The sequence below is a fragment of the Amycolatopsis sp. NPDC101161 genome, from assembly GCF_044768185.1.
Lineage (GTDB): Bacteria > Actinomycetota > Actinomycetes > Mycobacteriales > Pseudonocardiaceae > Amycolatopsis.
Genome location: NZ_JBIWPI010000004.1, coordinates 199,975 through 255,613, shown reverse-complemented (window position 1 = coordinate 255,613; position 55,639 = coordinate 199,975). Strand labels below are relative to the sequence as shown.

The 55,639-nt window shown below is 71.9% G+C and carries 54 protein-coding genes (1 of these 54 cut by a window edge); 27 read left to right on the top strand and 27 right to left on the bottom strand.

The window, feature by feature from the left end; translation table 11 throughout:
* The 6 genes from ACIRSS_RS28655 to ACIRSS_RS28630 all read left to right on the top strand — a co-directional run.
* Positions 1–1,169, top strand: partial view of a glycosyltransferase 87 family protein gene (locus ACIRSS_RS28655; protein ID WP_400900224.1) — the 3' portion only. It extends 181 nt beyond the left edge of the window; 1,169 of the gene's 1,350 nt are visible here — the last part of the coding sequence; its start codon lies beyond the left edge, outside the window; it ends in the stop codon at positions 1,167–1,169.
* Positions 1,144–2,352: a glycosyltransferase 87 family protein gene (locus ACIRSS_RS28650; RefSeq protein ID WP_400900222.1), complete on the top strand. Its 1,209-nt coding sequence runs from the start codon at positions 1,144–1,146 to the stop codon at positions 2,350–2,352. The genes ACIRSS_RS28655 and ACIRSS_RS28650 overlap by 26 nt, the downstream gene beginning before the upstream one ends.
* A 13-nt stretch (positions 2,353–2,365) precedes the next feature.
* Positions 2,366–3,550 (top strand): 5-(carboxyamino)imidazole ribonucleotide synthase, encoded by a 1,185-nt coding sequence (locus tag ACIRSS_RS28645; protein WP_400900220.1) that lies wholly within the window; start codon positions 2,366–2,368, stop codon positions 3,548–3,550.
* 14 nt (positions 3,551–3,564) lie between these two features.
* Positions 3,565–4,062: a 5-(carboxyamino)imidazole ribonucleotide mutase gene (purE, locus tag ACIRSS_RS28640; RefSeq protein ID WP_400900218.1), complete on the top strand. Its 498-nt coding sequence runs from the start codon at positions 3,565–3,567 to the stop codon at positions 4,060–4,062.
* Between the two features lie 99 nt (positions 4,063–4,161).
* Positions 4,162–5,154: a hypothetical protein gene (locus tag ACIRSS_RS28635; protein ID WP_400900216.1), complete on the top strand. Its 993-nt coding sequence runs from the start codon at positions 4,162–4,164 to the stop codon at positions 5,152–5,154.
* Positions 5,151–6,014 carry a hypothetical protein gene (locus tag ACIRSS_RS28630; RefSeq protein ID WP_400900214.1) on the top strand — a complete coding sequence of 288 codons (864 nt, stop codon included), beginning with the start codon at positions 5,151–5,153 and terminating at the stop codon, positions 6,012–6,014. The genes ACIRSS_RS28635 and ACIRSS_RS28630 overlap by 4 nt, the downstream gene beginning before the upstream one ends.
* A gap of 1 nt (position 6,015) precedes the next feature.
* Here the strand turns inward: ACIRSS_RS28630 and ACIRSS_RS28625 are convergent, their stop codons facing one another.
* On the bottom strand, positions 6,016–7,692 hold the full coding sequence (locus tag ACIRSS_RS28625; protein ID WP_400900212.1) for a class I adenylate-forming enzyme family protein: 1,677 nt from the start codon (positions 7,690–7,692) through the stop codon (positions 6,016–6,018).
* A 110-nt stretch (positions 7,693–7,802) separates the two neighbouring features.
* Between ACIRSS_RS28625 and ACIRSS_RS28620 the strand changes: the two genes are divergently transcribed.
* The 4 genes from ACIRSS_RS28620 to ACIRSS_RS28605 all read left to right on the top strand — a co-directional run bounded on the left by ACIRSS_RS28620 (position 7,803) and on the right by ACIRSS_RS28605 (position 11,533).
* Complete coding sequence (locus tag ACIRSS_RS28620; RefSeq protein ID WP_086683039.1) at positions 7,803–8,960, top strand: acyl-CoA dehydrogenase family protein; 1,158 nt, start codon at positions 7,803–7,805, stop codon at positions 8,958–8,960.
* A gap of 240 nt (positions 8,961–9,200) precedes the next feature.
* Positions 9,201–9,590 (top strand): hypothetical protein, encoded by a 390-nt coding sequence (locus ACIRSS_RS28615; RefSeq protein WP_400900210.1) that lies wholly within the window; start codon positions 9,201–9,203, stop codon positions 9,588–9,590.
* Positions 9,591–10,109: 519 nt separating this feature from the next.
* Positions 10,110–11,039 (top strand): esterase/lipase family protein, encoded by a 930-nt coding sequence (locus ACIRSS_RS28610; protein WP_400900208.1) that lies wholly within the window; start codon positions 10,110–10,112, stop codon positions 11,037–11,039.
* Positions 11,040–11,107: 68 nt separating this feature from the next.
* A complete protein-coding gene (locus ACIRSS_RS28605; RefSeq protein ID WP_400900207.1) occupies positions 11,108–11,533 on the top strand; it encodes a hypothetical protein in 426 nt (141 codons plus the stop codon).
* Here ACIRSS_RS28605 and ACIRSS_RS28600 read toward each other — a convergent pair.
* Positions 11,530–11,925 carry a hypothetical protein gene (locus ACIRSS_RS28600; protein ID WP_400900205.1) on the bottom strand — a complete coding sequence of 132 codons (396 nt, stop codon included), beginning with the start codon at positions 11,923–11,925 and terminating at the stop codon, positions 11,530–11,532. The two genes, ACIRSS_RS28605 and ACIRSS_RS28600, sit on opposite strands and share 4 nt — an antisense overlap.
* Before the next feature lie 137 nt (positions 11,926–12,062).
* Here ACIRSS_RS28600 and ACIRSS_RS28595 point away from each other — a divergent pair, with 137 nt between their 5' ends.
* On the top strand, positions 12,063–12,878 hold the full coding sequence (locus ACIRSS_RS28595; RefSeq protein WP_400901891.1) for a DUF1206 domain-containing protein: 816 nt from the start codon (positions 12,063–12,065) through the stop codon (positions 12,876–12,878).
* Here ACIRSS_RS28595 and ACIRSS_RS28590 read toward each other — a convergent pair.
* On the bottom strand, positions 12,875–14,725 hold the full coding sequence (locus tag ACIRSS_RS28590) for a GTP-binding protein (RefSeq protein WP_400900203.1): 1,851 nt from the start codon (positions 14,723–14,725) through the stop codon (positions 12,875–12,877). The two genes, ACIRSS_RS28595 and ACIRSS_RS28590, sit on opposite strands and share 4 nt — an antisense overlap.
* A gap of 259 nt (positions 14,726–14,984) precedes the next feature.
* Here ACIRSS_RS28590 and ACIRSS_RS28585 point away from each other — a divergent pair, with 259 nt between their 5' ends.
* A complete protein-coding gene (locus ACIRSS_RS28585) occupies positions 14,985–15,425 on the top strand; it encodes a DoxX family protein (RefSeq protein WP_400900201.1) in 441 nt (146 codons plus the stop codon).
* Here the strand turns inward: ACIRSS_RS28585 and ACIRSS_RS28580 are convergent.
* The gene (locus tag ACIRSS_RS28580) at positions 15,422–16,132 is read right to left on the bottom strand and encodes a TIGR03089 family protein (RefSeq protein WP_400900200.1); all 711 of its coding nucleotides are present in this window, start codon (positions 16,130–16,132) and stop codon (positions 15,422–15,424) included. The genes ACIRSS_RS28585 and ACIRSS_RS28580 overlap by 4 nt on opposite strands.
* A 108-nt stretch (positions 16,133–16,240) precedes the next feature.
* Here ACIRSS_RS28580 and ACIRSS_RS28575 point away from each other — a divergent pair, with 108 nt between their 5' ends.
* Complete coding sequence (locus ACIRSS_RS28575; RefSeq protein ID WP_400900198.1) at positions 16,241–17,071, top strand: NAD(P)H-binding protein; 831 nt, start codon at positions 16,241–16,243, stop codon at positions 17,069–17,071.
* Here the strand turns inward: ACIRSS_RS28575 and ACIRSS_RS28570 are convergent.
* Together ACIRSS_RS28570 and ACIRSS_RS28565 are read right to left on the bottom strand one after the other, a co-directional pair.
* On the bottom strand, positions 17,064–18,359 hold the full coding sequence (locus tag ACIRSS_RS28570) for an LCP family protein (protein ID WP_400900196.1): 1,296 nt from the start codon (positions 18,357–18,359) through the stop codon (positions 17,064–17,066). The two genes, ACIRSS_RS28575 and ACIRSS_RS28570, sit on opposite strands and share 8 nt — an antisense overlap.
* Positions 18,360–18,397: 38 nt before the next feature.
* Positions 18,398–19,924 (bottom strand): LCP family protein, encoded by a 1,527-nt coding sequence (locus ACIRSS_RS28565; protein WP_400900194.1) that lies wholly within the window; start codon positions 19,922–19,924, stop codon positions 18,398–18,400.
* Positions 19,925–20,063: 139 nt separating this feature from the next.
* Here ACIRSS_RS28565 and rfbB point away from each other — a divergent pair, with 139 nt between their 5' ends.
* Positions 20,064–21,053: a dTDP-glucose 4,6-dehydratase gene (gene rfbB / locus ACIRSS_RS28560; RefSeq protein ID WP_400900192.1), complete on the top strand. Its 990-nt coding sequence runs from the start codon at positions 20,064–20,066 to the stop codon at positions 21,051–21,053.
* Between the two features lie 8 nt (positions 21,054–21,061).
* Positions 21,062–21,949, top strand: coding sequence for a dTDP-4-dehydrorhamnose reductase (gene rfbD / locus ACIRSS_RS28555; RefSeq protein WP_400900190.1), 888 nt, complete (start codon positions 21,062–21,064; stop codon positions 21,947–21,949).
* A gap of 334 nt (positions 21,950–22,283) precedes the next feature.
* Here the strand turns inward: rfbD and ACIRSS_RS28550 are convergent, their stop codons facing one another.
* The 3 genes from ACIRSS_RS28550 to ACIRSS_RS28540 are packed head-to-tail and all read right to left on the bottom strand — an operon-like array spanning position 22,284 to position 26,831.
* On the bottom strand, positions 22,284–23,369 hold the full coding sequence (locus ACIRSS_RS28550) for a glycosyltransferase family 4 protein (RefSeq protein WP_400900188.1): 1,086 nt from the start codon (positions 23,367–23,369) through the stop codon (positions 22,284–22,286).
* A complete protein-coding gene (locus ACIRSS_RS28545) occupies positions 23,362–25,863 on the bottom strand; it encodes a glycosyltransferase (RefSeq protein WP_400900186.1) in 2,502 nt (833 codons plus the stop codon). Before ACIRSS_RS28545 ends, ACIRSS_RS28550 begins: the two co-directional genes overlap by 8 nt.
* A 32-nt stretch (positions 25,864–25,895) precedes the next feature.
* A complete protein-coding gene (locus ACIRSS_RS28540) occupies positions 25,896–26,831 on the bottom strand; it encodes a glycosyltransferase family 2 protein (protein WP_400900184.1) in 936 nt (311 codons plus the stop codon).
* Between the two features lie 9 nt (positions 26,832–26,840).
* Between ACIRSS_RS28540 and ACIRSS_RS28535 the strand changes: the two genes are divergently transcribed.
* The 3 genes from ACIRSS_RS28535 (at position 26,841) to ACIRSS_RS28525 (ending at position 30,034) form a co-directional block, all read left to right on the top strand.
* Positions 26,841–27,917 carry a glycosyltransferase family 4 protein gene (locus ACIRSS_RS28535; protein ID WP_400900182.1) on the top strand — a complete coding sequence of 359 codons (1,077 nt, stop codon included), beginning with the start codon at positions 26,841–26,843 and terminating at the stop codon, positions 27,915–27,917.
* A 71-nt stretch (positions 27,918–27,988) separates the two neighbouring features.
* Entirely contained in the window at positions 27,989–29,119 is a 1,131-nt protein-coding gene (locus ACIRSS_RS28530; protein WP_400901889.1) for a glycosyltransferase family 4 protein, read from the top strand.
* Positions 29,120–29,173: 54 nt separating this feature from the next.
* On the top strand, positions 29,174–30,034 hold the full coding sequence (locus tag ACIRSS_RS28525) for a glycosyltransferase family 2 protein (RefSeq protein ID WP_400900180.1): 861 nt from the start codon (positions 29,174–29,176) through the stop codon (positions 30,032–30,034).
* On the opposite strand, the gene ACIRSS_RS28520 is transcribed toward ACIRSS_RS28525, so the two are convergent.
* Positions 30,031–30,498: a hypothetical protein gene (locus ACIRSS_RS28520; protein WP_400900178.1), complete on the bottom strand. Its 468-nt coding sequence runs from the start codon at positions 30,496–30,498 to the stop codon at positions 30,031–30,033. The two genes, ACIRSS_RS28525 and ACIRSS_RS28520, sit on opposite strands and share 4 nt — an antisense overlap.
* Positions 30,499–30,639: 141 nt before the next feature.
* On the opposite strand from ACIRSS_RS28520, the gene ACIRSS_RS28515 reads away from it, so the two are divergent.
* Together ACIRSS_RS28515 and ACIRSS_RS28510 are read left to right on the top strand one after the other, a co-directional pair.
* Entirely contained in the window at positions 30,640–31,719 is a 1,080-nt protein-coding gene (locus ACIRSS_RS28515) for a sugar phosphate nucleotidyltransferase (RefSeq protein WP_400900176.1), read from the top strand.
* A 2-nt stretch (positions 31,720–31,721) separates the two neighbouring features.
* Entirely contained in the window at positions 31,722–32,618 is an 897-nt protein-coding gene (locus ACIRSS_RS28510) for a DNA-3-methyladenine glycosylase family protein (protein WP_400900174.1), read from the top strand.
* Positions 32,619–32,799: 181 nt separating this feature from the next.
* Here the strand turns inward: ACIRSS_RS28510 and ACIRSS_RS28505 are convergent, their stop codons facing one another.
* Genes ACIRSS_RS28505 through ACIRSS_RS28475 form a run of 7 tightly spaced genes read right to left on the bottom strand, consistent with a single transcriptional unit; the run spans position 32,800 to position 37,533 of the window.
* The gene (locus ACIRSS_RS28505; RefSeq protein WP_400900172.1) at positions 32,800–33,108 is read right to left on the bottom strand and encodes a hypothetical protein; all 309 of its coding nucleotides are present in this window, start codon (positions 33,106–33,108) and stop codon (positions 32,800–32,802) included.
* A 2-nt stretch (positions 33,109–33,110) separates the two neighbouring features.
* Positions 33,111–33,476 (bottom strand): GntR family transcriptional regulator, encoded by a 366-nt coding sequence (locus ACIRSS_RS28500; protein WP_400900170.1) that lies wholly within the window; start codon positions 33,474–33,476, stop codon positions 33,111–33,113.
* Complete coding sequence (locus ACIRSS_RS28495; protein WP_400900168.1) at positions 33,473–33,889, bottom strand: hypothetical protein; 417 nt, start codon at positions 33,887–33,889, stop codon at positions 33,473–33,475. Before ACIRSS_RS28495 ends, ACIRSS_RS28500 begins: the two co-directional genes overlap by 4 nt.
* Before the next feature lie 27 nt (positions 33,890–33,916).
* Complete coding sequence (locus ACIRSS_RS28490; protein ID WP_400900166.1) at positions 33,917–34,468, bottom strand: NUDIX hydrolase; 552 nt, start codon at positions 34,466–34,468, stop codon at positions 33,917–33,919.
* Positions 34,465–35,859 carry a coenzyme F420-0:L-glutamate ligase gene (locus ACIRSS_RS28485; RefSeq protein WP_400900164.1) on the bottom strand — a complete coding sequence of 465 codons (1,395 nt, stop codon included), beginning with the start codon at positions 35,857–35,859 and terminating at the stop codon, positions 34,465–34,467. Before ACIRSS_RS28485 ends, ACIRSS_RS28490 begins: the two co-directional genes overlap by 4 nt.
* A complete protein-coding gene (cofD, locus tag ACIRSS_RS28480; protein WP_400900162.1) occupies positions 35,795–36,784 on the bottom strand; it encodes a 2-phospho-L-lactate transferase in 990 nt (329 codons plus the stop codon). Before cofD ends, ACIRSS_RS28485 begins: the two co-directional genes overlap by 65 nt.
* Positions 36,781–37,533, bottom strand: coding sequence for a GNAT family N-acetyltransferase (locus ACIRSS_RS28475; protein WP_400900160.1), 753 nt, complete (start codon positions 37,531–37,533; stop codon positions 36,781–36,783). The genes cofD and ACIRSS_RS28475 overlap by 4 nt, the downstream gene beginning before the upstream one ends.
* A 61-nt stretch (positions 37,534–37,594) precedes the next feature.
* On the opposite strand from ACIRSS_RS28475, the gene ACIRSS_RS28470 reads away from it, so the two are divergent.
* The 3 genes from ACIRSS_RS28470 (at position 37,595) to dapC (ending at position 39,286) form a co-directional block, all read left to right on the top strand.
* Positions 37,595–37,768 (top strand): hypothetical protein, encoded by a 174-nt coding sequence (locus tag ACIRSS_RS28470; protein ID WP_400900158.1) that lies wholly within the window; start codon positions 37,595–37,597, stop codon positions 37,766–37,768.
* A 109-nt stretch (positions 37,769–37,877) separates the two neighbouring features.
* Positions 37,878–38,198 carry a ferredoxin gene (fdxA, locus tag ACIRSS_RS28465; protein ID WP_003083029.1) on the top strand — a complete coding sequence of 107 codons (321 nt, stop codon included), beginning with the start codon at positions 37,878–37,880 and terminating at the stop codon, positions 38,196–38,198.
* Positions 38,195–39,286 carry a succinyldiaminopimelate transaminase gene (gene dapC / locus ACIRSS_RS28460; protein ID WP_400900157.1) on the top strand — a complete coding sequence of 364 codons (1,092 nt, stop codon included), beginning with the start codon at positions 38,195–38,197 and terminating at the stop codon, positions 39,284–39,286. The genes fdxA and dapC overlap by 4 nt, the downstream gene beginning before the upstream one ends.
* Positions 39,287–39,290: 4 nt before the next feature.
* Here the strand turns inward: dapC and ACIRSS_RS28455 are convergent, their stop codons facing one another.
* Both ACIRSS_RS28455 and ACIRSS_RS28450 read right to left on the bottom strand, forming a co-directional pair.
* Positions 39,291–40,457 (bottom strand): LLM class flavin-dependent oxidoreductase, encoded by a 1,167-nt coding sequence (locus tag ACIRSS_RS28455; protein ID WP_400900156.1) that lies wholly within the window; start codon positions 40,455–40,457, stop codon positions 39,291–39,293.
* A 92-nt stretch (positions 40,458–40,549) separates the two neighbouring features.
* Positions 40,550–41,197 (bottom strand): TetR/AcrR family transcriptional regulator, encoded by a 648-nt coding sequence (locus tag ACIRSS_RS28450; RefSeq protein ID WP_400900155.1) that lies wholly within the window; start codon positions 41,195–41,197, stop codon positions 40,550–40,552.
* A gap of 44 nt (positions 41,198–41,241) precedes the next feature.
* Between ACIRSS_RS28450 and ACIRSS_RS28445 the strand changes: the two genes are divergently transcribed.
* Entirely contained in the window at positions 41,242–42,651 is a 1,410-nt protein-coding gene (locus ACIRSS_RS28445; RefSeq protein WP_400900153.1) for an FAD-dependent monooxygenase, read from the top strand.
* Positions 42,652–42,861: 210 nt separating this feature from the next.
* Here ACIRSS_RS28445 and ACIRSS_RS28440 read toward each other — a convergent pair whose 3' ends face one another.
* The 3 genes from ACIRSS_RS28440 to ACIRSS_RS28430 are packed head-to-tail and all read right to left on the bottom strand — an operon-like array spanning position 42,862 to position 45,239.
* On the bottom strand, positions 42,862–43,791 hold the full coding sequence (locus tag ACIRSS_RS28440) for a CHAD domain-containing protein (RefSeq protein WP_400900151.1): 930 nt from the start codon (positions 43,789–43,791) through the stop codon (positions 42,862–42,864).
* Between the two features lie 28 nt (positions 43,792–43,819).
* On the bottom strand, positions 43,820–44,803 hold the full coding sequence (gene dapD, locus ACIRSS_RS28435) for a 2,3,4,5-tetrahydropyridine-2,6-dicarboxylate N-succinyltransferase (RefSeq protein ID WP_400900149.1): 984 nt from the start codon (positions 44,801–44,803) through the stop codon (positions 43,820–43,822).
* 28 nt (positions 44,804–44,831) lie between these two features.
* Positions 44,832–45,239: a hypothetical protein gene (locus ACIRSS_RS28430; RefSeq protein WP_400901887.1), complete on the bottom strand. Its 408-nt coding sequence runs from the start codon at positions 45,237–45,239 to the stop codon at positions 44,832–44,834.
* Between the two features lie 44 nt (positions 45,240–45,283).
* Between ACIRSS_RS28430 and dapE the strand changes: the two genes are divergently transcribed.
* Complete coding sequence (dapE, locus tag ACIRSS_RS28425; protein WP_400900147.1) at positions 45,284–46,354, top strand: succinyl-diaminopimelate desuccinylase; 1,071 nt, start codon at positions 45,284–45,286, stop codon at positions 46,352–46,354.
* Between the two features lie 93 nt (positions 46,355–46,447).
* Here the strand turns inward: dapE and ACIRSS_RS28420 are convergent, their stop codons facing one another.
* Positions 46,448–46,636 (bottom strand): hypothetical protein, encoded by a 189-nt coding sequence (locus tag ACIRSS_RS28420; RefSeq protein WP_400900145.1) that lies wholly within the window; start codon positions 46,634–46,636, stop codon positions 46,448–46,450.
* A gap of 178 nt (positions 46,637–46,814) precedes the next feature.
* On the opposite strand from ACIRSS_RS28420, the gene ACIRSS_RS28415 reads away from it, so the two are divergent.
* Positions 46,815–47,612: a DUF3152 domain-containing protein gene (locus tag ACIRSS_RS28415; RefSeq protein WP_400900143.1), complete on the top strand. Its 798-nt coding sequence runs from the start codon at positions 46,815–46,817 to the stop codon at positions 47,610–47,612.
* Between the two features lie 9 nt (positions 47,613–47,621).
* On the top strand, positions 47,622–48,725 hold the full coding sequence (locus tag ACIRSS_RS28410; RefSeq protein WP_400900141.1) for an NADAR family protein: 1,104 nt from the start codon (positions 47,622–47,624) through the stop codon (positions 48,723–48,725).
* Positions 48,726–48,776: 51 nt separating this feature from the next.
* Here the strand turns inward: ACIRSS_RS28410 and ACIRSS_RS28405 are convergent, their stop codons facing one another.
* The 4 genes from ACIRSS_RS28405 to ACIRSS_RS28390 form a co-directional block, all read right to left on the bottom strand.
* Positions 48,777–49,829, bottom strand: a complete 1,053-nt coding sequence (locus tag ACIRSS_RS28405) for a chitinase (RefSeq protein WP_400900139.1) — start codon at positions 49,827–49,829, stop codon at positions 48,777–48,779.
* Positions 49,830–49,963: 134 nt separating this feature from the next.
* Positions 49,964–51,568, bottom strand: a complete 1,605-nt coding sequence (locus ACIRSS_RS28400; RefSeq protein ID WP_400900137.1) for a M28 family peptidase — start codon at positions 51,566–51,568, stop codon at positions 49,964–49,966.
* Positions 51,569–51,653: 85 nt separating this feature from the next.
* Positions 51,654–53,918 (bottom strand): M4 family metallopeptidase, encoded by a 2,265-nt coding sequence (locus ACIRSS_RS28395; protein WP_400900135.1) that lies wholly within the window; start codon positions 53,916–53,918, stop codon positions 51,654–51,656.
* A 304-nt stretch (positions 53,919–54,222) separates the two neighbouring features.
* Positions 54,223–55,488 carry a helix-turn-helix domain-containing protein gene (locus ACIRSS_RS28390; RefSeq protein WP_400900133.1) on the bottom strand — a complete coding sequence of 422 codons (1,266 nt, stop codon included), beginning with the start codon at positions 55,486–55,488 and terminating at the stop codon, positions 54,223–54,225.
* Positions 55,489–55,639 lie beyond the last annotated feature (151 nt).

Genomic DNA, 55,639 nt, shown 5'->3' with positions numbered 1-55,639 from the left:
TCGGCGTCGACAGCGCGGTCTACCGGGCGGGCGCGCTGACGCTGCTGCACGGCGACTCGCTCTACGACGCCAACACGCTGGCCCCCGAGCCGTGGTGGGCCCTGCTGCCGTTCACGTACCCGCCGACGGCCGCGCTGATCTTCGTGCCGCTCGCCGCGTTCCCGACCCAGATCTCCTGGGGCCTGATCACCGCCGTCTCGCTGGCCGCGATGGCGCTGTCGATCCGGATCGCGATCGGCGCGCTGCCCCGCCCGGCCGCGGACGGGCCGCGCTGGTGGGCCTCGCCCGCCCGCTCGACCATCGTGTTCTTCCTGGTCTTCCTCGGCCTCGAGCCGGTGTGGCGGACGATCTTCCTCGGCCAGATCAACCTGATCCTGATGGCCATGATCCTGCTGGACATGCTGGTCATCGGCGCCCGCGGCAGCCGCTGGGGCGGCGTGCTGGTCGGCGTCGCGGCGGCGATCAAGCTCACGCCGCTGGTGTTCCTCGGGCACCTGTTCGTCACCGGCCGCCGGATGGACGCGATCCGCGGCTTCGCGACGTTCCTCGTGCTGCAGGGCCTGATGTTCCTGATCAACGCCCACGACGCCGCGAAGTACTGGACCGTGACGCTGCCGGACACCGGCCGGATCGGGCCGGTGCACTGGGCGGGCAACCAGTCGCTGAACGCGCTGATGAACCGGGCCACCGACCTCGCGCCGTGGGCGTCGAAGGCGGCCATGGGCATCGGCTTCCTGCTCGCGATCCCGGCGCTGTGGCTGCTGATCCGCTTCCACCGCAAGGGCCAGGCGCTGGCGGCGCTGCTCGTCACCGCGTTCTGGACGCTGCTGATCTCGCCGATCTCGTGGACGCACCACTGGGTGTGGGTGATCCCGCTGATCGTGCTGCTGGTCTCGCGGCTGCCGAAGACCACGCCGAAGACGGCGTGGAAGCGCTGGGTCGGGACCGGCCTGGTGGCGTTCGTGTTCGTCAGCTGCGTGCTGCTGATCCTGCCGAACGGCCGCAACGTCGAACTGCACTGGAAGGTGTGGCAGAACGTACTGGGGGACGCCTACATCCTGATGCCGGTCGTGCTTGCGGCGGCGCTGATCCTGCGCTGGGGCCTGCAGCGGCGCGCGCGGGAGAAGGCGGCTTCGGACGAGCATGTCGACGTCACGACCGGCGTCTGAGGCGCGCGCCGGTCGCTTCGTCGCCGGCGGTATCGCGCTGCTGGTGCTGGCGTTCGGGGTCGTCGTCTGGCTGGCCGGGTGGCACTTGGGCGCGGACAGCGCCGTCTACCGCGCCGGAGCGTTGACGCTGGTGCACGGCGATCCGCTGTACACGCGGGACGTGCTGACCGCGCTGCCGGACTGGGTGCGGCTGCCCTTCACCTACACGCCGGCCGCCGCGCCGCTGTTCCTGCCGCTCGCGCTGGTGCCGTCCGGCCTGGTGTGGGGCGTGATCGCGTTTTTGTCGGTGGTCGCCCTTATCGTCGTCATCACGGTGGTTTCGTCGTCGCCGGGGCGCGCATCCCTGCTGGGAAGCAGGTGGTGGGCGCTGCCGGCGGGAACGGCCGCCGCTCTGGTCCTGGAACCGGTGTGGAAGACGCTGTTCCTGGGCCAGATCAACTTGATACTGATGGCGTTCGTGGTGCTGGACGTCCTCGTGCTCTCCCTGCGCGGGTCGCGGTGGGCGGGCGTGCTGATCGGCGTGGCGGCGGCGATCAAGCTGACCCCGCTGATCTTCGTGCCGCACCTGTTCTTCACCGGCCGGTGGAAGGACGGGCTGCGGGCCCTGGGCACGTTCGTGGCGCTCGAAGCGGTGATGTTCGCGGTCATCCCGGTCGACGCGGCGCGGTTCTGGCGGGATTCGGCGACCGACCCGAGCCGGGTCGGGTCGGTGCACTGGATCTTCAACCAGTCGCTCAACGGGCTGGTCAACCGCGCTTCGGAGCTGGCCCCCTGGTCGCTGGCGGCGGCGGTCGGGGTGGCGGCGGTGCTGGCCGGCCCCGCGGTGTGGCTGGTCGTGCGGCTGCACCGGCGGGGCGAGGACGCGGCCGCGCTGCTGGTGACGGCGTTCTACGGGCTGCTGCTGTCGCCCGTGTCGTGGTCGCACCACTGGGTCTGGTGCGTGCCGTTGCTCACGCTGCTGGTGGTGAAGGCGCGGTGGTGGGCCGCGGCGGCGGTCGCGCTGCTGTTCGCCTCGCAGATCGTGATGCTGGTGCCCAACGGCGGCGATCGCGAGTTCGGCTGGGGCCTGGGCTGGTCGGTCCTCGGCAACGTCTACGTGCTCGCGGCGGCGGCCGGGATCCTCGGGCTGGCGGCGCGTGAGCTTCGCCTGGTCCGGCGGTCACCCCAGGTCGTGACCGTTTAGGCTGACTGGCGCTATGGACAAACACACCGGTCTGCCCGTCGTGGGCATGGTGGGCGGCGGCCAGCTGGCCCGGATGACCCACCAGGCGGCGATCTCCCTCGGCCAGTCCCTGCGCGTGCTCGCCGCGAGCGAGAACGAAGCGGCGGGGCTCGTCGCGGGCGACGTCACCCTGGGGCACCACACCGACCTCGACGCGCTGCGGAAGTTCGCGGCCTCGGTCGACGTGCTCACGTTCGACCACGAGCACGTGCCGGGCGAGCACCTGCTGACGCTGGCGATGGAGGGCTACGCGATCCGTCCGGCGCCGAGCGCGCTGGGCTTCGCGCAGAACAAGCTGGTGATGCGCGAGATGATGGCCGGGCTCGGCGTGCCGGGTCCCGCCTTCGCCGAGGTGTCCACTGTGGACGACGTGGTGCGGTTCGGCGGCGAGCACGGCTGGCCGGTGGTGCTCAAGGCGTCGACCGGCGGCTACGACGGCCGCGGCGTCTGGATGCTGGACACCGCGCAGCACGCCCGCGAGACCGTGCCGGAACTGCTCGAAGCGGGCACGGCGCTGCTGGTCGAGGAGAAGGTGGCGATGCGGCGGGAGCTGGCCGCGCTCGTCGCCCGCTCGCCCTTCGGCCAGGGCGCGGCGTACCCGGTGGTCGAGACGGTGCAGGAGGGCGGCATCAACACCGTGGTCCTCGCCCCGGCGCCGGGCCTCGCGCCCGAGCGCGTCCACGAGGCGCAGGACCTCGCGCTGCGGGTGGCGTCGACGCTGGACGTCACCGGGCTGCTCGCGGTCGAGCTGTTCGAGACCGACACCGGGCTGCTGGTGAACGAGCTGGCGATGCGCCCGCACAACTCCGGGCACTGGACGATGGACGGCTCGCGCACGTCCCAGTTCGAGCAGCACCTGCGCGCGGTGCTCGACTACCCGCTGGGCCGGACGGACCTGATCGCGCCGGCGTGCGTGATGGCGAACGTCCTGGGCGCGCCGGAGCTGCCGAAGATGGGCCCGGACGAGCGGCTGCACCACCTGTTCGCGCGGTACCCGGAAGTCCGGGTGCACCTGTACGGCAAGCAGGAGCGGCCGGGGCGCAAGCTCGGGCACGTCAACTTCACCGGCGAGCGCATGGAGGACCTGCGCAACCGCGCGCTGCTGTCGGCGCACTGGCTGTCCCACGCCGTCTGGCTCGACGGCTACGAGATCCACTGACGGGAGTATCGGGTATGGCGCCGCAGGTGGGCGTGATCATGGGCAGCGACTCGGACTGGCCGGTGCTGGAGGCGGCCGGCGCGGCGCTGGACGAGTTCGGCGTCGAGTACGAAGTCGGCGTGTATTCGGCGCACCGCACCCCGCAGCGCATGCTGGACTACGCGACGTCGGCGGTGGCCCGCGGCATCCGCGTGATCATCGCGGGCGCGGGCGGCGCGGCCCACCTCCCGGGCATGGTCGCCTCGGCGACGGTCCTCCCGGTGATCGGCGTCCCGGTCCCGCTGAAGTACCTGGACGGAATGGACTCGCTGCTGTCGATCGTCCAGATGCCGGCGGGCATCCCGGTGGCCACGGTCTCAGTAGGCGGCGCGCGCAACGCGGGCCTGCTGGCGGTCCGCATCTTGGCAGCATCCGACGAGGGCCTGCGCTCGAAGATGGCGAAGTTCCAGCAGGACCTGGAGAAGCTGGTCCTGGACAAGGACGCGGCGCTACGCGCCAAGGCCGGCCGCTGATCGCTCCGTTCGGCTGAGACTCTCCGAAACCGCCACGCCCGTCCCGGCGAACCCGTTAAGGTCCGGGCTCCGGTTGGCGGCGTCTTCGAAGGGCTAGTGATGGCGGATTCCCGGTCGGACGACGGCGTTTCGGTGCCCTGGCTCGCCGGGCTCGTCCTGGCGGGCATCGGGGTCGGACTGGCCGTCGTCGCGTTGACGTTCCCCTGGGTCACGGTCCGGACCGATCCGCAGAGCGCGTCGTTCGACCTCACGGTGACGAGCATCGAGCGGCAAGGCCCGACGTTCGCCGTGCTGCTCGTGGTCGCCGCAGTGGGCGCGGTCGTGGCGTTCGCGGCCGGGCGCCGCGGGGTCGGGGCGCGGTGGCTGGTGGTCGCCGTGTGCGCGCCGTTGCCCGCGCTGGCCGCCCTGTTCGTCGGGCTGCGCGCCAACGCGGCCGACATCCGCGCCGGTGTGCAGTCGGCCGGTCTGAACTCGGAGCGGGCGGCCGCGGACTTCCTGGTGACGCCGGCCCAGGGCCTGGTGTTCTACACGACCGGGCTGCTGCTGCTCGGACTCGGCGTCGCCATCGCGGGCATCCCGGCCGGCACGCGTCTCTCGATCGCGTCGACGACGGACGCGGAGCCGCGGCGGCGGACGCCGGTCGTGCGGGTGACGGCGCTGGTGCTCGCCGTCCCGCTCGTCGTGCTGTCCCAGTCGCTGGCCTGGTTCGAGGTCGACAACTCCGACGGCGAGCTGCCGGCCGTAGTCACCGGCTGGCCGGGGATCTACCGCGCCGGCTTGGTCGCGGTCCTCGTGCTGCTCGTGGGTATCGCGCTGACGACGGGCTGGCGGCGCAACGCCTTGCGCCTGGCCGCCCTGTACGTGTGCGGGGGCCTCTACGGCGTGCTGCTGATCAACGCGTGGCTGCTGTGGGACCCCACCGGGGTCGCGGACCGGATCAGCACCCATCGCGATGAGCTCGAGCTGGGCCTCGGCTACTTCGCGTCGCTCGCCGCGGTGCCGTTGCTGGCCGTGGTGGCCGGTCCGCGGCCGGCTCCCGAGCCGGAGTCCGAGCCGGAGTCCGAACCGGCGCAGGAAGGTGTGGAGGCGTGAACCGCAGGCGGAAACCGGTCGTCGCGGGCCGGACGACGACCCTGCGTCCCGCGGAGCGGCCGAAGCGAGGGCCCGGGTGGTGGCACCGGCTCGGCAAGGTGCCGAAGGCGCTGGTCGCCACCGCGACCCCGCTGGTGCTCGCCGTCGCGATCCCCGGCGTCGCGCCGCTGGCCGCCGACCGGACGCGGGACGTCTTCTCCGACGAAGTGCTGACCGCGCACGGGGAGAGCTACCCGAGCCTGGTCGCCGGGGCCTACTGGGCGACCGACGCCGTGCTGACCGTCCCGTCGTCGTACGACGTGTTCGACGAGATGAGCCGGCACACCTCCGCTCAGCTGGGCACGTCCGGCCAGCAGGTGACGCTGGAGAGCCACCGGTCCGGCCGAATCGACCTCGAGAAGATCACCGCGGTAGTCGAGGAGCGGTGCACACCGCTGGCGGGAACCGCGTTCGTCGCCGACCCGCAGGGCTCCGGCGAGGCGGCGCTGATCGAGTTCCGGCTCGACGCCGCGGCCGGCACGGAGATCCCGGCCCTGGTCCCGGGCGACGACCCCGGTGGCCCGACCCGGCCCTACCTGACGGACGGCAAGGTCCGGTTCGTCGAGCAGGGCAAAACGGAACACCTGGTTATCCGCGCGCACACGGAGAAGTGCTTCTGCCGCTGGCGGGTCCGGATCGAGTACAGCTACCGGGGCAGCCGCCGCTCGCTGGTCGTCCCGCCATCCGGTCAGCCGGCGTTCGCCACGACGGCCTGGGGCCCCCACGACGTCGAGTACAACATGCACTCGGGGGAGACCGGGATCGGGCCGAAGCGGCACGACTGCCGGGCGCAACCGGCGAGCTGCCGGTTCAAGCCGTAGCTCAGCCGTCGAGCTTGCCGATCAGCTGCTGCCGCAGTTCGCGCTTGAGCACCTTCCCCGCGGCCGACACCGGGATCTGCTCGACCACGTGGACCTCCCGCAACCGCTTGTACGGCAGCACCTTCTCGTTCACCGCGGCCATCAGCTCGTCGGCGTCCAGTTCGCCGCGCGGGACGACGAACGCCACCGGGAGCTCGCCGACCTCGGTGTCCGGGCGGCCCACCACCGCCGCTGCCGCGACGCCCGGCATCGTGATCAGCAGCTCCTCCAGCTCGCGCGGGAAGACGTTGTACCCCTTGTACAGCAGCATGTCCTTCTTGCGGTCCACGATGGACAGGTAGCCGTCCGCGTCGAGGATGCCGATGTCGCCCGTGTGGAGCCAGCCGTCGACCAGGGCCGCCGCCGTCTCCTCGGGGCGGTTGCGGTAGCCCTGCATGATCTGCGGGCCGCGCAGGCAGACCTCGCCCTTCTCACCCGCCGGAAGCGGGTCCTCGCCGCCCTCGGCCGGGACGATCTTGACCTCGGTGTCGAAGATCGGGACGCCCACCGAGCCGACCTTGCGCGTGCCGGAGACGTACGTCGGCGAGATCACCGCGCCCATCGTCGCCTCCGTGAGGCCGTAGCCCTCGCTGACCACCACGCCCGGGAACCGCTCGCGCAGCGCGTTGATCATCGCGTGGTTCATCGGCGCGGCACCCGAGCCGATCGCGCGCACCGAAGACAGGTCCGCGGTGTGGAACGACGGCGTCGCGAGCAGCGCGGCGAACAGCGCGGGGGCACCGCCGATGCCGGTGATGCGCAGCCGTTCGGCGTCGGCGACGTACGCGGGCGGGTCGAAGCGCGAGTGCAGGACGATCGTCGTCCCGGCCATCACCGCCGCGTTCAGGCCGCCGATGATGCCCATCGCGTGGAACCAGGGCGTCAGGTTGATCGCGACGCCGGTGCCCAGGCGCGTCGGCCACTCGTCCTCGCTGCCGATCTGGTCGAGCGTGATGTCGCCGTGCGCGTCGAGCGCCGGGACCGAGCCGCTGCCCCAGCACGAGTGCTGCAGGGTGTTGACCACGACGTTGCGGTGCGTGAGCCGCACGCCCTTCGACCGGCCGGTGGTGCCGCCGGTGTAGGCGAGGTGGGCGAGGTCTTCGTGGACGTCGGTGTCCACCGATGGGCGCGTCTCGGGGTGGCCGGCATGGAACGCCTCGAACTCGAAACCGCCTTCGGGCAGGTCGCCGGTCGGTCCGACGACGACGGTCAGCCGGACCGGGATCCGGTCGGCGACGCTCGCCAGCGCGCCCGCGACCGGGCCGAACGTCACGACGGCGGCGGCCTCGCAGTCGGTGAGCTGGAAGGCGAGGTCCTCCGGCGGGAGCAGCGGGTTGGCCGGGCTGAAGGTGGCCCCGGCCAGCATCGTGCCGTAGTAGGCGACCGGGAAGGCGAGGCAGTTCGGCAGGTGGAGCGCGACGACGTCGCCGCGGCCCACGCCCTGCGCCCGCAGCGCGTGGGCGAAGCGGCAGGCCGCGCGGTAGGTCTCGGTGAAGGTGAGGCTGCGGCCGTCGTGGGCGAAGGCGGTCCGGTCGCCCCAGCGCGCGGCGCCCGCGGCGAGGATCGAACCGACCGGGACTTCGGGGTAGTCGAGGGAGGCGGGCAACCCGGGCGGCGTCGTCGGCGCGGTGAGCGGCATCACTCGACCTTACGAATTCTGCGGTCCACGACACAAGGACGCAGCCGGTCGGTGAACGAGCGCTAACATCGAGCAGGACTCTCCCGACGTCGTAGAGAAGGTGACCCGAAGTGACCGACGGCCTGTACCAGCTTGCCGAGGAGCACGAGGAGCTGCGGGCCGCGGTCCGGGCCCTGGCCGAGAAGGAGATCGCGCCGTACGCGGCCGAGGTCGACGAGAACGAGCGCTACCCGATCGAGGCGTACAACGCGCTGGTCAAGTCCGGGTTCAACGCCGTCCACATCGGCGAGGAGTACGACGGCCAGGGCGCGGACGCCGTCGGCGCCTGCATCGTGATCGAAGAGGTCGCGCGGGTCGACGCGTCGGCGTCGCTGATCCCGGCGGTGAACAAGCTCGGCACGCAGCCGATCATCCTGTCCGGTTCGGAGAGCGTGAAGAAGCTGGTGCTGCCCTCGATCGCGTCGGGCGAGGCTTCGGCGTCGTACGCGCTGTCGGAGCGCGAGGCCGGTTCGGACACGGCGTCGATGCGCACGCGCGCCCGGCTCGACGGCGACCACTGGGTGCTCAACGGCACCAAGTGCTGGATCACCAACGCGGGCGAGTCGTCCTGGTACACGGTGATGGCGGTGACCGATCCGGACGCGGAGAAGAAGGCCAACGGCATCTCGGCGTTCGTCGTGCACAAGGACGACCCGGGCTTCTCGGTGGGCCCGAAGGAGAAGAAGCTCGGCATCAAGGGCTCGCCGACGCGCGAGATCTACTTCGAGAACTGCACGATCCCGGAGGACCGGATCATCGGCGAGCCGGGCACGGGCTTGAAGACGGCGCTGCGGACGTTGGACCACACCCGCCCGACGATCGGCGCGCAGGCGCTGGGCATCGCCCAGGGTGCTTTGGACGCCGCGGTGGCTTATGTGAAGGACCGTCGGCAGTTCGGGAAGTCGATCGCCGAGTTCCAGGGCGTCCAGTTCATGCTGGCCGACATGGGGACGAAGATCGAGGCGGCTCGTCATTTGGTTTACGCCTCGGCGGCGGCTTCGGAGCGCGGGGACAAGCGGGCTGGATTCATGGCTTCGGCGGCTAAGGCTTACGCGTCCGATATCGCCATGGAGGTGACCACGGATGCCGTTCAGCTCTTCGGTGGGGCTGGGTACACGCGGGACTTCCCGGTTGAGCGGATGATGCGGGACGCGAAGATCACGCAGATTTATGAAGGTACGAACCAGATTCAGAAGGTTGTCATGGCTCGAGCTTTGCTCAAGGGCTGACTTCGACGTCGAGCGGCCCCCGGTGCGACCATCGCGCCGGGGGCCGCTTTGCGCGTACGGGATGAAACAAGATCCGCCGACGAACCGACTCCCAGGCGACCGTTTCCAGCGCTAGGAGCAGCCGGTGATCGTGACAACTTCTTCGGACGGCTTCGTCCTCGGCATGATCGCGATCGTCGTCCTGTTGGCCATCGCGGTGATCTTGCTCGCGTACATCGCGATCAAGCTCGGTGGGCGCTGATGACCCGGCTGATCTGTTCGGCGATCGGCGCCCTCGCCCTGCTCGGTGCCGTTCTCGTCATGCTGCTCCCGCTGCCGCCCCAGGACCTCGGTGTGCTCGAGGGACCGCTCTACTGCGGCCCGGGAGCGTCGTCGAACAACACACTGCAGATGATGGTCGACCCCGATGCGGTGAACCGGGACGACTCCGCGGCGTCGTCGGCCGGCCGGTCGACGCCTGAGGAGCGGCAGGCTGAGGCGCGGCGGGCGCAGCGGAACGTCCAGATCTGCCAAGGCGCGGCCAAGTCGCGGTTCGTCTGGGCGGTGGCGCTCCTGATTGCCGCGGTTGCCGTCGGGCTGGCGGTTCCTTCGATCGCCGGCGCCGCGCGGCGGCGGCCCCGCGCGCGATAGCTCGGACCTGGAACGGACCACGGCCGCACCCCGAGGCCCCGGTTGTGGCCGCCCTCGGAAGCTCTAGTTGGTCTTCGCCACCCCGATGCCCGATTGTGACTACGGCAGGCGGTACCGCGTCAAGGCGGGAAAGCGTGCCTTGACCCGGCACCGCCGGCCGTGTTCTGGCTTCCGATCGGGGTTGCGGGGAGGGCTGGGTCTCGGGTTCCCGGCCTGGCCGACCTCCGCCCCCGGTGGGATCCTCACCGGGGGCTTTGGTCTGCCGGCAATGCTGGATAACCACGTCACACCCGGCGTGCCTCGTCGCACTTGCGGCCACCAAGCCGCGCGGCGGGGAACAGTCGCGCCTGAACTGGCTATCCGCCTCCAGTTTCTCCGACGTCCACCGTGGGTCGCAAGGCTCCTAGCAGGTGTAACCGGGCAAGAAAATCACTCACCAGGGGGAGTGTCCGGACAAGTTACTTGCGCGTTAACTCTCTGGTGACGTGGATCACCATCCTTCACAGAGAGGTGAACCGGATGGGTGCAACGACGCGCAGGTGGCTCACGGTGGCCGTCGCTAGCGCGGTGACGCTCACGCTAGGTGCCGGGGTCGGGCAGGCCGCCGGACGGGAACCCACCGGGCCCGTTCAGCCCAACATCCTCACCGCCGCCGCCTACTCGCTCGGCGATCCGACCATCGCTCCTCCTGGGGCGAACGACTGGAACTGCAAACCCACCGCCGCGCATCCCAATCCCGTTCTCCTCTCCAACGGGACCACCGCCAACGCCTACGAAAACTGGGCCAACCTCTCCCAGAAACTCGCCAACGCGGGTTACTGCGTCTTCGCCGGCAACTTCGGCGGGGCGCCCGGGGCCTTCCTGCAGACCGTCGGGCCCATCGCCGACACCACGAAAGCGCTTGCTGCCTTCGGGGACAAGATCCTCGCGACGACCGGGGCCGCCAAGCTCGACGTCGTCGGGCACTCGCAAGGCGGGATGAACGTGCGGTACTGGATCAAGTACCTCGGGGGCGCGAGCAAGATCAGCCGGGTCGTCGGGCTCTCTCCCTCCAACCACGGGACCGACCTCTTCGGCCTGCTCAGCACCCTCGAAATGATCCCCGGGGTGCCCGCCGCGCTCGGGACCGTCTGCCAGGCCTGCAACGAACAGGCCGTCGGCTCGGACTTCCTCACCGATCTCAACGCCGGGGGCGAAACCGTCGACGGCATCCAGTACACCGTCATCCAGACCCGGTACGACGACGTCGTCACGCCGTACACGAGCGCGTTCCTGCCGCCAAAGAACAACGTCAAGAACATCCTGCTGCAGAACGTCTGCGTGCTCGACTTCACCGACCACCTCGGCATCACCTACGACCCCGTCGCCGAGGGGCTCGTGCTCAACGCGCTCGACCCGGCCCACGCCAAGACGCCGCCCTGCGTGCCCGTGCCGCCGGTGATCAGCTGAGTTTCGCCACATGAGACATAACCCACCGCCGGGGCGGATTTCCGCTCCGGCGGTGTCACTCTCGAAGCATGTACTGGCCGGTTCCGGCGTCCTGGACGCCCCACGACGAAGCCGAGCTGGTCGCCGGCTGGCGGCTGTGGCTCGAGCTGTCCGACCGCGCCTGGCCGACGGCCGCCTGGGACGGCACGCCCGCCGGTGCCGTCCGCCAGCTGCGTGACCTGCTCGCCGCCTGCGACGAGATCGAGACGGCCTACCGCGCGGCTGCCGCCGAGCCGTCGCCCGGGTTCCTCAGCCTCACGCAGGGCCTCGCCGTCACGGCGGGCTCGGCCATCTCGCTCTGGTTCGACGACTTCGACCAGCTCGACGGCGAACGCGCCGCCCTGCTGCACGACGACCTCGCGCGCTTCGCCGAGCAAGCCGAGCAGGTGCTGACGCTGCTGGCGGTCAACGGCGGCTGGGCGCGCCTCGACGAAGTCCGGCGCCGCCCCGCCTAAGCCAGCGTCGGGTCCGTGCCACCGCCCTCGACGGGCCGGAAGCGCGTGCCGCCCAGGAACTCGTCGAGCGGGCGCCCGAGCGTCAGCTCCGGGCCCGGTTCGAGGGCCCAGGCCAGCTCGATGAGCTCGTCCACGTGCTGCCGGCGCTCGACGCGGTGGGCGATCTCGGCGCCGTCCAGCGACCACGTGCCGTCGAGCTCCATCCGCAGCCGCAGGGCGAGCCGGCCCGGTCGCGGCTCCGCCCAGTCGAAGCGGTGGACGGCGAACTCCGTGCTCCAGCTCGACCAGTACTGCCAGCCCGTCCCGTCGGCGCGGAAGCCGAGCTCGGTGTACTCGGGTGAGCCGGGGTACAGCTCCGACTCCGACCAGTAGCCGACCAATCGCGCGTTCACCCGGCGATCGTTCCACAGGCACAGCAAGTGATTACGCCGCTTGGCCCAGCCGATGACGCCCCGGAGTGGGTACCCGACCGGGCATGAACCGGACACCAGACCGCACGAACCGGGCCGAGGCGAAGGCCGAAAGAGGAGTGCACCGGACCGAGGCCGACGCCCAGCGGGGCGAGAAGAGCGACACCGCTCAGCTGCTCGGCCGGATCGGCATGGCGTGCTACGGCGTCGTGCACCTCGTCATCGCCTACCTCGCCGTCCAGGTCGCCTTCGGCGACAGGGAGCAGGCCGACCAGAAGGGCGCCCTGCAGCAGATCGGCTCGACGGCGTTCGGCCAGATCCTGCTGTGGATCGTGGCCATCGGCCTCGTCCTGTTCGGCCTCTGGCAGTTCCTGATGGCCGCCACCGGCTACGAGTGGGTCAGCGGCGGGAAGCGGACGCGCAAGCGGATCGGCGCCGCCGCCCGCGGGGTCATCGTCATCGTGCTGGGCTTCACCGCGTTCCGGATCGCCACCGGCAGCGGGGGCGGCGGGTCGAGCAGCCAGAACCAGCAGGAGTTCACCGCCAAGCTGCTGAAGCTGCCCGCCGGCCGGGCGCTGGTGGTCATCGCCGCGGCGTGCGTCCTCGGCGTCGCCATCGCCGCCGGGGTGAAGGGCTTCAAGAAGAAGTTCCTCGAAGACCTGAACACGAGCGAGCTGCCGGGCAAGGCCCAGCGCTGGATCGGCGGCGTGGGCCAGGTCGGCTACCTCGCCAAGGGCGTCGTGCTGGCCGTGGTCGCGATCCTCCTCGCCATCGCCGGGTTCCAGGCCGACCCGAACAAGGCCGGCGGGCTCGACTCCGCCCTCAAGACGCTCGCCGCCCAGCCCTTCGGCACCGTGCTGCTGACCGTCGTGGCGCTCGGCCTCGCCGCGTTCGGCGCTTACTGCTTCGGCGCGGCCTGGGCCCACAAGCGCTAACGCCGAGCCACCCGCGCGAGGTACTCCTTGCGGTCCAACGGGTTCTCGCCGGTCCGCGGCCGCGTCGGCGGCGGGCCGGGGTACGGCCGGTAGCCGGCGAACTCGCTGAGGAAGACGCCCTCGCCCTGGCTCAGGGCCGGCAGCGCCCGCTCGAACGCGTGAACGTGCTCGGCGGGGATCGTCCCGTGCAGCGTGCACGACGACGGCCCCACCACCGGTTCGCCGGGCACCGCACGCAGGTTCGTGAGCTTGAGCAGCACCGCGCTGACGGCGTTCGCCGGCACCTCCAGTTCGAAGCGGTGCACCGGCTCGTGCACCCGCGTCCCGGCCTCCCGCAGCGCCGCCATCAGCACCAGCGGCGTCATCTTGCGGAAGTCGCCCGCCGCGCTGAGCGGGCTGAAGAACGCCGTGTGCGTCAGCGTGACGGCGACGTCGAGCACCTCCCAGCCGTACAGCCCCTGCTCGAGCGTGCTGTGGACGGTCTCCTCGATCGCCTTGTGGAACGCCAGCGGCAGCGAACCCAGCTCGACCGACAGCCCGAACGCGACCCCGGGACCGGGTTCGACGCGCAGCCCGACCGTCGCGAAGAAGTACAGCCGCTGCGCCGGATCCAGCCCCTCGACCGCTTCCCCGGCGCCGACCGGCTTCTCGACGTACAGCGTGCGCGTCTCTTCGAACGTGACGTCGATGCCGGCGCCCTCGGCCAGCATCGAGCGCAGCACTTCCTTCTGCACTTCGCCGTAGAGCCGGACCGAGACGTCGTGACCGCGTCGGCGGACGTCGATCAGCGGGTCCTCTTCGGACAGTCGGGTCAACGCGGTGAAGAGCGCCGCGGCCCGCTCGGGCCGGACCGGGCGCACGACGGTCTCCAGGCTGGGCGGCGCGAACACGCCGTCGCGGGCGGTGCCGGGGGAGCCGAGGCGGTCGCCGATCCGGACGTCCCGCAGCCCGCGCACCCGGGCGACGTCGCCGGCGAGCGCCACGTCGTCGCCGGCGACCTCGAGCGCCGAGACCCGGCCGGTCAGCTCGGTTTCGCCGCGGTAGAAGGGAATCCGCTGCCGTGGCGCGAGTGAACCGGAGTGCAGGCGCGCGTAGGCGATCTTCTCGCCGGCACGGCCGCGGTCGATCTTGAAGACCGTCGCGGCCAGCCGGCCGGCGCCGGTGCGTTCGGTCGCCGGGAGCAGCTCGGTCATCGCCGCGACGAGGTCCGCGACGCCGGTGCCGGTGATCGCCGAGCCGGTCAGGACGGGGTGCACCAGGCCCCGCGCGACCTGGCGAGCCAGCTCGGCGCGGCAGGCGGCTTCGTCGACGCGCTCGTCCACATAGGACTCCAAGAACGCGTCGTCGCCGTCGGCCAGCAGCTCGGCCAGCTCGCCGGGTGACGCGGTCAGCGCGATCGCCCGCGGTGCCAGCTTCGCGCGGATGTCGCCGAGCTGGTCGCGGGCGCCCATCCGGTCGACCTTGTTGACGAAGACGAGCGTCGGGATGCCGAGCCGGCGCAGCGTCCGCATCAGCACGCGGGTCTGGGCCTGCACGCCTTCGACGGCCGACACCACCAGGACGGCGCCGTCGAGCACGCGCAGCGCGCGTTCGACCTCGGCGATGAAGTCCGAGTGGCCCGGGGTGTCGATCAGCGTGATCCGGGTGTCGCCGGCCAGGAACGAGACCACCGCGGAGCGGATGGTGATGCCGCGACGGCGTTCCAGCTCCAGGGAGTCGGTCCGGGTGTCGCCGCTGTCGACGCTGCCGAGGTGGTCGATGGCGCCCGCTTCGAAGAGCAGGCGCTCGGTCAGGCTGGTCTTACCGGCGTCGATGTGCGCGAGGATGCCGATGTTCAGGGTTTTCACGGTCGTGGGAGGTCCTTTGTGATGCGGGTGACAGGCCGGGCAGGTCGGTCTGTCGGCGCATCGGGGGTCTCCTCACGGTCGTCGACGCAGGTCAGGGCGAAGGTAGCGCTCGTTCCGGTGGTCGCCAACCGCTTTTTCCCGGCACAGCCGGTCCCTGTCGGTTCCCTGTCGATCACCCTCCGATGCTTCGATCGGGCGTTCCGGGGCCCTAACTTGAGGCGGGTCAGTTGAAAATTCACCCACCGGGGAGCTGAAACCGATGTTCGGACGAGTCAAGGACGTGGCGCTGCTGCTGGGGAGGATCGGCGTCGCGGTCGTCTTCCTCGCGCACGGGCTCCAGAAGTGGAACAACGGCATCGACGGCACGGCGAAGTTCTTCGAGATGTCGGGCATCCCGCTGCCCACGGCGGCCGCGGTCTTCGCGATGACCGTCGAGATCCTCGGCTCGGTCGCCTTCATCGTCGGGTTCCTGATGCCGCTGGTGGGCATCGGGTACGTCGTGATTTCGGTGGGCGCGCTGCTTTCGGTGCACATCGACAACGGCCTGACCGGCCAGGGCGGCTACGAGCTGGTCCTGGTGCTCGCGCTGGCCGGGCTCGCCCTCGGCTTCAACGGCGGCCGCCTGTCGCTGGACCACCTGCTGTGGGGTCGCAAGCGGGCGCGCCGCGAAGCCGAGGTCGGCGAGCTGCAGAACGCCTAGGCCGGGAGGTCCGCCGTGGTGCGTTCGGCATCACGGCGGGCCGCCAGCTTCGCCTGGTCCGCGTTGCTCACGTGGACCAGGTGGGCGCCCGCGGCGAGGGGGACGAGCAGGCCGTCGAGGACGCCCTCCGGCCCGGTCCAGTCCCGGGTGGACAGCACCCGGTCGTCGGCGGTGAGGCCGAGTTTCGCCGCGCGGGCGCGGGCTTCCGCCAGCAACTCGTCCACAGTGGACTCGAACAGCGCGGGCGTGTCACCCGGGATCGGGAAGAGCGGGCGGTACTGGTCGCCCGCCGCGCGGGACTCCGTCAGGTAGTCGAACGCGCCGCCGCCGGGCGGCTCGGCCAGCCCGCGGCCCATCGGGTCGAGCGTGACGACGGCCGTCGCCGCGGCGCCGGTCGGTTCCGGGTCGTCCGGCCCGACGAACGCCACCCGCGCGCCGGCGCCCTCGGTCACGACGCGCGCCCCGCACCACCACGCGCCGAGCAGCACGCCGACGGTCTGCCAGTGCGCCGGGAGCTGCACGGCCACGGCGTCGCCCGGCTCGACGTCGAACTCCCCGGTCAGCCAGTTGGCCGTCTTGGCCGCCCAGTTGGCGGTCGTCACCACGGACAGCTCGACGCGGCTGCCCAGCTGGTCGTCGTAGTGGGTGATCAACGGTTTCGCGGGCGAGGCCAGCAGCGGGCGCAGCAGCTCGTCGGTCAGGCTCATGCGGACAGGCTAAAGCGCGGACCACGCCCTTCGCCGGTTGACACCGCCACGCGAAGCTCAGTACGTTTGCTTTGCAAGCAAAGGTAACTGAAGAGCTGGGGGACAGCCATGACCATCCTCGTCACCGGAGCGCGCGGGCACGTCGGCCGCGCGGTCCTCGACGCGCTCGTCGCCGCAGGTCAGGACGTGCGCGCGTCGAGCCGCGACGCCACCACGCTCGACGTGCCCACGGCGAAGGTGAGCGCCGACCTCGAAGATCCGTCCACACTGGACGCCGCGCTCGACGGCGTCGAGTCGGTGTTCCTGTACACGCGGCCGTCGGGGATCGAGGGCTTCGTCAAGACGGCCGAGGCGGCCGGCGTGCGGCACGTCGTGCTGCTGTCGTCGGGCGCGACGCTCGAACCGGATTCCGCGCACAGCCGCATCGCACGAATGCACCGGGCGGTGGAGGAGGCGCTGATCGCGGCGCCGTTCGCGGAGACGATCCTCAACCCGGGTGCGTTCGCGACGAACGTCCTGGGCTGGCGCGCGGACATCGCCGAGGGCGTCGTCCGCACGCCCTATCCGGACTCGCGGATCGGGGCCGTCCACGAGCAGGACATGGGCGACGTCGCGGCGAAGATCCTCGCGGACGGTTCCCACTTCGGGGAGGCGCTGCAGCTGACCGGGCCGGAGCCGATCAGCTTCCGCGAGCAGGCGGCCGTCCTCGCCGACGTCCTCGGCCGGCCACTGCCGGTCGAGGAGCTGACGCCCGAGCAGGCCACCGAGCGGATGGTCGCGCTGGGCTGGCCGCCCGAGGTGCCGCCGGGGGTCCTGCGGGTCTGGGAGCGGACGACGCGGGAACCGTCCGTGGTGACGGACGTCGTGCGCGAGGTGACCGGGCACGCGCCGCGGACGTTCCGGCAGTGGGCGGAGGACCACCGCGCCGACTTCAGTTGACGCAGGCGACCCCGTCGGAGGCCTGGAGCAGCGGTGCCGCGGCGGGGGCGGCGCCGCTGCCCGAGCCGCCGCCCGCGGGGACCGCGCCGCCGGCCGCCGGGGAACCGCCCGGGGCCGGGCGGCCGGCCAGGCCCGCCACGAACGCGCGGACCGCGTTCCTGTCGACCTCGACGATGCTCTGGCCGTCTTCGCTGCGCCCGCTCGCGGTGATCACCGGGATCGTCGCGAACGACAGGTCACCCGACGCGAGCCCCTTCGCCTGCTGCGCGAACTGCAGCAGGTCGAGGCCCGGGTCGAGGACCAGTGACCGGTGCACCGCGTCCATCAGGTTGTTGAGCGTGCCCGGGCTGGTCAGCGTGCCCGCCGAGAGCACCTGGTGCAGCGCCGAGGACAGGAACGCCTGCTGCCGCACGATCCGGTCGAGGTCGCCGCGCGGCAGGTTCTTGCGCTGCCGGACGAACGAAAGCGCTTCGCCGCCGGAGACCGTCTGCTCGCCGCGGCGGAAGTTCGCGCCCGAGTCCTTGTCCTCGGTCGCGTGGTTCAGGCAGACCTTCACCCCGCCGAGGGCCTCGGTGAGCAGGTAGAAGCCCAGCAGGTTGATCTCGGCGTAGTGGTCGACGCGCACCTGCGTGAGGTCCTGCACCGTCTGCACCAGGACCCGGCGGCCCTCGGTGTCGGAGTCGCGTTCGATCTTCGCCTGGTCGCGCTCGCCCTGCGCGCGCAGCTGCTGCGCGAAGTGCGCCTTCGCGATGCCGTACGCCGAGTTGATCTTCGCCTTGCCGCGGCCGGGGACCTCGGTCCACGTGTCGCGCGGCACGGACACCGCCGACGGCTTCGAGCCGTCCTTGGGCACCCGCAGCAGGATCACCGTGTCGGTGTTCACCGCGCCGTTGTTGGCCTCGGTCCGCAGCTCCTTCAGCACGCGCAGCGGGAGCTGGTTGCCCTGGGCATCCGTCCGCGCGTCGCTGCCGACGAGCAGGATGTCGTCGGCGCCGTCGTCGGCGGGCGGCGGCGCGGGCTCGCCGGCCCGCGGGGTGAGCGCGTCGGTCGTCGGGACGTTCTGCTGCAGCTGGTCCTTGGTGACGTAGGCGTAGCCGCTGGCGCCGAGCGCGAGCACCGAGACGAGCCCGACCGCGATCCGCCGCGTCACCCGCCCCGCGCGGCGCGCCCGCGAGGGGGCCTCGGCCACCGGAGCCGTCCGCGGGAACGGCGATGGCTTCCACTCCGGATCGTCGCGCTCCGTCACCGGCGTCTCGGCCGGTTGCGGCTGTTCCTGCTCGTCTTCCATCCCCTGCTTACCTCCCCCGACCACCCTGCGTGCTCAGTCTAGTTGACGCAGGGAACGTCGCCCGCGGTGATCGCCGGTGCGGCGGGGGCGGAGGAAGCCACGGTGGACGGCGGGGCTTTCGGGGCCGACGACGTCGGCGCGCCGCCCGCGCCGGCGGCCGAGCTGCGGAAGTCCTTGCCCAGCAGGACGCGCACGTGCCCGGCGGTGACGTCGCGGTCGGGCTCGGCCTGGACCGTCGTGCCCAGCGCCTGCTTGACCAGCTCCAGCGCGGCGGAGTCGGCCGGGTTGTACCGGACGACGGTGGTGTTGCGGGTGCTCAGCTTCTGGTCGGCGGCGAGCGTGAAGCCCTTGCCCTGGAGCAGCGTGTGCGTCTGGCCGGCCAGCGACGGAGAACCGGAACCGTCGAACAGCTCGATCGTGACGGCCTTCGCGCCCGGCAGCTGCGTCGTCGTCGGCTGGGCTGGGGCGTCGCCGTCCGAGGTCAAGCGCGTCACCTCGGCCTGGACCGCGGCCTGGTCGACGCGCAGCACGTCGGCGCCGCCGATCACGGCGTTGCCCAGCGTCGGGATCGTGTGGAACTCGATGTTGCCGCCGGTCAGGCCGCGCATCTGCTCCGCGAACTCGGTCAGGTCCCAGCCTTGTGAGACCACGACGGACTTCTTGACGGCCGCCACGAGGTCGGCGATCTTCGCCGGACTCGTCAGGACGTCGGACGAGATCACCTTGCGGGCCAGTCCGGACAGGAACGCCTGCTGGCGCGCGATCCGGTCGAGGTCGTAGTTCGGCAGGCCGTAGCGCTGGCGGACGAACGCGAGCGCCTGCACGCCTTCGATCGTCTGGCGGCCGCCCGGCAGGTCCACGCCGGACTTCACCTCTTTGACCGGTCCGTTGAGGCAGACCTCGACGCCGCCGATCGACTTGGTGATCTCGTAGAAGCTCGCCAGGTTGACCTCGGCGTAGCGGTCGATCATGCCCGGCTTGCCGATGAACTTCTCGATCGTGGCGATCAGGTTCTTCCGGCCGGCGACCTTCGCCTGGGCGTCGGCCTCCTTGAGGTCGGTCATGCCCTGGCGCTGCAACGTTTTGTAAGTGTCCGTGTACGCGTAGACAAAGGCGCTGTTGAGCTTGTGCTTGCCGTAGCCGCCCGCCAGCTCGACCCAGGAGTCGCGGGGGAAGGAGATCGCGATCGCGTGCTTCCCGTTCTGGGGGATGTGCACGAGGATCATCGTGTCGGTGTTGAGCTCGCCGTCGGAGACGCCGGCGTGCAGCATGTCCAGCACCTCGCGGGGCAGTGGGTTGCCCTGCGCGTCGGTGCGGCTGTCCTGGCCGACCAGGAGGATGTCGATCGCGCCGTCGAGCGGCTTCGCGTGGGCCGCGGTGTCGGCGAAGACGTTCGTGGTGGTCAGGCCGCTGTTCGGGTCACCGATGAAGTGCCAGCCGTACCAGGTCAGGGCCAGGATCGCGACGGACAGCAGGGACACGACGACCTTGCCGCCGCGGCGTGCGAAGACCGCGGCGCCGGTGTGGCGGCGCGCCGGGACGGGCGGCGCAGGCCATTCGGTCACGCGCTTCCTCCCCTGTGAAACCCCGTGCTTCCCCCAGGGCACCGATGTGCCTCCACCATGACTCTACTGAGGGTGTTGTCAGGCCTCCGTAGGCTGGGGGCCGATTGCCCCGGTCGGGGGCCGAAGGAAAGGCGGGAAGATGCGGGTCCTGGTCACCGGGGGTGCCGGCTTCATCGGGTCGCACTACGTCCGGCAGGCGCTGAGCGGCGCTTACCCGGCGCTGCGCGACGCCGAGGTGGTGGTGCTGGACAAGCTCACCTACGCCGGCAACGAGGCCAACCTGGCCCCGGTCGCCGCCGACCCGCGGCTGCGGTTCGTCCGCGGCGACATCTGCGACGCCCGGCAGGTCGCCGACGTCATGCGCGGGGTGGACCTGGTCGTGCACTTCGCCGCGGAGTCGCATGTGGACCGCTCGATCCTCGGTTCCGCCGACTTCGTGCTGACGAACGTGCTGGGCACGCAGAACCTGCTGCAGGCGGCCCTGGAAGCGGGCGTCTCGAAGTTCGTGCACGTGTCCACGGACGAGGTGTACGGCTCGATCGAGACCGGCTCCTGGACCGAAGACCACGTGCTGGAGCCGAACTCGCCCTATTCGGCGTCGAAGGCGTCCTCCGATCTGGTGGCGCGGTCGTTCTTCCGCACCCACGGGCTGCCGGTGTGCATCACGCGGTGTTCCAACAACTACGGTCCGTACCAGTTCCCGGAGAAGGTCATCCCCCTGTTCGTGACGAACCTCCTCGACGGCCGGAAGGTGCCGCTGTACGGCGACGGGCTCAACGTCCGTGACTGGCTGCACGTGGACGACCACTGCCACGGCATCCAGCTGGTCGCCGACGGCGGGCGCCCGGGCGAGATCTACAACATCGGCGGCGGCACCGAACTGACGAACCGGGCTTTGACGGAGAAGCTGCTGGCGGCGGTCGGGGCGGGCTGGGACAGCGTCGAGCCGGTCGAGGACCGCAAGGGCCACGACCGCCGGTACTCGGTGGACATCACGAAGATCGGTTCGGAGCTGGGGTACGCTCCGCGCGTGTCCTTCGAGGACGGTCTGGCCGCGACAGTGGCCTGGTACACGGACAATCGCGCGTGGTGGGAGCCCCTGGCGGAGCGGGCCGCGCTGAAGAAGTAGGGGTTTTCGTGCCGCTGACGGTGCTTGTGCCCGGGGGTTCCGGGCAGCTCGGCCGGGACCTGGCCGCGCTGGCGTCCCCCTCGGTGGATGTGGTGGCGCCGGGTTCTGCCGAGCTGGACGTGACGTCGACGGGCCAGGTGCTCGCCGCGGTCGGCGCGCTGGCCGACCGGGCCCGCGAGAAGGGGTCCGCGCCGGTGGTCATCAACGCGGCGGCGTACACGGCGGTCGACAAGGCCGAGACGGACGAGGAGCGGGCGTTCGCGGTGAACGCGGACGGCCCCCGGGTGCTGGCGGCGGCGTGCGCTTCCCGCCGGGTGCCGCTGATCCACGTGTCGACGGATTACGTGTTCGCCGGGGATGCGTCTTCGCCGTACGAGCCGTCGGACGAGCTGGGCCCGCGGTCTGCGTACGGCCGGACCAAGGCGGCGGGCGAGGACGCCGTGCTGGGGTCGGGGGCTTCCTCGTGGGTGGTGCGGACCGGGTGGCTGTACGGCCATTCGGGCTCGAACTTCGTGAAGACCATGGCGCGGCTGGAGTCTTCCCGTCCGGAACTGTCTGTTGTGGACGATCAGATCGGCGGTCCTACTTGGACTTCCGATCTGGCATCGGGGCTTCTCGAGCTGGCTGGGCGCGTGGCTTCCGGCGACGGGCCGGAGCGGCGGATCCTGCACTGCACGAACGCCGGGTCGGTGAGCTGGTGCGGGTTCGCGCGGGCGATTTTCCGGCATTTGGGCGCGGATCCATCGCGGGTGCGGCCGTGCACGTCGGCGGAGTACCCGCAGGCGGCGACGCGGCCGGCTTACTCGGTGTTGTCGCCGACGTCGTGGAAAGAGGCATGGCTGACCCCGATGCGGCCGTGGGAAGAGGCGCTCGAGGCGTACTTCCGGGCTCAGTGACCGGCTGAGGCCGGTTGTGTTTTCGGCTCGAGCACTTCCCTGGCCTCCGCCGCGTGCTTGAAGCCGTAGACCCACGAAAAAACGGTCGAAACCATTGCGAAGCCGTAGAGGCAGGCAAAGACGATGGTCGATTCCGGGGTGTGCGACCAGGACAAGGTCAGCGTGTGCCACCAGCCACAGCGGGCTCGGGAGAATGGCCACCACGATCCAGCTGACCGCGGATCCGAACTTGTCCGTGAAAGCCAGTGTCGCGGTAATGTAGGCGGCTCCAGCGCCCAGCAGCGCGAGCGCTCCTAGGTCGCCGGCCTGAGGGGAATCGTTACGGCCGTCCGCCTCAGTGACGGCCTGAGGCCATCCGGTACGCGCCGACCGTCAGCTCGGCGCAAGTGCGCCACGTGAAGTTCGCCGCGTGGGCCCGCCTCGATGCCGACGTCGCCACCGCGTGTGGGTCCGTCACCGCCGTTCGCAGCGCCTCTGCCAGCCCGTCCACGTCGCCGTACGGGACCAGGCTTGCGCAGTCGCCCGCTACCTCGCGCAACGCCGGGATGTCCGTGCACACCACCGGGACGTCCGAGGCCATCGCCTCCAGAACCGGCAGCCCGAACCCCTCGTCCCGCGACGGCAGCACCAGTGCCGACGCTCCCGCCACCACCGTGCGCAAGTCCACATCGGACAGATAGCCGGTCTGGGCGGTTCGGGACGAGCGCGGGAACGGGCCCGGGCCCGCGAACACCAGGTCCGGCAGGTCCGGGGCAGCTTCGTGCGCGCGCGTCAGCCAGTCCAGGCCCTTGCGCGGCCCCGCCGCGCCCGCGAACAACAAGTACCGCGCCGGCAGCCCGAGGCGGGCACGACGCTCGTCGTCGGGCGGGCGCGCCGTGAACCACGCCGGGTTCACGCCCAGCGGTGTCACCACGATCTTGTCGCGGGAGACGTCCAGGCGCTCCGCCACCGAGTCGGCCACCGCCGCCGTCGGGGTGCAGATCACGTTGGCGCGGCGCGCGCCGCGGCGGACCAGCTCCGGCAGGCCGCGGTCGCTCGGGGCCAGCTCCGCGGGGTTGTCCAAAAAGGCCAGATCGTGGATCGTCACCACGCCCGCCGCGCGCAAGCGGCCCGGCAGCACGAAGTTCGTGCCGTGCACGACGTCCGTCGGGCCGGCGAACAGCTCCACCGGCGGGAAGTCCGAACGCTCCCACGCCGCCCGCAGCAGCCGCGCCGCCACCGGCATGCCGCGGGCCCGCGCGCCGTACGGGAGCACGTGCCGCAGCCGCCGCCAGCCGCGCAGCGTGAACGCCACCGCGCGCGTGTCCACCTCGGGGATCGACACCAGCTCTTCGATCAGCGCCGAGGTGTACCGGCCGATGCCGGTGCGCGCGCCGAGCAGCGGGGTGCCGTCGAGGAGGACGCTCAGGGACCTAGCCACGGCGAAGCCGCTGCTTCACGATCTTCAACGCCCGGCCGCCCGCGCGCCGCGCCAGCTCCGACGGGCCGCCCGCGGCGAGGTACTCGCGGATCAGGTCGGCGTCGCGGCGCAGCATCGCCCGGCCGCGCACCGGCGCCGTCGTCGTCAGGTCCGCCGAACCGGGCAGCCGGTCGGCCGCCGGACGCGGGTCGCGGCAGAACTCCACCAGCGGCTTCAGCGCCTCCGGCCACGTGTACCGCTGCGCGACGACGGCGATCCGCTCGACGCAGCCCGCGGCGAACTCCTCGTCGTACAGCACCTTTTCCAGCGCGTCCGCCAGCGCGGAAGCGTCCTCGGCCGGGACGACGACGCCCAGCCGTTCGGCCCGCACGAGGTCGGCGAACGAGTCGCCGTCGGTGGTGACGATCGGCAGCCCGGCCCACAGGTAGTCGAGCACGCGGGTGCGGAACGCGAACGTCGTCTCGACGTGCTCGTAGTGCGTCGTGACGCCGCAGTTCGCGTCCAGCAGCCAGTTCTGGCGCTCGTGGTAGGGCACCCACTGCTCGTTGAAGTAGACGTGCTTTCCGGTCAGCCCCAGCGAATCCGCCAGCCGGATCGTGCGCGTGCCGATGTCCATCTCGGCGACCTCGGGGTTCGGGTGCTTCATGCCGAGGAACACCAGCCGGACGTCGGCGCGGCGGCGGCGCAGCTCGTCCATCGCGCGGATCAGCGTCAGCGGGTCGAACCAGCTGTAGACCCCGCCGGCCCACAGGACGACGTGGTCGGTGCCGCCGATGCCCAGCGTCGAGCGCAGCCCGGGCCCGGTGCGCACCGGGGCCTGCGGTGACAGTCCGAAGGGGACGACCGCGAGCAGCGACTGCGTCGTCGGGTCGGCGTCGTAGAGCCGCGGCGACAGCCGGCCGAGCGCGGCGAGGTGGCCGAGCCAGAGGTGCCGCTGCCGCTCGGACGCGCAGAGGAAGAAGTCGCCGCGCTCGATCTGGGCGTCGAGCACGCGGGTGACCCCGGCGAGGTCGGCCGCGCGCTGGTCGTCGGCGATGCCCTTGCCCTGCTCCAGCAGCTCCAGGTGCATCGGGTCGTAGAGGTCGGCGACGACGATCTTGCCGCTGTGCTCCTTCTTCAGCGACGGCGCGAGCTCCAGCACGTGACCCTGCAGGACGACGACGTCGGCCCAGGCGATCGGCGCTTCCAGCTCGCGGTGCTTGCCCGCGCTGACGCGGAACGGCGCGGGCGGCGGCGTGGCGAGCGGGTTGGTCGTGACGAGGTGGACGTCGTGCTCGGCGGCCAGCGCCAGCGCGATGTTCCAGGCGCGGATCGCCGGGCCGGCCATCCGCTCGGTGAGCGCGTCGCCGGTGATCACGAGGACCTTGCGACGCTGCCCGAAAGCCTTCTCGATGCCGAAGGCCTCGACGAGGATGTCGTGCGCGGCGAGGTAGCGCGGCAGCGGGTAGGCGGGCTCCAAAGCCTTGCGCAGCAACGGAAGCAGGTCGGCGTCGGTGCGGACGCGGGCGGCCTGCTCGACCGCGCGGGACTCCGCCAGCGCCGGCAGCTGCTCGACGAACTGGTCGATCGCGAGGAGCCCGGCGAGGGTGGTGCGGGGGATGGCGACGTCGCCGGACTCGATCGGGCCGACACCCTTTTCGAGGTCCAGCTGCGTGGCGTCCAGCTCGCCGCGGGCGGTGGCCCGGCGCACGGCCAGGGCGAGCGCCGCGGGCAGCGCGCGGGCGAGCGTCTCGTCGGAGAGGTTCTTGTAGAGCGCGGCGAGGGCGTTGCGCTCCAGGAGGAAGGTCTCGCGGCCGGTTTCCGGCGCGTCGACCGCGGCCATCGTGCCGTGGTGGCGGTGGTACGTCAGCGACTCGGGGACGTACCGGACGCGCCAGCCGCGCAGGTTGAGCCGCCAGCCGAGGTCGACGTCCTCGTAGAACATGAAGAACCGCTCGTCGAAGCCGCCGAGCTCGGCGAACACCGAAGAGCGCACGAACATCGCCGAGCCGGTGCCGAACAGGACGTCCTTCGCGACCTCGTGCTCGGCGGCCGGGACGTCGGCCAGGGGCGAGCCCGCGTGGCGCTTGTAGCCCATGCCGAACCAGGTCAGGCCGCCGTCGACGAAGTCGGTGCCGGTGCCCTCCCAGTCGAGGACCTTGCTGGCCACGGCGGCGACGCGGGGCTGCGCACGCAGCTCGGCGACCGCGGCGGCGACCCAGCCGAGAGCCGGGCGGGCGTCGTTGTTGAGGAAGCCGAGGACAGTGCCTTTCGCGTGCTTCGCGCCGAGGTTGCAGCCGCTGGCAAACCCGGTGTTGCGGCCGGCCTCGACGACGTTGGCGTGCGGAACGGCTTCGCGGATGCGCGCGGCTTCGTCCGAGTTGTCGACGCAGATCAGCTCGAGCTCGGGGTAGTCGTGCTCGGCGAGCGCGCGCAGGCAGGCGATCGTGTCGTCGGCACCGCGGTAGTTCACCACGATCACCGAGACGAGCGGTTGCGGTTCCCCCTGCGCCAAAGCCAGCTCCTTCGTCGGGATTGAGCGCCAGCTTAAAGCCCGGCCCAAGCCTCCCAGACCGCGCCTCGGCCCAGCGCGGCGTCGCGGCCGATCTCGCGACGGGCCGCCAGCGTCGCCGGCAGCCGCGTCACCACCTCGGCCAGCACCCGGCAGCGCAGGCCGAAGCGGAAGTTCGCCGCGGCCGGACGTCCCGGCCGCAGCGGCAGCACCGCTGTCAACACGGCGAACCTGAGCAGCTGGTTCACCGCGACTGCGCGCGGGGCGCACCGCAGCAGCATGAGCAGCCGGTTGCGCTCGTTCCAGCGGTGGAACAGCGGCGAACCCAGCTCGGTGCTGACGCCGTGGGCGTGCCGGACGCGGGCTTCCGGCACCGCGACGACGTCCCAGCCGGCCAGCCGCAGCCGCCACGCCGTGTCGGTGTCCTCGTAGTAGCAGAAGAACCCGGCCGGGACGCCGTGCACGCTCTTCAGAACGTCCGTGCGCAGCAGCGCCGCGCCGCCGCAGAAGCCGAACACCTCGGCGGTGGGCTCGGTGAGGTCGGCGCCGTGGCCGTCGGCGGTCAGCCGGACGCCGACGGACTGCGTGGTGCCATCGGCCCGCACGAGCAACGACGTCGCCGCGCCGGCCAAGGGCGCTTTTTCCAGGGTGTCCTCGAGCGTCGCGAGCCAGTCCGGCTCTGGTTCGGCGTCGTCGTTCAGCCACGCCATCAGCGGAGTCTCGACGCGCTTCGCGGCGACGGCGAGCGCGCCCGCGTACCCCGTGTTGCGCGGCAGGCGAACTACTTGCGGACGCGAAGGATGGGCCGCGAGCAGGGCGGCGGTGCCGTCGTCGGAGGCGTTGTCCACCACGAGCGTCCGATGTGGACGCGTCTGCGCGGCGAGCGCGTCGAGGCAGGCGGTGACGTGCCCGGCACCCCGCCAGGTCACGACGACCACCGTGGTGGCGGGATTCGCGGTCACGTCCCGCACAATAGCCGCGTGCCCGAACTGGTCGTGCTCGCCGAGCAGCTCCTCGCGCCCGTGCCCGGTGGCACCGGGCGCTACACGGCCGAGCTGCTGCCCGCGCTCGCGCAGACCGCGCCGCGGGGCTGGACGGTCTCCAGCGTCGTCGCGCGGCACGCCGACGTCGGCCCGGCCCGGCTGGACGGCGTCGAGGGCCCGCGCGTGCTGCGGCTCCCGCCGCGGGCGCTGGTCGGCGCCTGGCAGCTGGGGATCCGCTGGTGGCCGGGCGGCGACGCGGTGCACGCACCGACGCCGTTCGCGCCGCCGCGCGCGCCGGCCGGGAAGACGTTGAGCGTCACCGTGCACGACACCGTCCCCTGGACCCACCCCGAGACGCTCACCGCGCGCGGGGTCAGCTGGCACCGGTCGATGATCGCGCGGGCCGCGCGGCGGGCGTCCGGGCTGGTGGTGCCGACGCGGGCGGTCGCCGACGAGCTGGCGGTGCTGATCGACGTCGACGTCCCGGTGCGCGTGGTGCCGCACGGCGTGCGGGTCCCGGCCGGGTCGGCGCCGCTGGACCTGCCGCCGCGGTACGTGCTGGCCGTCGGGACGATCGAGCCGCGCAAGGGGATCGACGTCCTGGTCGACGCGGTCGCGGCGCTCGACGACGTGGTGCTGGTGCTCGCCGGGCAGCCGGGCTGGGGCGCTGTCGACCCGGCCGCCCTGGCGCGGGACCGCGGTCTTCCCGCCGACCGGCTGCGGATGCTGGGGAAGGTGTCGGACGCCGAGCTCGCGACGGCGTTGCGCCACGCGAGCGTGCTGGCCGTGCCGAGCCTGGCCGAGGGGTTCGGGATGGGGCTGCTCGAGGCGATGGCGGCCGGGGTCCCGGTGGTGCACACGGACGTCCCGGCGCTGGAGGAGGTGGCGGGCGGCGCGGGCGTGATGGTCCCGCGCGGCGACGCCGCGGCGTTGGCGGCGGCGTTGCGCGAGGTGCTGGGTTCACCCTCCGTGGCAGCCGGCCTCACTCGATCGGGGCGGGAGCGCGCGCGGACGTTCACCTGGCGTCGCGCGGCGGAAGCCGTTTGGGCGATCCACACTCGCGCGCACGGCTAACCGGTTTGGCAGTTCCCCACCATGACACCGGGTCACCGCCGTACCCTGCAGGGGTGAGCGATGACCCCCGCGTGCTGATCGACGCGACCGCGGTTCCCGCGGACCGCGGCGGGGTCGGCCGGTACGTCGACTCGCTCGTCGCCGCGCTCGACGCGGACGGGGCGCGGCTCACCGTCGTCTGCCAGCCCCGGGACCTGCAGCTTTACGATCGGCTGGCGCCGCGCTCCCGCGTGGTCCCGGCATCCCCGACGACGACCACCCGCACCGCGCGGCTGACCTGGGAGCAGGCGACCCTGCCCCGGTTGGTCCGCCGCCTCGGCGCGGACGTCGTCCACTCGCCGCACTACACGATGCCGCTGGCCACGTCGGCGGCATCGGTCGTCACGCTGCACGACGCGACGTTCTTCACCGACGCGGTGCTGCACTCGTCGGTGAAGGCGCGGTTCTTCCGCGCGTGGACGGCGACGGCGCTGCGGCGCGCGACGTTGTGCGTGGTCCCGTCGGCGGCGACCGCGGCGGAGCTGGCCCGCGTCGGCCCGGTCCGGCACGCGTCCCTGGAAGTCATTCACCACGGCGTCGACAGCGAGCGCTTTCACCCACCGTCACCGTCGGAGGTCGCGGCCGCCCGTTCGGCGGTAGGGCTCGGGCGGACGCCGTACGTGGCGTTCCTGGGGGCGTTGGAGCCGCGCAAGAACGTGCCGGCGCTGATCCGCGGGTTCGCGCGGGCGGTGGCGGACCGGCGTGACGCGCCGGCGTTGGTGCTGGCGGGGCAGCCGGGGTGGGACACGCAGGTGGAGCGGGCGCTGGACGCCGTCCCGCACCGGCTTCGCGTCATCCGGGCAGGATATCTGCCCTTCGGGACACTGGCGGGGTTCCTCGGCGGTTCCGAGCTGGTGGCGTACCCGTCGCTGGGCGAGGGGTTCGGGTTGCCGGTGCTGGAGGCGATGGCGTGCGGGGCTTGCGTTTTGACGACGCGCCGGCTGTCGCTGCCCGAGGTGGGCGGCGACGCGGTGGCGTACTGCGGGGTCGGCGCGGGTGACGTCGCGGCGGGGCTGGCGGAGCTGCTGGCGGACCCGGGGCGGCGGGCGGAGCTGGCCACGGCGGCTCAGCAGCGGGCCAAGGAGTTCTCCTGGGCCACGACCGCGGAGCGGCATCGAGAGGCTTACGCCAAGGCCTGGTCCCGGCATCTCCGCACCCGCTGAGTACGCCCTGTGGGGTGGCGGGGTCGCGCTGGGTGATGAGTGGACAATGGCTGGGTGACTGAGCACTCCCGCTATGGCGACGATGTCGGCGTCGTGACCGTGACCTACTTCTCCGAGGACACCATCGAGCGGTTCCTCGACACGCTCGAGAAGGCCACCGAGCGCGAGGTCAAGGTGGTCGTCGCGGACAACGCGTCCGTCGAGGGGGCCCTCGAGAAGGCCACCGCCAACCGGAAGAACGTGCAGCTGCTCAGCATCGGCGAGAACGTCGGCTACGGCACCGCCGCCAACCGTGGGGTCGCCGAGCTCGACGACCGCTACGGCTGGGTCGTCGTCGTCAACCCGGACCTCGAATGGGAGCCCGGGTCGCTCGACGCCCTGCTCGACGTCGCGAGCCGGTGGCCGCGGGGCGGTGCCTTCGGGCCGCTGATCCACGACCTCGACGGCACCGTCTACCCCTCCGCCCGGCTGCTGCCCTCCTTCGGGCGCGGCATCGGGCACGCCGTCTTCGCGAAGATCTGGCCCGGCAACCCCTGGACCAAGCAGTACCGCCAGGAGACCGGCACCCCGGTCGAGCGCACGTCGGGCTGGCTCTCCGGTTCCTGCCAGCTGATCCGCCGCGAGGCGTTCGACTCCGTCGGCGGCTTCGACACGCGCTATTTCATGTACTTCGAGGACGTCGACCTCGGCGACCGCCTCGCCCAGGCCGGCTGGCTGAACGTCTACGCGCCGTCGGCGCGCGTCACGCACGAAGGTGGCCACTCAACGTCACAGGCGTCGGAGAAGATGCTCAAGGCCCACCACGACAGCGCCTACCGCTACCTCGCCGACCGCCACCAGGGCCTCGCCTGGAAGCCGGTGCTCGCGCTGGCGAAGCTGGGCCTCGCCGTGCGGCTGAAGCTCGAAACCCGTTAGATCCCGTCGAGCCGGCGCGAAAGGTCGGACTTGCCGTTGGTCTGCGTCACCGTCGGCACCAGGCCGGTGTCCTCCGGGTCCGGCTCCTTCAGCGGGCTCGTGATCGGCTCGGCCTGGGGCCGGCGCGCGAGCGGCGTGGTGATCGGCGGCGTGGGCAGCGGGGTCGTCTGCGACGGCGTGCTCAACGGCGTCGTCGCCTGCGGGCGGCGGCCACCGCGGGCCTCCAGCCGCCGCGTCGGTGCCGCGCCGGCGAGCGGGTGGTCGTTCTCCTCGATCAGCGACGCCGGCAGCTGCGTGGTCGTGTCGGGGTCCTGGCTGCGGTCGAGCCCGTCGATCTGCGCCCGGGGTATCTGCTGGGTGTTCGACGAGTCCATCGGCGACGTCGCGCTGTCGGGTGTCACGACGAACACACCGCGCGCTTGGGCTCGTGCGAGCAGGGCGTCCGCCCGATCGCGGGGGTCCATCCCCTCGGCCTCCCGACTGACCCGGGGCCCTCTGGGGAAAGGGCCGCCTGTTTCCTGTCTAGGGTAGGCCCTCCGGGCGACCTCCGTCAGGGTTTCCCGCGGCTTGTCGCTCAGCGGTGCGTGATACAGGAGGAGATTTCCGTGACGTCCGAGGTCGAGATCGACGCCGTCGTGCTGGTCGGGGGCAAGGGCACGCGCCTGCGGCCACTGACCCTTTCGGCACCGAAGCCGATGCTCCCGACGGCCGGGACGCCGTACCTGAGCCACCTGTTCTCCCGCATCCGCGAGGCCGGGATCCGGCACGTCGTGCTGGGCACGAGCTACCGTGCGGAGGTGTTCGAGGAGTACTTCGGCGACGGCAAGTCGATCGGTCTGGACCTCGAGTACGTCGTCGAAGAGGAGCCCCTCGACACGGCGGGCGCGATCCGGAACGTCTACGACAAGCTGCGCGCCGAGCACGTGATCGTCTTCAACGGCGACATCATCTCCGGCTCCGACCTCGGCGAGCAGCTGCGCGTGCACCGCGAGTCCGAGGCCGACGTCACGCTGCACCTGCAGCGCGTGCCCGACCCGAGCCGGTTCGGTTCGGTGCCGACCGACGAAACCGGCCGCGTCCAGGCGTTCCTCGAGAAGACGCCGAACCCGCCGACCGACCAGATCAACGCCGGCTGCTACGTCTTCCGCCGCCCGGTGATCGAGGCGATCCCCACCGGGCGCCGGGTTTCCGTCGAGCGCGAGACGTTCCCGCAGCTGCTGGACCAGGGCGCGCACATCCACGGCTTCGTCGACGCGTCCTACTGGCTGGACGTCGGCACGCCGGAAGCGTTCGTGCGCGGGTCGGCCGACCTGGTGCGGGGCGTGGCGCCGACGTCGGCGCTGCCCGGCCGGCCCGGCGACTTCCTGGTGCTCGACGGCGCTTCCGTGGCCGAAGACGCCCACCTGTGCGGTGGTTCGACCATCGGCGGCGGCGCGGTCGTCGGCTCGGGCGCGAAGATCGACGGCTCGGTGCTGTTCGACGGCGCGGCCGTCTCCGAGGGCGCCATCGTCGAGCGTTCGGTGCTCGGGCACGGCGCGCGCGTCGGCGCCGGCGCGGTGCTGCGCGGGGTCGTGCTGGGCGACGGCGTGTCCGTCGGCGCCGGTTGCGAGCTCCTGGACGGGGCCCGGGTCTGGCCGGACACCGTGCTGCCCGACGGTTCCGTCCGCTTCTCGAGCGACGCGTAGCGATGTTCTGGCGTCCCGCTTTCGAGGTCGACTTGGGCAGTGTCCTGAGTCCGCTGAAGCGCGGGCGCGGGTCGCTCAACATCCTGACCGACGAGCGCGGGATCACGTGGCTGGCGTCGAACACGCCGGACGGCCCGGGCACGCTGGCGCTGCGCAGGTTGACCGACGGCCGCGTCGAGGCGGCGGCCTGGGGCGACGGCGCGGACCGGCTGCTCACCGGCGTCCCGGCGCTGCTGGGAGCGGACGACGACGATTCGGAGTTCGTCGCTCACCACGACGTCGTCGCGCGCGCCCGGCGGGAGAACCCGGGGCTGCGGCTGGGCGCGACGGGCGTGGTGTGGGACTGGCTGGTGCTGGCGGTGCTGGAGCAGAAGGTGACCGGCAAGGAGGCGATCCGGTCGTGGGCCGAGCTGTGCCGCCGGTTCGGCGCGCCGGCGCCCGGGCCGGGGCCGGAGCGGCTGCGCGTGCCGCCGACGCCGGTGGCGCTGCGGTCGTTGCCGGACTGGCACTGGCACCGCGCGGGCGTCGACATCAAGCGCCGCACGGCGTTGCTGAACGCGGCGCGGGTGGCTGGTCATCTGGAGCGGGCGGTGGAGCTGCGCGGGCTGGCGGGCCGGCACCTGCTGCGGAACGTCCCGGGCATCGGGGTGTGGACGGCGGCGGAGGTGGCGCAGCGCGCCTGGGGCGACCCGGACGCGGTCAGCTTCGGCGACTACAACATCCCATCGATGGTCGGGAACGCGGTGCTGGGCGCGAAACTCGACGACGCGGGAATGGCGGAGGTGCTGGCACCGTATGCGCCACAGCGGCAGCGAGCGGTGCGGTACTTGGAGGCGGCGGGTCATCGGCGGCCGCGGTTCGGACCGAGGATCGAGCTGCGCGACTACCGCGCGATGTGATCAAGCCGAAGTGCTGCGGTGGCTTGCCCGAAGCAGGCCGCGGTGGCTGGAAGCGGGATGTGCGAAGGCGGCCGCGCATCGAGCTTTCGCCGGGCAGGCCGTCTCTGCCGCGGGTGCTCGCTGCCGCTGGGCGGCGGAGCCATGGCCGGCAAGGTCCTTGGTGCCGCCGGGCGCGGGAGGCTTACTGCTGCGGGGGATAGCCGCCCTGCTGGGGCGGGAAGCCTTGCTGGGGCGGGTAACCCGGCTGCTGCCCCGGGTAGCCCTGCTGGGGCGGATAGCCCGGCTGCTGCCCCGGATACCCCTGCTGAGGCGGATACCCCGGCGGGAGCTGCTGGCCCGGATAACCCTGCTGCGGCGGGTAACCCGGGTAATGCTGCGGCGGGTACGGCGGCTGCTTCGGCTTGTTCACATTGATCACCACGACCACCAGCGTCACGATCAGTGCGACCGGCACCAGGATGATCAGCAGCGTCAGGACGCTCAGCCCCACGGTCAGCCCTTTCCTTCGTCGAGCGCCGCGCGGATGATCGCCAGCGCCTCGGTGTCGTCCAGGCCGAGCTTGCGGGTGAGGTCCGCGTAGCCGGCCGCCGCCTGCTGGGCTCGGCGGCGGCTCTGGTCGCCCGCCGCCGCGACGAAGCTGCCCGCGCGGCCACGTGTCTCGATCAGGCCCGCCTCCTCCAGCTCGCGGTACGCGCGGGCCACCGTGTTCGGCGCGATGCCCAGCTCGGCCGCAAGGGCGCGGACCGTGGGCAGCTTCGTGCCGACCGGCAGGCTCCGGTCGTTGATCCGCGTCGCGAGCCCGGACCGCACCTGTTCGAACGGCGGGACCGGCGAAGCGCTGTCGAAGGAGATGATCACCAGCTCTGCGGACCCGCTCCCGGACCAGGCGGCCGTTGCCCGTACTGCCCCTGCGGAACCGGCTGCGACGGCGGGAAGCCCGGCTGCTGCGGAACCGGTTGCGACGGCGGGAACCCGGCCTGCGGCGCGGGGAACCCGCCCGACCCCGGCTGCGGCGGGAACCCACCCGGCGGCGGGGCGAATCCCTGCTGCGGGGCAAACCCCTGCTGCGGCGGGAAGTTCTGCTGCGGCGGGAACTGCCCGCCCTGCTTCATCGCCTCTTCGCGGCGCATCTTCGACACCCGCACCACCACGACGATCACGAACACGATGATCGCGAGGATCAGCAGGCCGACGACGATGTAGCCGAACACCCCGCTGCCGCCGCCCCCTCCCGAGTGGAAGTGCACGCGCTGCGGAAACTGCGTAGCCATGTGGTCCCTCCCTGTCCACACCCCAGGCTAGTGCCCGGCACCGACAGGAACGGCCGCTTTCACCAGATCGGCGAGATCCTCCGACCCCGCCGGCAGCGCGTCCACCGGCCACCACCGCAGGTCGTCGGACTCGTCGCTGCGCACCGGCGAAGCCCCCGCCGGGGCGTGCACCGCGAACCGGACGTCGAAGTGCCGCGTCGGCACGCCCAGCGAGCACGTGATCGGGTGGACGTCCAGGTGCACCGGCTCGGCGGAGATCCGCAGCCCCTCGATGCCGGACTCCTCGGTGGCCTCCCGCAGCGCGGCGCCGGCCAGCGTGCCGTCACCGGATTCGCAGTGGCCGCCGAGCTGCAGCCACCGGCCGACCCGGGGGTGCAGCGTCAGCAGCACCTGCGTCCCCGTGTGGTCCAGGACCACGGCCGAGGCGGTGATGTGCCCGGCCCGGCACTCCCGTTCGCAGCAGTCCGACCGGGCGAGCAGGAAGCCGAGGAAGGCCTGGCGCAGCGATTCTTGCGCGGGGGTGCCGGGACGCCAGTCGTCGAGCGTGAGGTAGGCGTCGGCGTGCAGGTTCGGGATCACAGCTCCAGCAGCCCCTCTCCGGGCGTGATCGGCCCGCGCGGGCCGGGATCCGACGCCGGGACGCCGATCGCGACCGAACCCAGCGGCTGCCACCGCTCGTCGAGGCCCAGGACGTCCCGGACGATATCGGCGGCGAAGATCGTCGACCCGATCCAGCACGAGCCGAGCCCTTCGGCCGCCAGCGACACCAGCAAGCCCTGCACCGCGGCGCCGCCGGCGACGGTGAACATCGTCTTCTCGCAGTCGTTGCGGCGCTCGTCGCGGTAGGTGTGCGCGCCGTCCGGGACCAGGAACGGGATGACGACTTCCGGGGCCCGGTAAAGGATGTCGCCCCGGCTGAGCCGCTTCGCGATCTGCTCCGGGGTGAACTCGTCGCGTTCCAGGTCGGCCCGCCACGACTCGCGCATCGCGTCGAGCAGCTTGTGCCGCAGGCCGGGATCGCGCAGCCAGACGAACCGCACCGGGTGCGTGTGGTGCGGCGCGGGCGCGGTCAGCGCGGACGCCACCGCCCGGCGCATCGCGGCCGGGTCGACCGGTTCGTCCGCGAACTGCCGGACCGAGCGCCGCGACGGGACGGCCGCCCGCCGCCCCTGTTCGATGGCCTCGTTCGTGCCCAGCCGGAAGAGGTCCTCGTCCAGCGGGCGGACCAGGTCGCGGGCGGTCGAGCCGTCGTCCTCCAGGAAGAGCCCGCGGACGACGGCGACCGGCGTCCCGCCGAGCTTGCCCTTGACCAGGTCGGCGGCCGCGGCCAGCTCGTCGGCGATCGCGACCTCGGTGACGGCCAGCTCGTTGCCCTGCCCGTCGACCTCGCCGCGGTAGGCGTGCAGCACGCGCAGCCCGGACGAGCCGATCGCGGCGTCGGTCTGCCCGACCCGCCACGCGCGCCCCATCGTGTCCGTGACGACCACGGCGACCTCGACGCCGAGCCGCTCGCGCAGCCCGTTGCGCAGCGCCAGCGCCGACGCGTCCGGGTCGGCGGGCAGCAGCGCGACCTCGTCGCCCTCGACGTTCGACGCGTCGATGCCCGACGCCGCCTGCACGATCCCCAGGTGGTTCTGGGTGATCACCGTGCGCGCGATCCGCGCGACCACCCGGATGGCTTCGCGCTCGACGAGCTTCCGGCGCTCGGCGTCGCGGACCTCGGGGTCGGCGGGCACCTTGACGAGCCGGCCCTCGGCCTTCGAGACGATCTTGCTGGTCACGACCAGGACGTCCCCCGACCGCAGCCACGGCGCGGCCTTGACGATCGCGCCGGTCAGGTCGTCGCCGGGGCGGAACTCCGGCAGCCCGGTGACGGGCATGATCTCCAGCTTGGGGGAAGCGTGGTCAGTCAACGGGGGCTCCCGCCAGTTCCAGGGCGGCGCGGGCCATCGCCGCGGTCGCGTCCACATCGGACATCAGCAGCGGCACGTCCCGGACGGTCACGCCCGGCACGTCCGCCGTTTCGCCTTCGGCGATCAGCCAGCCGTCGAGCACGCCACCGTCCTTGCGCGAGCCGTAGTGCCGGCCCACCGCTTCCGCCGACGTCTCGACGCCGATCGCGGTCAGGCACGCGTCGGCCATCCCGCGCAGCGCCTTCCCGCCGATGATCGGCGACACCCCGACCACGCCGGCGGACGTCTTGCGCAGCGCGTCCCGGACCCCGGGCACGCCGAGCACGGTCCCGACCGAGACCACCGGGTTCGACGGCGCGAACAGCACGGCGTCGGCCCCGGAGATGGCGTCGAGCACGCCCGGCGCCGGCTTGGCCTCGTCGGCCCCGACCGCGACGATCGAGTGGGCCTTCGGCTCGGCGCGGTAGCGCACCCACCACTCCTGGAAGTGCACGGCCTTCTGCTGGCCGTCCTGCTCCGGGTCGTCGATCACGACGTGCGTCTCGACGCGGTCGTCGGACATCGGCAGCAGCCGGACGCCGGGCTGCCAGCGGTCGCACAGGGCCTCGGTCACCGCCGAGAGCGGGTAGCCCGCGCGCAGCATCCGCGACCGGATGAGGTGGGTGGCGATGTCCTTGTCGCCGAGGCCGAACCACGTCGGCTCGGCGCCGTAGGCGGCCAGCTCCTCCTTGACGACCCAGGTCTCGTCCGAGTGCCCCCAGCCGCGGTCTTTGTCGATCCCGCCGCCCAGGGTGTACATGCAGGTGTCCAGGTCGGGGCAGATCCGCAACCCGTGCATCCAGACGTCGTCGCCGGTGTTGACCAGCGCTGTCACCTCGTGCTCGGACTCGGAGGCACCTTCCGGTGCCATGCCCAGCGCTGCCTTGACACCCAGCAGGAAGCGGGCCCCGCCCACTCCGCCGACCACTACCACGATCTTCACGACGTCGAATCCTCGCACGAGCCGGGTGCGGGCACCCAGTACCGGTATCTGTGGTGCGGGGCGTAGCCGAGCCCCGCGTAGAGCGCGAGAGCGCCCGCGTTCCCCTCCGCCACCTGCAACACCGCGTGGTCCGCCCCGTGTTCCGCGCCCCAGGTGTGCAGGGCGCCCATCAGCGCTTTCGCGAGCCCGCGGCGGCGGAAGGCCGGGTCGACTTCGAGGCGGCCGACGTGCAGCCAGCCGTCGATTAGGGCGCCGCGCACCACGCCGGCGGTGGCGCCGTCGAGCGTCGCGACGCCGTAGCCGACCTTCCCGCCGGTCAGGACGCTCCGGGCGGCCGGGTTGTCCTCGCCGGGCCCGAGCGTCAGCGCCCACCACTCCGGCGTCGGCTCGTCGTGCACCTCGACGCCGCCGGCCGGGGACGTGCCGGTCAGCGGGGTGGTGAGCACGACGACCTCGTGGCCGCGGTGGTGGCGCGTCGCCTGGAACCAGCCCTCGGCGACGACCGCGCGCTCGTTCGGGCTGTCGCGGATCACCTGCACCATCGGCTGGATCCCCCGATCGTGGGCGAAGTCACACACCGCGCGCAGGGCGTCCGGGATCGGCCGGCCGGGGTCGCCGACCGCGAGCGCGCTGTTCGCGCGGCCCGTGAAGCCCCCTGCCCAGCGCAATCGCCAGTCGTTGAGGGGTTCCTCGACCAGTGGCGGCCATGCTCTGCTGCAGACGATTTCCAGCGCCTCGGGTGCGTTCACGACTAGATTGTGACCGAGGCAGTGACCGGCGCGGAGCGGATTTCCCGAGGAGGAGGTGGCCGTGGGCATCCAGCGCAAGGACGAGCGGCACAACGAGAAGCTCGTCGACGAGATCTCCGAGGGGTTCAACCGGGCCGTGGGGGAGAAGGAGACGGAGGACGAAGCTCCGAAACCCCGCTTCGTCATCACCGGCGACGCCCGGGCCACCCCGCCCCCGCGCCGTCGGCAGAGGTGAGCGCCATACCCCGGGTATGGCTAAGGCTTGCCTCACCAACCGAACGGGTGGCCGAACCGCGTAGTGTCGGCCACGACTGGCTGTTTGCAGAGAAAAGCAGGAGTGCGCAGTGACCTACGTGATCGCCGAGCCCTGCGTCGACGTGCTCGACAAGGCGTGTATCGACGAGTGCCCCGTGGACTGCATCTACGAGGGCGAGCGGATGCTGTACATCCACCCGGACGAGTGCGTCGACTGCGGCGCCTGCGAGCCGGTCTGCCCGGTCGAGGCGATCTACTACGAGGACGACGTCCCGGACAACTGGTCGGACTACACCAAGGCCAACGTCGACTTCTTCGACGAGCTGGGCTCGCCCGGCGGCGCGTCCAAGGTGGGCAAGACCGCGCACGACCCGGCGTTCATCAAGGCGCTGCCCCCGCAGGGCGAATGAGCCCGGTCGCGCTGCCCGACTTCCCCTGGGATTCGCTCGCCGAGGTCAAGGCCACGGCGAGCGCGCACCCCGGCGGGGTGGTCGACCTCTCCATCGGCACGCCGGTCGACCCGGTCCCGGCCGGCATCCGCGACGCGCTCGCGTCGGTCTCGGAGATCCCGGGCTACCCGACCACGCACGGCATCCCGGCCCTGCGCGCGGCGGCCATCGCCGCCCTCGGCCGCCGGCACGGCGTGACCGGTATCGAGGCGGACGCCGTGCTGCCGACGATCGGGTCGAAGGAGGCCGTGGCCTGGCTGCCGCGCCTGCTCGGCTTCGGCCCGGGCGACCTGGTGGTCATCCCGGAGCTGGCCTACCCGACGTACGAGGTCGGGGCGCTCTTGGCGGGCGCGTCGATCCTGCGCGCCGACAGCACGGTCGCGCTCGGCCCGCAGAAGCCGGCCATGATCTGGCTGAACTCGCCGTCCAACCCGACCGGTCGCGTGCTCCCGGTGGAGCACCTGCGCAAGGTGGTCGAGTGGGCGCGCGAGCGCGACGTCGTGGTGGTGTCCGACGAGTGCTACCTGGCGCTCGGCTGGGAGACCGAACCGCTGTCGATCCTGCACCCGGACGTCTCCGGCGGCCGCACCGACGGCCTGATCGCGGTGCACTCGCTGTCGAAGTCGGCGAACCTGGCCAGCTACCGCGCCGGTTTCCTGACCGGTGACCCGCGGCTGGTCAAGCAGCTGCTCGACGTCCGCAAGCACGCGGGCATGATCGTGCCGCGCCCGGTCCAGGAGGCGATGGTCGCCGCCCTGACCGACGACGAGGCGTTGGCCGCCCAGCGCGAGCGGTACGCCCGGCGCCGGCTGTCGCTGCGGAAAGCGTTGCAGGACAACGGCTTCCGCATCGACCACTCCGAGGCGGGCCTGTACCTGTGGGCGACGCGCGACGAGGACGCCTCGGCGACGGTCGCATGGCTGGCCGACCGCGGGATCCTGGTGGCGCCGGGGACGTTCTACGGCCCGAAGGGCGGCAAGCACGTCCGGGTCGCCTTGACCGCGACCGACGAGCGCGTCGACGCGGCCGTGGAGCGCCTGTCCGCCTGAGCGGTCAGCCGGCCAGCCGGAGCGGCTTCTTCGTCGCGGCGAAGAGGCCGGGCGCGACGTCCTGGGCCATCGCGGCCGCGGACTCCCAGGCCAGCTCGTGCGCCGTGCCCACGCCGCCGCAGAAGAGCATGAACCGCGAAAGCCCGGCCGCGCGCAGGGCGGTCAGCTTGTCCCGGACCGTCTCGACCGACCCCACGAGGGCGAACGGGTTCTCGAGGTAGGCCTCGGCCGGGGCTTCGAGGACCGCGCGCAGCCCCGTTTCCTCCCGGTCGGCCAGCGCTTCCAGCGACGTTTCCCCGGGTGCGCCGCCGGCCACGCGGGAAAGGTGTCCGGCCGAAGCTTCGATGTGCCGGACAAAGCCGTCGCGGACCATTCCGGCCGCTTTCCGGTCGGTCTCGGCGATCACCGTGAAGCAGCTCACCGCGACGTTCGCCATCGTCAGGTCGTGGCCGTTTTCCCCGCCGATTTCCAGGTAGCGGCGCAACCGCGGCAGCTTTTTCGCGATGCTCATCGGCGCCATGCCGCCGGCCGTCGGCGTGATGTTCAAGCCGGTGAACACGCCCCAGCCGCGCCGGGCCGCGGCGGCCAGGGAGCCGTCGCTGGTCGCCGCCACCCAGAGCGGCACGCGGGGCTGCGCCGGCCGCGGCCAGGCGGTGACCTTCGCGGTCTCGACGCCGGGGGTGAACGCGGCCGTGGCGGGGGTGAGGTCGGCCCGGGCCACGGGGTGGTCGTAGCCGTTGAGCACGCCGTCGATGAGATCGACCGCGTGCTCGTGGGCGGCGCGGTCGCCGTGCCGGCCGAGGCCCACTTCGAGCCGTCCGCCGGAGAGCACGTCGATCATGGCGAACTGCTCGGCGAGCTGGACCGGGTGGTGCAGCAGGGGCAGGTTGACGCCGGAGAGGATCCGCACGCGGCTGGTCCGGGCGGCGATCGCGGCCATCAGGATGTTCGGGTGCGGGCACGGCGAAGACGGCCCGAAGTGCTCCGGCAGGCTGACGGCGGCGTAACCCAGCCGTTCCGCTTCTTCGCAGTGCGAGAGGTAGTTTTCATACAGCCGGACGCCGAGCGCGGGGTCCCATTCTTCGGGCGCGCGCGATCCCGGCGGGCTGTAGGTCAGGTTGTCCCAGTAGACGAACTTGACGATTTCCGGGTTTTCGCTGAACGCGCTCATGCGACGGTTTCCCCTCGATTTCCGGAATCGGATGTCCCCCCATTGTCCCGGCCGCGCGGGATCGGTCATCCTCCGTCGTGCCCCGAACGCGGTCAGTAGTCCCGGCCCGTGAAGCCCCGGTAGACGAACCGGGTGAGCGCCTCGACCGCCTCTTCGTCGGTCGGCGGGGTCCACCCGGCCGGCGGCGAGCCGAGCAGCCACATCTGCGCGAAGCTGTCGACCAGCTGGTACATCATCGCGATCGAGAGCTCCGTGCTCGCCGGCAACCGGAGCCCGGCGGCCGTCACGTGCGCGAGGTGGCCGTCCAGGTCCGCGCCCTGGGTCGCGCCGAAGCTCGCCAGCGTCCGGGCGAACGCCTCGTTCACCATCGACGCCTGGCGCAGCGCCTGCATCGTCGCCGCGTGTTCCTTGTAGAAGTCCCAGTACTGGGCCACGTGCCAGCGCACGGCCGCCGGGTCGCTGAAGTCCGAGAGGTGGTCTTCGGAGGTCGCGCTCTCGTCGCTGGACGCCGCGATGTCGGCCAGGAGCGCCTCGAGCAGCTCTTCCTTGCCCGCGAAGTGGTTGTAGAACGACCCCGCGGCCCGGCCCGCTTCGGCGGTGATGTCCGTGATCTTGGTGTTCAGGTAGCCCTTGCGCGCGAACACGCGCCGGGCGGCCGCCTTCAGCGCGGCCTCGGTCTCCGCGGCCTTCTCCTTGCGGTTCACCGGCACCTCCTTGACGCGGGACGCTAGCAGTGTCATCCTGAATTCAGATTCACTGAATTATGGTTCACTGGGAGGACGACATGGACACACGGGTGCTGATCGCGGGGGCCGGACCGACCGGGCTGACGCTGGCCATCGAGCTGGCGCGGCGCGACGTCGCCGTGCGGATCATCGACAAGGCCGAGACGTTCTTCGCCGGCTCGCGCGGCGACGGGCTCCAGCCGCGGACCCTGGAGGTCTTCGAGGACCTCGGCGTGCTGGACGCGGTGCTGGCGCAGGGGGCCGCGCCGGTGCCGATGCGGATCCACGTCGGCGGCGAGGTCGTCGGCGAGCGGATGGTGTTCGACGTGGTCGACCCGACGCCGGACCGGCCGTACACCACCGGCTGGTTCCTCGGCCAGTCGCAGACCGAGGGCATCCTGCGCGACCGGCTGGCCGAGTTCGGCGTCCGCGTCGAACCGGCGACCGCGTTGACCGGCTTCGAGCAGGACGCCGACGGCGTCACGGCCACGCTGAGCACGGGGGAGACCGTCCGGGCGGAGTACCTCGTCGGCGCCGACGGCGGCAAGAGCTTCGTGCGCAAGGCGCTGGGGATCGCGTTCGAGGGCACCACCGACGAGTCGATCCGGATGCTGCTCGGCGACGTCCACGCCGAAGGCCTCGACCGCGGCTACGGGCACTGGTTCGGCGCGCCGGACGACCCGATGCGCGGCATGATGTTCAGCCCGCTGCCGGGCACGCCGTGGTTCCAGTTCGGCTCACCGCTGGGCGACGGCGACCTCGACACCGAGACGGCGCTGCCGGCGATCCAGGCACGTCTCGACGCGCTGAGCGGCGGCGGGATCACGCTGTCGGACCTGGCGTGGTCGACGGTGTGGCGGCCGAACGTCCGGCTGGCCGCGCGGTTCCGCGACGGCCGCGTCTTCCTGGCCGGCGACTCCGCGCACGTCCACCCGCCGACCGGCGGCCAGGGCCTGAACACGGGCGTCCAGGACGCCTACAACCTGGGCTGGAAGCTCGCGGACGGCTCGCCCGAGCTGCTCGACAGCTACGAGGCCGAGCGCCGGACGGTGGCGGCGCGGGTGCTCGGGGTCTCGACCGGGCTGATGCAGAAGTACGTCGACGGCGACGAGGACGCCCACCGCCGCGGCGAAGAGACGCAGCAGCTGGACATCAGCTACCGCGGCGGCCCGCTGTCCCCGGCCGGCGACGGCGCGCTGCGGCCGGGCGACCGCGCGCCCGACTCACCGCTGACCGACGCGAACGGCAAGCGAGTCCGGTTGTTCGAGCTGTTCCGCGGCCCGCACGCGACGCGCCTGGTCTTCGGCGACGGGCCGGCGGAGGGGTACCGGATCCTGCCGGCGGGGAGCGTCGCGACGGGCACGGATCTGGTCGACGACGGCGGCCACGCGTACGCGGCTTACGACGTGAAACCGGGTGCCGAGGTGCTGGTCCGCCCGGACGGTTACGTCTGGTCGATCACGGCCTGAGGCGCCTCGCCCGAACTTTCGGATGGGCAGGTCGGCTTGGGCGGCCGGGCGGTGGCGACTGCGGCCCCGGGCGGTGCGGCAGGTCGTGCGGGCCTCTCGGCGCGGCGGATCGGCTCGGGTCAGGCGTGCAGGGCCTTCGCGGCGGCGTCGATCGCGGCCCGGCAGTGTGGCAGGTCGTGCGGGCCTCTCGGCGCGGCGGACTGGCTCGGGTCAGGCGTGCAGGGCCTTCGCGGCCGCGTCGACCTTGGCCCACGCGTCTCGCCAAGCCGCGCGGGCCTCGGTGCGGCGGGCCAGCTCGCGCTCGGCGATGCGGCCGGCGACGAACCCCATCTCGCCGTCCGCCGTCGCCAGGACCGTGCGCATCCGCTCGGCCGCGATCACCGCGTCCTGGTGGTCGCCCAGCACCGTCTGGAAGTCCTTCGTCGCCTTGATCAGCTTCTTGATCCGCTTCGCGCGCTTCTTCTTCGCCGACGTCTGGGCCAGCTCCGCCGCGTACCGGAGCTTCTTGCCGTGGATGCGCAGCGCGTGCAGGTCGTCGTCCGGCGGGTCCGCCGGCAGCGCGCGGACCGCCTTGGCCAGCTTGCGGTGCGGTTTCGCCAGCCCCGTCACCAGGTCGTGCGGCTCGGCGGGCGCCACTCCGGACGACCGGGTAAGCAGGCTGACCTCCTGCAGCAACGTCGAATACCGCGCGCTCGACAGCGCCCGCGTCAGCCGCCGCTTGGCCGCCGCGCGCTCGGTGACGAACCGGGACACCAGCCGGCGGCCGGCCGGCTGGTCGCGGACCTCGAAGTCGGCGATGACCTCGCGCAGGTGCCCGATCAGGACGTCGTGGTCGCGCACCTCGCCGAGCGACTGCCCGAGCCAGCCCAGCTCCGCGCGCACCGGCTCGGCGCCGTCCCCGACCAGCTCACCCGACAGCTTCAGCACGCTGCGCATCCGCCGCAGCGCGACGCGCATCTGGTGCAGGTCCTCGGGGTCGGCGCCGGAGCGCGTCCCGGCTTCGTGCGCGAGCAGGGCGCGGATCTCCCGGTCGAGCTTCGCGCGCACGTGGTGGACCGCCGGGTCGGCCGGGCCCACCTCGACCGGGAGCTCCGGCAGGCCCAGCTCCGCCGGGGTTCGAGGCAACGATTCGGTGGTCACCTCATGAATACTAAGTGAACGAACAGCCTCAGTCGTTCGCGTGCAGCATCGAGTTCAGCTCGACGCCGGAGCCGGTCCGCGGCACGACCTCGACCGCGCCGGTCGCCGAGTTGCGGCGGAAGACCGCGCCCGTGATGCCGTTGAGCTCGCGGGCCTTCACGACCTTGCCCTCGACGACGACCTTCGTCCCCGCCGTGACGTACAGGCCGGCCTCGACGACCGTGTCGTCGCCCAGCGAGATCCCGACGCCGCCGTTCGCGCCGATCAGGCAGCGCTCGCCCAGCGAGATCGTCTCCTTGCCACCGCCCGAGAGCGTGCCCATGATCGACGCGCCGCCGCCGACGTCCGAGCCGTCGCCGACGACCACGCCGGCCGAGATCCGGCCCTCGACCATCGACGCGCCGAGCGTGCCGGCGTTGAAGTTCACGAAGCCCTCGTGCATCACGGTCGTGCCGGACGCCAGGTGCGCGCCGAGCCGGACGCGGTCGGCGTCGCCGATCCGGACGCCGGACGGCAGGACGTAGTCGACCATCCGCGGGAACTTGTCGACGCTGTAGACGGTGACCGCGCCGCGCGAGCGCAGGCGCAGCCGGGTCGTCTCGAAGCCTTCGACCGGGCACGGGCCGTGGTTGGTCCACACGACGTTGGCCAGCAGGCCGAACATGCCGTCGAGGTTCTGGCCGTGCGGGCGGACCAGCCGGTGCGAGAGCAGGTGCAGCCGCAGGTACATGTCGTGGGTGTCCGCGGGCGCGTCGGCGAGCTTGCCGATCGTCGTGCGGACGGCGACGACCTCGACCCCGCGGTCGGTGTCCGGGCCGAGCAGCGCCGCGGCGGCTTCGCCGAGCAGCTCGGTGGCCTCTTCCGCGCTCAGGCGCTCGGTCCCGGGCGTGCCGCCTTCGGTCAGCTTCGGGTGCGGGTACCAGGTGTCGAGGACCGTCCCGTCGGTCGCGACGGTGGCCAGCCCGACGCCGCTGGCGCCGGTCGTTTCGGGGTTCGGGCTCTGCTCGCTCACGCCCGACACGGTAGTCGAGTGACGCGGATCAACCACTCGTGGGCCGCGCGTCTACCTGCTTCTTCAGGTCCCCGAGCGCGCCGGCGATGTCGACGAGCGCCTGCGTGCACGGGCCGCCCGGGTCGGGGACGGTCGTGCAGCCCGCGCTCCGGAAGGCCTTCACGGCGGTGTCGAGCTTGTCCGCTTCGGCGACCAGCTGCGGGTCGCGGTCGTTCGCGCGCTTGCGGGCCGAGCCGGGGACGTTGCCGACCTCCGTGACGTACTTCTCACAGCCCTTCGGCAGCTGGGTGCGCGGGCTCGCGTAGCACTGGTCGACGGTCAGCGCGTCGAGCTTCGTCGGGAGCGCGTCCGGGCCCGGCTCGCCGCCCTGCTTGGGCGTCGGACCCGCTTCGCCGCCGCAGCCGGACAGGACCAGGACCAGCACCGCGCCGCCCACGGCGACTCCGAACGTACGCACACCCTCACGGTAGCGTGCCGGGCATGAGCCTCGACCTGCACGCCGACCCCGTCGACCTGACCGCCGCGCTCGTGGACACCTTCAGCGTGTCGGGCGCGGAGGCCGAGATCGCGGCGGCGGTGCAGAAAGCGCTTCAGGAGCAGGCATCCCACCTCGAGGTGGTCCGCAACGGCGACGCCGTGCTCGCGCGCACGAACCTCGGCCGCGCTTCGCGGGTCGTGCTCGCCGGGCACCTGGACACCGTGCCGGAGAACGGCAACCTGCCTTCGCGGCGCGAAGGCAGTGGCGACGACGAGGTCCTGCACGGCCTCGGCACGGTCGACATGAAGGGCGGCGACGCGGTCTTCCTGCACCTCGCGGCGACGCTGGCCGAGCCCAAGCACGACGTCACGTTCATCTTCTACGACAACGAAGAGGTCGAAGCGGTCAAGAACGGCCTCGGCCGGATCGAGCGCGAGCTGCCGGAGTGGCTGGCGGGCGACCTGGCGATCGTCGGCGAGCCGTCGAACGGCGTGATCGAGGCCGGCTGCCAGGGCACGATGCGCGTCGAGCTGCGGCTGTCCGGCAAGCGCGCGCACACGGCGCGGGCGTGGATGGGGGAGAACGCGATCCACGCGCTGGCCGAGCCCCTGCGGCGGCTGGCGGAGTACGCGCCACGGATCGTCGACATCGACGGGCTGACCTACCGCGAAGGCCTCCAGGCGACGTCGATCGGCGGCGGGGTGGCGGGCAACGTGGTCCCGGACGCGGCGGTGCTGACGGTCAACTTCCGCTTCGCCCCCGACCGTTCGCCGGCAGCGGCCGAGCGCCACCTGCGCGAGGTGTTCGACGGGTACGAACTGTCCGTTGTGGACCTTTCCCCGGGAGCCCTGCCGGGCTTGTCGGCCCCAGCGGCGGCGGAGCTGGTGACGGCGGCGGGCGGCCGCGCGGCGGCCAAGCTGGGCTGGACGGACGTGGCGCGCTTCGCGGCGTTGGGCATGCCGGCGGTCAACTTCGGCCCGGGCAACCCGACCTTGGCGCACACGAAGCAGGAGAACGTGCGGACGGCGGAGATCCGGCAGGTGGCCGAGGTGCTGCGCAAGTTCCTCAGCTGAATGAGTTCTCAGGCCGACGACGTGATCGTGTCGCACTTGAAGGCGGCTTGCATGAACCGCTGAAACGCGACGACAGGTTTCCGAGCAGTTCGGCTAGGGCTTCTGCGCGGGAACGTCACCTCCTGAAAGGTTCGAGAGCATGTTCACCCTGGGCTTGTGGACTTCGTACTTCTTTTCGTGAAGCCGTTCCGCGAGATCGCGTACTCGCTGGGCGTTCAGCTCGGACTGCCGGACGGACTTCGACGTCCTGCCCGCGATGATCGCCGCGGCGACAGCAGCCACGACTGTTGACCTGAGATCCGGAGCCGCTCCCTCGCTCGACCGGTGGATGCACGTCAAGTGGTCCTCGTCACACTGACCGCTCCTGAACTGCGGTGACGCTGCGCCATCGAGCGTCACCGCAACTTTTCGCCGCCGCGGGCCGTATTCCCCGGTGAAAGCCGCGCATCCGGGAGGACCCATGCCGAAAACCGCCAGGCGGGCCGCCGTCGTCGGCGTGCTCGTGCTGGCCGTGGCCGGGGTGCTCACCGCCTGTGAACAGCAGCCCGTCGCCGCGCCCGCGGCCGGGCCCGTGCTCACCGACATCGGGGATGCCACCGCGCTTCCGCCGCCGCCCGCCGAAAAGCCGCAGCAGCCGGTGACCCAGGCCGCGCAGCAGATCAGCTTCCCGCGCACCGGCTCGGGCCAGTGGATGTTCACCCCCGGCAGCGCCGAAGTGGCCGGCACGCAGGGCAAGCTCATGCGGTACCGGATCGCCCTGGAAACCGACATCGACGGCGTCGGGCCCGCCGCGTTCGCCAAGGCCATCCGCGGCATCCTCGGCGACCCGCGCGGCTGGACCGGCGGCGGCGAGTGGCGGCTGCAGCAGGTCGGCCCGGACGACGACGCCGACTTCACCATCTACCTGGCCACCCCCGCCAGCCGCGACAAGCTGTGCGGCGGCTCCCCGGACGGCTACACCTCCTGCCGCAACGGCAGCAACGTCGTGCTCAACGTCGCCCGCTGGGCCAACGCCGTCCCTAACTACGGGGCCCCGCTCGACGTCTACCGCCAGTACATGGTCACCCACGAGACCGGGCACCGGCTCGGCCACGGCCACGAGCTGTGCCCGGGCGCGGGCCGGCCGGCGCCGGTGATGGAACAGCAGACGCTCGGGCTGCACGGCTGCGTCCCGAACCCGTGGCCGTTCCCGAACGGCAAGTCCTACGCCGGCCCGTCAGGCGAGTACGACGACCCCATTCCGGCGGGCGACTCCTAGGCTTGCCGCATGCCGGACACCACTCCGACCTGGCGCCCCGTCGAGGGCGACGTCGTTCAGGGGCGGCAACGCCTGATCTTCGTCCGCGAACACGACAGGTGCATCCTGACCACTCTCGCCGTCTACGCCGACGGCGTCGTCGCCTGGCCGTGGGAGACGACCGACTTCGACGGCCTTCGCACCGCATTCGCCGACGGCACCCTGACCCTGACCCCACCCGAGGACGCGCGGGTCATCGTGAACGGCACCGCCGCCGGCACCGCGCGGCTGGAGTCCTGGTTGACGCCCGAACTCCTCATCGCGGACCTCTCCGACGAGGTGGATCGGCTCAACGACCGGCCGGATTCCTCCGGGCGCTGCCGGGACGCACTGGTCGCGTACGCCGCCGAGCCGAGCCCCACCAACCTGGAGATCGTCCGCGAGCGGTACCACGCGGTGCCCGAACACCGGCGGATCTACCTGCTCGGTGACATGGACCAGAACGACGTGCCGGTGCGGATCCTGCTTGCCGGAGTGGGCGAGACGATCCCCGCCCGCCACCCGGACCGCACGATCACCGTGACGCCGGAGAAGCAGGAGTGGGCGCTGGAGTACTTCCGCCGCGGCGAGCGCGATGTCGCCGAGTCGCGGCAGCGGAACGCGGCGGACGGGCCGGAGACACCGGGCGCGATCCCGCTGCGGATCGACGTCGGGGTCTACCCGACCGGCTGGCCGGAGCCACCGGGCCCCGAGGTGTTGCAGATCGACTACCCGGCACCGGTTGTGCACGACGGCCGGGAGTACCGGACGGTCATGCACGCTTACTGGGCGCTGTCCACCGACGACGCCGCCTGGCACGATCGGATCGCCGCCGTCGAGCTCGGCCGCGAAGCCCGGATCCTCGCCGAGCGGGCACCCCGCCGGGGCGGCTGGTCCGCGGTGCGGCTCGGGGTGATGGCCGCGCTCCTGCGGGACAAGTTCGACCGGCATCCGGCGATGGCACGGTGCCTGACGGAAACCGGCGACGCCCGGCTGCTCTACGGCGATTGGGGGTCGCGGTACTGGAGCTCCGGCGGCGCCAACTGGGTGGGGCGCCTGCTGGAGCTGGTGCGGTCGGAACTAGCGGGACGCTGATCGGGACCACCGGCCCGGAACGAGTCCGGGCCGGTGCTCGGGTGGTGCGGATCAGCGGCCCTGCAACGACTTCACGTTGTTGCCGAACGTCCAGCCCTTCGAGCCGTCCCAGTTGATGGACCAGTCCATCAGGCCCTTCAGTCCCGGAACCGACCGCCACGCCTGGGAAACCAGGCTCGGCGACATATAACCTCCGCCCGCGCCGGGCTGCGCCGGCAGGCCCGGGACCTGCTTGTCGTACGGCACGCGGATCGTCGTGCCCTGCACGACCAGGCCGTTGTTCAGGCACTGCGTCTGCACGGTGAAGCCCTGCACGGTCCCGGCCTGGTACGAATCGCCGGAGCAGCCGTACATCGACCCGTTGTAGTACTGCATGTTCAGCCACCACAGGCGGCCGTTGTCCGCGTACTTCTTGATGATCGGCAGGTACGCGCCCCAGATCGAGCCGTACGTGATGCTGCCGCCGGTCACGTACGCCGTCTCCGGCGCCATCGTCAGCCCGAAGCCCGCCGGCATCTGGGCGAGCACGCCGTCGATGATCCGGATCAGGTTCGACTGCGACGCCGACAGCGTCTTGATGTTGCCGCTGCCGGTCAGCCCGGTCTCGATGTCGATGTCGATCCCGTCGAAGTTGTACTGCTTCAGGATCGGCACGACCGTGGCGACGAACTTGTCGGCCACCGCTGACGACGACAGGTCGATCCCGGCCGCCGCGCCGCCGATCGACAGCAGGATCGTCGCGCCCGCGGCCTTCGCCGCGCACATCTCGGCCGGCGTCGACACCTTGACCCCGGCGTCCATCCCGTTCTCCCACAACACGGTCCCGTCGGACCGGATCACCGGGAAGGCGGCGTTGAGGACGTTGTAGCCGTGCTGGGCCATGCGGCTGTCGGTGATCGGCACCCACCCCATGCCGGGGTGGACGCCGTTCGCGGCGCCGTCCCAGTTCTCCCAGTACCCCTGGAGAACTTTGCCGGCGGGCCGCGGTTTCACCGCGCACGTGTCGGCCTGCACCGCCCCCTGCGCGGGGGCCGACACGAGCAGCGGGACGGCCAAAGCCGCTGCCAGAAGGGTTCCGAACAGGCGGTTTCTGCGACCGGACATACCGATTCCCATCGTCGTTGAGGGCGAACGCGGCGTGTCCGATCACGATATGGGCCGCGGGGAACCGGTGACTACCTACGAACGGGTGGTCTAGACAACCTGGGGCGCCCGGCGAAGGGCGCCCCAGGCCGGGGTCAGACGGTCAGCGTCCAGGAGGACAGATATCCGGTGTCGGCCGGGCCGACGTCGCGGATCCGCAGCTGCCAGGCGCCGTTAGCGGCCTCCGAAGAGGCGTTGACGGTGTAGATGGTGTCGAGGTTCGGCGTCGAGTCGCTGCTCGAGTTCTTCAGCCGGTACGCCGTGCCGTCCGGGGCGACGAGGTCGATGACCAGGTCACCGCGGTAGGTGTGGGTGATGTGCACCTCGACCTTGGTGGTGCTGGACGCATTGCGCGCGCAGCCGCCGACGGTCGCGGTGCTGTTCACCGCGGCACCCGGGTAGTCCGGGATGTCGAGGCGCGTCGAGTTGGTCACCGGCGCGCACGAGGACGTCCCGACGCCGAGCGAGAACGACGCCGTGTGGTCGACGCTCGCACCGTCCGCGGTCACGGTGATCGGGAACGTACCCGTCGGCGTCGAAGCCGACGTCGAGATGGTCAGCGTCGAGGAGCCGCCGGAGGAGATCGTCGCCGGGCTGAACGACGCCGTCGCGCCCGCGGGCAGTCCCGAGGCCGACAGCGAGATGGACTGCGCGCTGCCGGACGTCGTCGTGGTGTTCACCGCGACCTGCAGCGACTGTCCCGGTTGGACGGTCCCGGCGGTGGGGTTGAGCGCGACGGAGAAGTCGTTGCCCTGCGTGGTGGCCACGGCGAGCTTCCAGAGCGCGTACCCGATCGCGTCCGAGTTCTTCTCCAGCGGGGTGTCCGGGATGTTGGCCGTCGTGTCGCACGCGCGGTGGTAGCAGTTGTCGAACGGCGAACCCGCGGTGCCGCCCCACTTCTGGGCCTGCGCCGAGCTCTTGATGTCGCCGGCACCGGTGGCCAGCCCGCCGACCGGGATGCCCGCGCTCTTGAAGGACGCGTGGTCGGAACGGCCGTCGCCTTCGCTGTCGCCCTCGGTCTGGATGCCGATGGAGGAGAAGTACTCGTCGAAGATCGCCTTGATGGAAGCGACGTCGTCGTAGACGAAGTAGCCCCAGTTCTTCGAGCCGATCATGTCGAAGTTGAGGTAGGTCTTGATCTTCGTGCGCTCGCTGCTCGGCAGGTTGTTGACGTAGTACTTGGAGCCGACCAGGCCGGACTCCTCGTCGGCCCACCAGGCGAACCGGACGCGCTTGGCCATCGCCGGGTTGGTGCGGGCCAGCGTCAGCGCGGTTTCGAGGATCGACGCGCTGCCGGAGCCGTTGTCGTTGATGCCCGGGCCGGCGCTGACGCTGTCGAGGTGCGCGCCGAGCATGATGACCTGGCTCGCGTCACCCTGCGGCCACTCCGCGATCAGGTTCTGCGACTGGCCGATGCAGCTGGTGCACGTCTGCCGGGTCGTGGTGAAACCCGCGTTCTTGAGCAGGTTCTCCACATAGGACACCGACGCCGCGTACCCGCCGCCACGCGCCGAGCGCGTGCCGCCGTTGTTGTTGGCGATGGTCTGCAGCTGGTTGAGGTGGGTCTTGATGTTGGCCAGGGAGATGTCCGGCGCGGCGAGCGCCGTGGCAGGCGCGGCGGTGGCCGCTGGCGCGCTGACAACGCCCAACACGGCCGCCAGGGCGGTGACCCCGGCGCCGATCTTGCTCTTCCACTTCATGGCGGTGAATTCCTTCGGTGGGGGTTGGGGAGAACGACCGTGAAGGCCGCACCGGGCTGGTGCGGCCTTCACGGGGTGGGGAGTGCTACACGGTCAACGTCCAGGAGGACAGGTAACCGGTGTCGGCGGGGCCGACGTCTCGGATGCGGAGCTGCCACGCGCCGTTCGCGGCTTCCGAAGAAGCGTTCACGGTGTAGGTGGTGTCGATGTTCGGGGTGGAGTCGCTGCTGGAGTTCTTCAGCCGGTAGGCGGTGCCGTCCGGCGCGACCAGGTCGAGGACCAGGTCACCGCGGTAGGTGTGGGTGATGTGCACCTCGACCTTGGTGGTGCTGGACGCGTTGCGCGTGCAGCCGCTGACGGTGCTGGTGCTGCTGACCGCGCTCGCCGGGTAGTCCGGGATGTTCAGCCGCGTCGAGTTGGTCACCGGGGCGCACGACGAGGTGGTCCCGACGGTCAGCGTGTACTGCGCCGTGTGGTCGGTGGTGGTCCCGTCGGCGGTGATCGTGACCGGGAAGCTGCCGGTCGGGGTCGACGACGTCGTCGCGATGGTCAGCGTCGAAGAACCGCCGGACTGGATGGTCGCCGGGCTGAACGTCGCCGTCGCGCCGGCCGGGAGACCGGACGCGGACAGCGTGATCGACTGCGCCGCGCCGGAGGTGATCGCGGTGCTGACCGTGGTGGTGGCCGAGGCACCCGGCTGCACCGAACCCGAAGCCGGGTTCAGCGCCACCGAGTAGTCCGCGCCGCCGCCGCTGCACGACGTCGGCTCACCGGTCGCCGCCGTGACGGAGACGGCGTCCCACGCGGCCTTGGTGGCGTTGTATTCGGTGCAGCTGCCCGGGAAGAGCGCGATCGCGGCTTCGAGGGTCGCCTTGCGGGCGGCCTTGTGGTTCCACGACGAGGTCTTCTTCAGCAGGCCGTTGTAGAAGATCTTGCCGGCCTTCTGGATGCCGACGCCGGTGACGCTGGAGTTGTTGCAGGTCGGGCTGGCCGGCTTGCCGCCACCCGGGTTCGAGCCTTCGGCCAGCAGGTAGAACCAGTGGTTCTGCGGGCCGGCCGCCGCGTGCACCTCGGTGCTCGGGATCGACGACGAGTAGCAGTTCGGGTCGCCGACCTTCGACGGCTGGTACATGTAGCGGATCGGGCCCTGGCCGACCAGGTTGACGCCCTCGCCGACCTCGTAGTCCGGGGTGTCCTTGGCGTTGTTCGCGTACGCCTCGGTCAGCGCGCCGAAGATGTCGCCGGTGGACTCGTTCATGCCGCCGTTCTCGTTGCCGGAACCGGCACCGCCCGGGGTGAACTGGAAGATGCCGTGGCCGAACTCGTGGCCGACGACGTCCATCGAGGTGGCCTGGCGCTGGTTGTCCTGCGAGTGCCCGAAGTGCGTCGACGAGCCGTTCCAGTAGGCGTTGACGTCGGCGAGGCCGACCGAGGCCGGGTAGCCGGTGCCGCTGCCGTTGATGCCGTTGCGGCCGAGCCAGTCGGCGAGCATCTTCCACTCGGTCTGCACGCTGTAGAGGACGTCGACGCAGCCGGTCTCGAGGTCCGTGCCGGAGCCGTTGCCCCAGCTGTTGTCCGGTCCACTGTAGACCGAACCGCCCTCGCGGCCACAGCTGATGCCGGTGCGGCCCGGGTCGCGCAGCGTGTACGTGCTGCCCGACTGCGTGGTGTCGATGGAGACGTTGCCGACGTAGTAGCTGTTGCCGGTGCCGGCCACGTTCACCGTGGCGGGCTGAGCCTGGGTGCGGGCGCCCGAGGCGAACGTCTTGACGTCGTCGCGCTTGTCGAGCACCGCGCCGGTCGCCGCGTCGACGAACACGTGCAGGTTGCTCGGTGCCGTGGCGGTGCGCCCGGCGACGACGACCTCGTACGCGAGCTTCGGGCTCGCCCCGGCCAGCACGACCTTCTCCGGCGTGCTCACACTGTCCACAGTGGGCAGTTGAGCGCGCGCGGTGGCCGCGGCCTTCGCGGCGTCGAGCGCGGCCTGCGTCCCGACGGTGATCGGGGCGGTCTCGGCGGCGCTGGTCCCGCGGACGCGCCCGGCCCCGTCGGCGACGACGACCGCGTCCCCGCCCACGACCCGCAGGCCCTGGTAGGTGCGCTGGTAGGCGCCGTAGAACAGCCCGCCGCCGCCGGCCGTGAGGCCGACGCGCTGGAAGGCTTCGGCGGGACCACGCTTGAGCGCGTCCAGGCCCGAAGCGGCCGCTTGGTCGGCGGCGCGGGCGGCGGCGACGTCCGGGGCGGCGGGCTGGGCCGCCGGGGTCGCGCTCGCCGGGGCCACCGGCAGCGCGAGCGACAAGGCGAGCCCGGCGGCGGCCGCCAAGCCCGTTCTGAACCCACGATGGGTCATCGAGGTCTTCCTTCCACGAAGGATGGTTGTGGTGAAGGAAAAGGGGGACGTGTCCCGGGGATCAACAGCAGGTATGCGTCCGGACGCATCCGAGTAAAGGATCAGCCGTTCCGGGCGTCAATGCGCCGAACGGACCAATGCCGCGTTCCGGATTCACCGGTCAATTCGTACAAACCCCGCCCGTGCTGGGGATTCGCCGTGCGTTCCGCGCCGGAACGACTTTCGTAGGGACTGTCCCGGACACCATCCGAACGCCGGACGATCTCGATCATCGGGAATCCTCAGCGCTGCTCAGGAAAACGATTCAGTCGGCTTCGGCGCCCAGCGCGATCAGCCCGTTCCGCAGCACGTTCGCGGCCTCTTCCTGCTTTCCGGTCTCGCCCAGCAGCTCGCTCAACGGCCGCAAGGCCCGCACCAACACGCCGCGCGCGCCCAGCCCGGTCGCGAGCTCGACCGCCGCCCGCAGGTACTCCGCCGCGCCGCGGGCGTCGCCGCGCGCCCGGGCCAGCGACCCCAGCTGCAGCCGCAGTTCCGCCGCCAGCGGCGTGCCCGCGACGACGGCCGGGCGGACCTGGTCGAGCAACGCCGACGCCGTCTGCAGCCGGCCCGCCGCCAGGTACTCCGCCGCCAGCTCGACGGTGATCGCCGGGACGTCGTCCGGCCACGCCGTCTCCCGCGCCGCGCCGAGGTCGGCCAGCGCGCCCTCGACGTCGCCCGCGCGGCCGCGGACCCGGGCCCGGGCCAGCAGGCAGTGCGCCATCGCCGGGTGCAGCGCCCGTTCCTGCATCAGGTCGTAGGCCGCGGAGATCGACGCGGTCGCGTCGGCGAACCGGTCGGCCGCCAGGTGGCTGCGGCACACCTCGAGGTGGCTGCGGGTCAGCTCGGCCAGCACCGCCGGGCCGCCCCGGGCGAGCCGCAGCGCCGACTCGGCGTACTCCGCGGACCGTTCCAGGTCACCCTGGCGCAGGTGCCGCTCGGCCAGGCACGCCCGCAGCGTCAGCAGCATCGACGGCTGCGGGTACCCGTCGCGCAGCAGCTCCGCGTGGCAGGTTTCCAGCAGGTGCAAGGAATACTGCGCCTCGCCCCAGCCGGACAGCACCGCCGCGCGCAGCGGCACGACCATCGCCCGCACCGGCGGCGGCTCGCCCGACAGCGTCGTCTCGGCCTCCGCGACGTACTTCGTGCGGACGTCGCCGGTCGAGTACCCGGCCAGCCACAGCAGCGCGATCCCCGCCTGCCGCGGCCGGTCGAGGCGTTCGGCTTGACGGCGGATCCGCTGCATCCGCGGGAGCGCGCGGCGGACGTCGCCGGCCAGGAACCGTTCCGCCGTCTCGATGAGCTCGAGGTCGAGCTCGATCAGCTCGCGCGGGGAGCTGCCGCCGAGCAGTTCGTCCGGGTCGATGCCCAGCTGCTGGGCGAAGAACCGCAACGCGTCGCCCGACGGCGTCCGCGCGCCGGTCTCGACCGACGACACGTACGCCGCCGAGTACTGCGGCCCGGCCAGTTCGCGCTGCGTGAGCCCGCGCTCGGTGCGCAGCTCACGCAGGCGTTCGCCGACGCTCTCGCTCACTCGGGCCGCCCTTCCACCGGTTCAGGGTAGGCCGCGGGGGGGGGGGGGGGGGGCCCCCCCCCCCCCCCCCCGGGGCCCCCCCCCCCCCCCGCCCCCCCCCCCCCCCCCCCCCCCCCCCCCCCCGGGGCCGGCCCCCGCGAGCAACACAACC

What these genes read in the sequence shown, in the direction of transcription:
- dapC (WP_400900157.1), top strand. Translation starts at nt 38,195, where the DNA reads ATGAGCCCGGTCGCGCTGCCCGACTTCCCCTGGGATTCGCTCGCCGAG.
- ACIRSS_RS28645 (WP_400900220.1), top strand. Translation starts at nt 2,366, where the DNA reads ATGGACAAACACACCGGTCTGCCCGTCGTGGGCATGGTGGGCGGCGGC.
- ACIRSS_RS28415 (WP_400900143.1), top strand. Translation starts at nt 46,815, where the DNA reads ATGCCGAAAACCGCCAGGCGGGCCGCCGTCGTCGGCGTGCTCGTGCTG.
- ACIRSS_RS28450 (WP_400900155.1), bottom strand. Translation starts at nt 41,197, where the DNA reads ATGACACTGCTAGCGTCCCGCGTCAAGGAGGTGCCGGTGAACCGCAAG.
- rfbB (WP_400900192.1), top strand. Translation starts at nt 20,064, where the DNA reads ATGCGGGTCCTGGTCACCGGGGGTGCCGGCTTCATCGGGTCGCACTAC.
- ACIRSS_RS28400 (WP_400900137.1), bottom strand. Translation starts at nt 51,568, where the DNA reads ATGAAGTGGAAGAGCAAGATCGGCGCCGGGGTCACCGCCCTGGCGGCC.
- ACIRSS_RS28580 (WP_400900200.1), bottom strand. Translation starts at nt 16,132, where the DNA reads ATGAGCCTGACCGACGAGCTGCTGCGCCCGCTGCTGGCCTCGCCCGCG.
- ACIRSS_RS28635 (WP_400900216.1), top strand. Translation starts at nt 4,162, where the DNA reads ATGGCGGATTCCCGGTCGGACGACGGCGTTTCGGTGCCCTGGCTCGCC.
- ACIRSS_RS28520 (WP_400900178.1), bottom strand. Translation starts at nt 30,498, where the DNA reads ATGGACCCCCGCGATCGGGCGGACGCCCTGCTCGCACGAGCCCAAGCG.
- ACIRSS_RS28650 (WP_400900222.1), top strand. Translation starts at nt 1,144, where the DNA reads ATGTCGACGTCACGACCGGCGTCTGAGGCGCGCGCCGGTCGCTTCGTC.
- ACIRSS_RS28395 (WP_400900135.1), bottom strand. Translation starts at nt 53,918, where the DNA reads ATGACCCATCGTGGGTTCAGAACGGGCTTGGCGGCCGCCGCCGGGCTC.
- ACIRSS_RS28575 (WP_400900198.1), top strand. Translation starts at nt 16,241, where the DNA reads ATGACCATCCTCGTCACCGGAGCGCGCGGGCACGTCGGCCGCGCGGTC.
- ACIRSS_RS28485 (WP_400900164.1), bottom strand. Translation starts at nt 35,859, where the DNA reads ATGTGGACGCGACCGCGGCGATGGCCCGCGCCGCCCTGGAACTGGCGG.
- purE (WP_400900218.1), top strand. Translation starts at nt 3,565, where the DNA reads ATGGCGCCGCAGGTGGGCGTGATCATGGGCAGCGACTCGGACTGGCCG.
- ACIRSS_RS28625 (WP_400900212.1), bottom strand. Translation starts at nt 7,692, where the DNA reads ATGCCGCTCACCGCGCCGACGACGCCGCCCGGGTTGCCCGCCTCCCTC.
- ACIRSS_RS28585 (WP_400900201.1), top strand. Translation starts at nt 14,985, where the DNA reads ATGTTCGGACGAGTCAAGGACGTGGCGCTGCTGCTGGGGAGGATCGGC.
- ACIRSS_RS28405 (WP_400900139.1), bottom strand. Translation starts at nt 49,829, where the DNA reads ATGTCCGGTCGCAGAAACCGCCTGTTCGGAACCCTTCTGGCAGCGGCT.
- ACIRSS_RS28610 (WP_400900208.1), top strand. Translation starts at nt 10,110, where the DNA reads ATGGGTGCAACGACGCGCAGGTGGCTCACGGTGGCCGTCGCTAGCGCG.
- ACIRSS_RS28410 (WP_400900141.1), top strand. Translation starts at nt 47,622, where the DNA reads ATGCCGGACACCACTCCGACCTGGCGCCCCGTCGAGGGCGACGTCGTT.
- ACIRSS_RS28510 (WP_400900174.1), top strand. Translation starts at nt 31,722, where the DNA reads ATGTTCTGGCGTCCCGCTTTCGAGGTCGACTTGGGCAGTGTCCTGAGT.
- ACIRSS_RS28455 (WP_400900156.1), bottom strand. Translation starts at nt 40,457, where the DNA reads ATGAGCGCGTTCAGCGAAAACCCGGAAATCGTCAAGTTCGTCTACTGG.
- ACIRSS_RS28615 (WP_400900210.1), top strand. Translation starts at nt 9,201, where the DNA reads ATGACCCGGCTGATCTGTTCGGCGATCGGCGCCCTCGCCCTGCTCGGT.
- ACIRSS_RS28495 (WP_400900168.1), bottom strand. Translation starts at nt 33,889, where the DNA reads ATGGCTACGCAGTTTCCGCAGCGCGTGCACTTCCACTCGGGAGGGGGC.
- ACIRSS_RS28570 (WP_400900196.1), bottom strand. Translation starts at nt 18,359, where the DNA reads ATGGAAGACGAGCAGGAACAGCCGCAACCGGCCGAGACGCCGGTGACG.
- ACIRSS_RS28445 (WP_400900153.1), top strand. Translation starts at nt 41,242, where the DNA reads ATGGACACACGGGTGCTGATCGCGGGGGCCGGACCGACCGGGCTGACG.
- ACIRSS_RS28605 (WP_400900207.1), top strand. Translation starts at nt 11,108, where the DNA reads ATGTACTGGCCGGTTCCGGCGTCCTGGACGCCCCACGACGAAGCCGAG.
- dapE (WP_400900147.1), top strand. Translation starts at nt 45,284, where the DNA reads ATGAGCCTCGACCTGCACGCCGACCCCGTCGACCTGACCGCCGCGCTC.